Here is a 57671-nt window from a genome sequence, read left to right as displayed (position 1 = left end):
AATCTTTGAGCAAAATAGATTTGATTTTGGGTCATGCTGCTACGTATTGCCTCCGCATTTACCTGCGACCAATACTGTTCTGTATTGATACCGCCCTGGATGCCAAAACTGCTGCCATTACTAAAAGGAATCTGTGCTGCAACTGCTAAATTCGAGCCAACCACAATAGAAGCCCAAAGTGTCGTCGGAGTAGCTTGCTTATAACTGTAAACGTTCGTTGAAACGACGCCAGGAAAATTAGGGAGGAACGCTGGAGTAGCTAAATCTTCACTCCATTTGGAACTATAAGAGCCCCCTAAGACTGAAGCTGAGACATCGCCAAGGACACTAATATAGCGATTTAGACCCCATACAGCACCCATGCCTATTTGAGGTCCAATTCCAAAATATTTTGCTGCATAATCAACGTGATTACTTAGTGGAGCATCAAAAGTTTGAAATTCAGCATCCATAAAAGCAGCAGTTCCCTGATATGTGGCAGAAAAGCCTTTTTTAAACTCAGAAGCCTTAAGACCGTAATAACGTGAGAAACGTACGTTATTTAAAAAAGTGCTTTGGAAATAATGGTGCGTCAGTAGTTCAGCCGTTTGAAAATCATAATGAGAACTAACAGCGGCACTTGCATCAAGCATTTGTTGCCCCCCTGGAGTTATAGGAGCATCTAGATCTACAAATGGATTAATTTGTACTAGCTGGCTTAATCGGTTAACTAATACAGCATCGGAACCAAGATTTCCTACGCTATTAAATCCTTTATTTTTTAAGTTAGTGTACGTTAGTGTAACATCATAATCCTTTTGAGGACCGAATATATAACCTACGCCCACCAAAAAGCCCCACCGTGAATCCAGATGTATTTGCTGTGCATTCACTTCACCATTTGTAGTAATGGTATCAGCATAGAAGGTTTTATTAATTCCTTCATCACTTAAAGAGCCATATATCGGAGCACCAGTAACGAAAAAACCATGAGTAAGATCTTGACTACTGCCTAGAGTACCAGAAAATGCCAATGTACTGTTTGCAATAAATAAGCCGAAAAAAAAGTTCCTATTTTTTTTAAAAATTATCACGTTCACTCCATTTAACATATTACAGATAATATTTGATCAGAAAGATTTTCCTGAGGTGTATAGAGTAGCAGAATATCATTATATGTCTACAGGTTTAGGGGTACTTTATTCCCCATAAACCACTATGGACTTTGCAATAGAAAAGAAAAAATTAGGGTTCACGACAGCTTTTGAGAAGAGATTCAGATACCTTATAAAATATTGATAAAAAGTCATAAAATAAAAGGCCTTTTAATTTTAAATCAAAGTGCAGCCACATATCGAACCCCATCATCCAATCTACTTTTTAACTGAGTGAGATTTCTTGCTGGTTGGAATAAAGTAGGTTGTGTACTTGAAAACTCAGATTGGGCAGGCATCATCTCTCTAAGCTGCAAAATCTTACAATAATGAGCGGTAAGCAACATGCTTTCCTCAAGATTTAAATTATTTTCTTTATACCACCTGATTAATACATCATTATAATCAGCGCAATCTAATTGGTAATCACAAGGTAGAAATTTCCCTAAATGCGGAATCGCCTTAAGCATAGTTCTAAAGAACTCGGTGATTTCTTTCTGAAACGCTTCATGCCCAGGTATGTGAATATCTGACACCATATCAAAGGAACAAACATGTTTTCCTAACTGATGCTGAGTAATGGACACTCCTCCATTCATCCCTTGTAAATAACGTAAATACATTCCTGTAGTTATAGGATAGTAACCCTGCTTGCTGTATTGATGTAACGTTGTAAATACCCTTTCCAGAGCAATGATTATTTCATGGTGGTCGGAGCTCACTTCAAATATTAATCCCGTATCCTCTACATTGCCCGGATAACCGGTCTGATGATGAACTGAATCATACCAACGTGAAATAGACGTTTCATTTTTTCTCCCAATCACAAGGGGAAGAAGAATATATTGCGCAAAATAAGGGATCAAACAAGGATATTTACACAAGAAATCACTGACATGCAAAAAATCATAAATTCTGGTTTCTATTTCTTGTCTCAAATGAGTAAACGGTGTACGCGCATTTAGATCCAAACGTGTTTTTTCTACGGGACGCCAACGATAGACACAAACATTTTTATAGGTCCGATTGATCAACTCATCAGGTTGATAGGTAGGCATAATGTAAATACTGGTATAGGGATCACGCTCAAATAAACCCTGCTTAATTTCTTCGATTAATTGTGCCACGCTCATCACTTCTTTGTCGCATTCTAATTTTTGAGCATCAATACATTGGATCTCAGCGCTTAAAACAAAACCAAATAATCCTTGATGGCCAGAACATATCGCTGCAAAATCTGGGTGAGTACTATCAATTGTCGCGATTTCTCCATTTGGAAGACAAAGTGTCATGGATTTGATAAGTCCTGCTACACCGGGTTGGTCTTTTCCAGTGCCAATACCGCTATTGGCAGCTAAACCAATAAAAGAAATATATGGATTTAAACTGGAAGTAGGTAAAGTAAAGTTATATCGTTCATAGAGTTGTTGATTTATTTCGCCGACTTGCATGCTTGCGCCAATTTTGACGACTTGGTTCTGCATATCAATGGCTTTAATTTCAGTAAATTCTTTTCCCACTAAACGAATAACAATATCGGTATCTTCAATACCATGCACTGAATATGACTCACTGTATTTTTTTCCTCGGCCTCCAGCCGCTGGCCTTACTAATATCCGTTGTGCTGGATCTTTCTTTTTATTCAAAGCAGTAATGAACTTTAAAACAGTGCTTAATGATTCAGAATCAACAATATCCAACACAAGCGCATTTTTATTTCGTCTAAATTTCGAATAATTCGTCCACCCGGTCGATGATTTAATTTTTAACTTATTAAGTTGAATAAAACGCATCAATTCTGCACGTTCTTTTTGAGAAAATGCCATCTCACACCTCATTACTCATTTGATGGTGCAACAATATAACAAGATAAGATTAAAAAGAATTAAAATTCACAATTGACAAACGATATGGAAAAAGTTGAATCTGGGTATAGGATTTTCCCGATTTATTCGTCTTTAATCTTAAAAAACTTACATGGAAATAAATCACTATGGTAACTTTTAAAAAAATAATCTTCTTCTTTTTATATTTCTTTTTAAGCATCACGTCCTACAGTCAATCACTAGAAAACGACAAGAAAATCCTCGTTAATTACAATTATTTAGGGACATTTTCTAAAGTGATGGCGCAGAAGGCGTTAAAAAAAATGTCTCCGCTTGATGTACTTGAAGCAAATTATGATGTGACTCTTTATAAAGTCAACTATAAAACTCCAGCTCCTGATGGCCAAATAACTATTGCTTCTGGCCTCGTAGCTGTACCTCGTGTAACAGATAAGGTGGGAATCGTCAGTTATCAGCATGGTACTCGCTTCAAACATGAGGATGCTCCCTCCAGGATAAAAGAGGGCGATTATGTGTATCCCGCTTTGTTTTCCAGTCATGGCGGTTACATGACGGTAATGCCCGATTACCTAGGTTTAGGGGATAATGAATTGCCTCTCCATCCCTATGTACAATATGAAACTTTGGCCAGCAGCAGTGTGAATATGCTTTTGGCTGCCAAAGAGCTTACTAATATAATAAAAATCGAACTCAATGACCAACTCTATATTGGCGGTTACTCAGAAGGAGGGTTCTCCTCCTTGGTAATGTTTGAACTACTTACTCAAAAGTATCCAAACATACCTGTTACCGCAGTTGCTTTAGGTTCTGCGCCTTATGACTGGGATGAAACGATGAAATTTATTATGCTGGATCCGGGACCACGGGCTACTGCGTATTTAGCATATTTTTTCTATTCACTGCAAACCTATAAAAATTATTGGGCTGATTTAAATCAAATCTTTGTCAGTCCTTACAATACCTTCATTCCAGAATTATTTGATGGGCTCCATTCCACCAAAGAAATACTTGATGTGTTGCCGCAAAATCCAGCATTAATTTTTCAATCGAATTTTTTTGATGCCATCTTAAATCATACAGAAAGCAACTCAGAGAAATTGAAGAACTATTTCAATCATTATGATTTTTCTCCAACAGCACCGTTACTTCTTGTCGGCACAAAAGGAGATAGGGATGTTCCTTACCATGGAGCAGAAATTGCTTATGAACAATTTAAAAAATACAACAGCGACGTCTTTATACAATCAGTCAGTGACACACTCGATCATCGGGATGCAGGCCCGTATGTCGTTTATGAAATGTTGCAATTTTTTAAACGTACTCATCCTGAATAAAAGAAACATCAATTAGAGCACTAACAATCGATGGGTTTTTATAGACCGTTTATACATCGCGCACATAAAAGAGGCTGCACATTATGAAGAGTTTAATCGTACTATTGACAACACAATCACTAAATCTATTCTAACTTACAGGAAACCGGACCATTATTCAGTTGCAATTGATTTGTAGAAAATACGTGGACTTTTTTGCCAATCGTATCGTACCTCTTGAGCATACAAATACGATTGGTATTTGAATTTTATTATTTAATTGTTCAATGCAGAAAAAAATTCCCCTTCATTTTTATCAACGTTAATTCCTTTTCTTTATGCCATTGTTTTTGGGCGAACAAGGTTCCTGCTACAAAAATAGAAATGCTCTCCGTACTCTTTTGTTCTTGGGTGTCTTCTTCAAGTTTAAATTCTTGTTTAATCGTTTTTACTAAGCGCGCAAGATATTTATTTTCAGAAATCCCTTTATTATAGTAGGAAAGACGCCTCTTAAAAAACGCTTGAATATCGCTGGAAGTACAACCAAATAGCAAAGGGCTTTTCGTTTCAAGTAACTTTCGCATCCCCTCGATTTCATAGATATATGCATTCGCTTCAGTATTAGCAATTTTAGCTGCAACATTAAAAGCATGCCCAGCTTCATGAATAATCCCACCAATCACATCAATTGTGTTTTGTTCGAAAAAACTTATCTTTAAAGCAATGGTTTGATTCATGACCCAATTTTTATGGAGGTGTCCTAATAGTTTGTAAGTACTTTTGTTGACAAAGATAGCAGGGTTACCCTGGACACCTAAAAAATCATGCGGTGGTTTTAAAATATCAATTTGAAGTTGCGGAATTGAAGCGGTTATACCGTTATTAAGCCCACTCCAACCCATTTCGCGGCATTTTTCTATGAGCAATCTAATGTGATAACTTGTCAGCATGGCGCACTCCTTGATTATAAATTCCCATAAAAACCAAATTGAGATCAACTTGATCAATAGTTTGCAAAAACCATTATTACGGATCGATATTGACCAGTCAATATAATTGATGATCACTTGGATTCTATTTGGATTATTTTGTTAAAAATAACCCGAAACAAATCAATAAGTGCGCATAACTTAAAAATTCTGACACGTTGATTATTGAAAGTACTGCAAGTGAAATTTTTTGAGAGTATTTACGCCCATGCTGGCCTGATTACTGCTTGATGAGAAGGTGGGGCACAAAAACACACCCCGTCCTATAAAATTCCTATGATTACCCACGCTGATTAAGTGACCATCAGCTTTTACCCATCCCTTTTTGTTGTATTTTTTCCAGAGCTTCTGTGTCAGCCAGCACGTCATGAAGAGAAAAATAATCACGAGTAATAGGATCACGTCGTAAATCAGGGTGTTGTGGATGGCGTTCCCTTATCGCGAGAATTTCTGTTAAATCATAAAGCTCATTCCCCACCCCATTTTCCAAATGTGGATTGGGTAATCGCACTGGGATTTTTGGCACGCTAAAACCAATAGGAGAACGCATAGAGTCACCAAATACTGTCGTATGCAGTGTTTGGAGTATCCCAACATCCGCATGAGGAGTACAGCATTGAACAATATGCTCCTTCATTTTGCTATTAAATCGATCCCATCGTGACCTTATTCCCTCAGGGATTACATTCCATATTTTGGGGTCCACTTTTGAAGAGCCGGAAGTTAATCCAAGTACTTGCGCAAACTTTGCGAGATTCACGTGAGAAATTTTTATGCATGGAATCGTTGCTTTCTCACCTTCAATTTCGGCTTTTATTACCGCATCCTTTAGTTCAAAAGACCCTTTTTCAGCTGCCTTACGGAAAAAAGCCAAAAACAACTCAACCCTTTCTTTTCTACGTGCAATTGGTGGATTTTGAGTGCTTTCACGAATAATAATGTCCGAGCCTATCCGCATAACTCGATAATGTTGGGCACAATTTATCATCTCTAATATTTTATTAGCTACTAACTCAACAAACTTCGCACCTTTTCGCTCTTTTTCTTGACTTTCACTTCTCATTTGCATAATTCATTCTCACAATCACCAATATTGAATTAATTATAACAAAAAGGATTTTATTTGAACATAAAATCAAAGTATTAGATGGTTTTCAGTGAGTTAGTTGCTTAGAGAACATGCCCCCCATCCACTGCAATGACTTTTCCTGTGATCCAATTGGCTTTGTCTGAGGCAAGGAATAAAACCATGTTTGCAATGTCATCAGGTGTTCCCGGTCTTTGCAAGGGAATATTGCTCACATAATATTGCCATAATTCCGGATTACTAGAGGCCGTATTTTCATTCATTCCTGCCTCAATCACACCAGGTGCAATCGCAATCACACGTATGCCGTATCGTGCTAAGTCTAAGGCGGCATGTTTTGTCCATTTATTCAATGCCGCCTTAGAAGCACCATAACCAATTCCCTTTGTCATTGTCATAATGCCGCTGATTGAAGAAATATTTAAAATACACCCCTTTTTACCCTTTTCGATCATGTTTTTGGCACATAATTGTGCTAAATAAAGTGGAGAAACAGCATTAACTTGAAAAACTTGCTGCATTTTTTCTGGATCTAATTCACATATCGTTTCCCGGCATAGCATTCCAGCATTATTAACTAATATGTCGACATCACCTAAATACCCGATTGCTTGCTCAGCAAAAGTTGAAACATGTTCCATTTTGGAGAAATCAGCGTAAAATGCTTTTGCATTTCTCCCTGTTGCTTTAATCGCTTGAACCGTTTCTTTCGCACCTTTTGTATCACTGCGGTAACTAATAACAACGTCCGCGCCTTGCTCCGCAAAAGCTATGGCTATTCTTTGACCGATACTGCGGTTAGCCCCTGTAACAATAATTTTTTTCTCTTTAAAATCCATGTTAATCCTTAAAAATATTCTGTTAAAATTCCTTATCATTCTGGTTTAGGACGCAAAGAAAACCAGGAAAATTGCACCCTCCCTCTGGGTTTTGCTTCGCCGCCCCCGTTATAATCTTTTTGTTTTATAAAAACAAATCATCATGAAAATAAAGACAATAATTGAAAAACTCAATTTTCTTTGCGGCCTATCATATGCCCTAATCGTACTGGAACAAATAGAAATATTTTACTTAAATTAAACACCTTGACACCGAAGCTGGTGCCCTGTAGAAATTAAGCATCAATAAGGGACTAAAAAGGAGAACGCTGATGGAAGGAAAACTGGAGCTCTACCAGCAAGAAATTAAAAACGCAACTCAGCCAATTTTTGCACGTCTGGAGCACTATCGTAATGCAATGTTTGCAATAAGAAAATTATTAATGGACTATTTTTTTAATCCAGGCCGAACACAAAAGCTCACTGAAGTTGCCCAAGGAGAAGAACTCGTTTTTAGCTTCAACTTGGTTCAAAAGAACATGGAAAAATGTTTAGTCGATGAGTATCTATTAGCAAAAACAGCTCAAGAAATTATCAATTCAGAAGAAAATCCAAGTCTTGTAGCAGCTTTTGATACACATGTTTTACAAAGTGGCTTACCGCTGGAATTTCGTGAACAAGAAGGTCTGTATCTCTTCAAACCAGAGAAACCCTATACCCCTATGGCACAGGTTTTTATGCGTCAATTTGCTTGTGCTTTAGGCGCTTATCGCGTTTGTTTGGGTATTTGTGAGACCTATTTTGCTCTCTGTAATCACGATGGAATAGCCACCAAGCAGCTGCAAAATTATATTGACTCAGCGAATGATTTAAAACAACAAATTACGGAAGAAATCGATTTAATTGCTCTACATAAACAGATAAAAATAATAGAAAATGAAATCATGGCCTTGCTGCGAACCGAGAAAGTACGTGAAGGATTACCTCAATTTAAGAATGACATCGACAAGCTCAAAATAAAATTGGTTGCATTATTAGAAGCCGGAGCAGTTCATTTACAAAATTGTTATACAGAATTTCCTAACGATGCCATATTATGGATGCTGCATGATCGTAGCTGGCACTCATTGCTCAAAACACTTTCGGGTCTTCTCTATGCAGAGCAATATACCTATTCTACTTTATATAGCACATTGGAAATTAAGAAAGAATTTATTGGGCTAATTAAAACAGAAATAGAACATTTTGATACCAGAGTATTTGCGACAGAACCCTTGCTTAAAATTGAATTATTAAGAAAAGCAGCAAAACTTATTAGCGACGCAAAAATTGATATACTCGCAAAACTTGCTGAAAATGGGGTTGAATTGATTGAAGCACCCAAAATGGGTTTGTTTTCCCCTCCCTCTAAGAGTATTTATGGACTTATGCTCGCCTATCAGCAGAGACAATTGGCACTTGTGGATACATTTGGAGGACCATGCATTGATGAAGATGAAACAGAGGAATTAAACAGAGCATTTGAGCTGTAAAATAACTATCTAATAAAAAATCATAATTGTTATGATAACTTGGTGGAAACGATCATAATCCTATGGAAAACAACAATTTTTTTGAGGAATAATATGTTAAGGAAAACAAAACTACTCATTGTATCTTTATTGTCGGCAAATCCTTGCTTTTCTGGCTTATATCTTGGTGTAGGAGTTGGACCTGAAGGTGCTCATTTTAAGCACGTTCTCATGTAACCAGGCTAGGAGCTCTTGCAAATACAGCGGGCGAAGGAGGCTTTTAATGTTTATGATACAAATCATTTCTCCAGGGAGTAGAAACAAAACCCACTAACATGCGTAACGGAACCTTATAGAGTTCACAAAAAAGGCATTAACATGGTCTTAAGATACAACGTATTAAGGATATTTTGAAACTACCAAGAAAATCTTTTGTGACAGTACCGGTCAAAAATCTTAAGTCATTCGACATGGTCAATCCTCTGAGTGTTTTATTTCTACCACAACGCCTCTTGCTTGACATATCTGTTAAAAAAATTAAAGTATTAACGCATTTTTAGATTTTAGCAAAAATTTAAAATCTAATTTCGTTAATTTAACAGGGATTTATATGTTTTTAAGAAATACAAAGTATGAAAAAAAAAATTCTTCTAATTCACCAGTACAGCCAATAGCACAAAAAATCTCCTTACCTAAGGCTTATATTGATGCCAAAGCAAACTTATTAAAAATATTAGCGCAACCTAGAAAACTCGATAATAAAGGAGAGTTTGGTTCGATACTCCTCTCTTTAGAGCAAATAAGTCAAGATCCAGAGGATAAAAGAGACTTTGAAGAATACAGTAAGAAAATTCAGGCTAGAGCGCATCAACGTTTTATGGAGGCAATAAAAAATTTTGTTTATGCTGTTTTTTTAGGACAAAGCGAACTAACTAATGATCAGTCCAAAACAATTCAACTCCATATTGATGAAATATTAAGTCTATGTAGTCCTTCACAGAAAAAAATATTTACTAATGTGGCAAGTAGTTTAATCGTGCTTCTTTATAATAAAAAACAAATTTTGACGCCTGAAGAAGTAAGCGATTTAGAACAAGATTTGTCAAAGAAATTTTCTGATTTTAACCCGTTTATAAGTCCTAATCTAAAAAAAAGAATTTACCAAGATACATATATACAATTAGCTAAAAAATTTATGTCTCTTTATGCAATAAGTGAAAATAAATCAAATCCTGCCTTAAAAGATACTGTATTTGATCTGCGGGAAAGAGGATTATCCTCATATTGCAGGGTTTTTAAAGAAATTCTTGTTACCCTATTTAATGAATATAAAATAACAGAACACAGTGATTTTTTGAAAAAAGTGACTGATCCTTTCGAAGAAGGACTTTCTGAACATATACTGACACATGGAGCAGAGGTTTTAAGAAAAATAAAAGCATCTATAGAAACAAATACCAAGACCAATACTTTAAAAAACTTAAAAAACTCTTTAGGCCGTCGTAATAAAAGTAAAAATGATCTTACTGTTGTTGAAACGCCTCAACTATATCTTGAAGAAGCATCACAAACTTTGATAAGTCCAGATTTATTTGCCCTTAATGCTTCTATTAGAGAATCAATCGCATTGCTACTGCAGGGAGCCTCTACTCTCTTGCCTAAAATAGAACAAAAGCCATTTGAAGAGCAACTTGCAGCAAAGTTTTTAACGAATGAAGCTGTTCTTACTTTATTTGGTAATGAAGATAATTTAAAGCAAGTTTTCCTGCGATGGTTCATTAAAGTTTTTTTTAGAGCTGAAAATTCTAATATTAGAAAAGAATTATTCATAAAACTAGAAACGGAAGTTCAATTACCTTCAGATGTAATATTAAAATTTTTCCAATTGACATATAATTTTCCAGATATCATAAAATATCAACCAACTTATGCAACATCAAACCAAAGTTCTTTTAGAAAAAATAAAACCAAAGAAAGTCAAAATGATAAATATTCGATGTATGCTGCGTATTGTTTAAAAAATAGAGACCTTGATCCCCTTATTATAAGTTTTTATCAAAAAGCTAAGGAGCAAGTGAGCTTATTTAAAGAGAAAGAAGATCAAGGTCCTGAGGATGTCAATAATGAGACGGTTGTACTGAGGAAATCTAAAGAGCGCCATCCTTCAGTTACTACACTTTTTGATGGTAATAAAGAATTAAAAGAAGAAGTTAAATTACAAAGAGAAAATTCAAAAAGTAAACTAAAATTAGTAAAGTTGCTTTCATCGGTAGTTGGCGTCAACAAAATGGGTTTTTTTAATAGCACCTCTTCTTTAACAGAAAGCTCCTTAACTGACTCTCTAGAAGAAGATGATAATGATAAAAATGAAGATAGAAATAATTTACAACCCACTACTGTTCCTCGAGCACCTCAATCATTGGAACAAGAAAAAAAACAAGGAAGTAAATTACCTCCAAGAATATTTCCTAGTAAAGAGCTGCCACCCGTGCCAAAAAATAACCACAAAAAAGAGATGACATCCTATGCTCCATCCCTCTAAATATAGGTTAGTATCAAATAAACTATTAGGGGAGTTTTAAAATAGAACACAACAACTAATTGGGTATTGACTTCTCTGCTGGCTGAACAAAATTATGATTTAGTGTCTTTTTGTTCAGCCTTAAATAATAATTAAACTCTTCATTACTTAACAAGTGGTTCAACCATGATGCCTTCATATTATGTGACGAGCCATAAAATTCATAAAGGCCTACTTCAGCAAGTGAAAAAATTTTACCTATCCATGGGTCAAGAAGAAAATTTTTTGTGATAACTACCGTATGTTCAATGCCTTCCATATCATAAATCAATGCGGGGATTTTTTGTTGTCTTAATAAAACAAAAAAGATCTAACTTCGCCTACTTCCTTCACTGCGATTAAGCTATTTTTATTATATTGAGCCATTCGCTCTTTGCCTATTTTTACTGTTAGAGGGTTGATAACTAATGCAGAGGACCCCTGGCAATACACACCTCATAGTAGCTTCCAGGGAATTAAATAAATTTGACCAACATAACCATTCTCTATTTGGACGAAATACCCCTGATTATTGACAAAGAATTAAACGCAGCTCTGTGCATGCTGCAGATTAAATCTATATTCTCTAGTGCCAAAGCTCAAATCTTTATACTCAAGAAAAGAAAATAAAATCAATCACTTTTCCTGTAGCTCACAATGAGTTAATATTAGGCACTATGACTATCTTAACAGTTTTTAAGCTTCATTTTTGAATTCCAAATGGCATTTTACCGTGGCTGAAATAGAAACAAAACGGTGAACAACAGAATGGATACCCCCGGAAATAGTTATATGATTTTTGGGTATTTTCTGACGAACTAAAAAGAGAGGGATAATGGGAATTTTTAAGGATATTACACACCGGTATTGTCAAAAAATATTGGCAGCCTACCAATTGCAGGCAGATGAAAAAACATATAAAGGAAAAGAAGCTCAGTTATTAATTCAAAGAAATGAATTTGCTAAATGTTTAATCAAGAAGATTAAAGAAATAGAAGTTGAGGACGATGATTACACTGCTTATTTTGAAAAAATTTTAAAGGAAATTGAATCAATATCAAAGGAAGTTGTAATCGCTGTCAAAGAATATAATAAAAAAAATAGTACCGCATTCACAACAGATCTGCATGAAACTTTCTTCACATCCAGCCTAAACAATTTTATTAATGCATTAAACGATCTCGTTCAAAATACCCCTTCGCCAATTACGGATATTAAGGATGCATCATTATTTAGCAATAATAGAAATGTTCCCTGGGTCAATCAATTTTCATTTATCTTATATGAATATATCCTTGAAAAGGAATTTGACATTGCTACCAATAAAGTTGAACGAGATATTTTTGACATAAAAAAACGATTGATCCTAAAGTATATTCAAAACGTAGGAAATCTTTATAGACGTTTTGAAAATGAGGATGATACTGAATATCAGGAAGTGATGAAGGCATTATTAACAAGTATGAGCTCCGAAGAAAAGGGCATCCAACGTCGTAAATCTGAAAAAAATAATACGAGTTATATGTCTTATTTTTCTCAAACACTTTATAAAACCTCAGAAATAATAATCGGAAAAAATCAATTGGGACAAAAAATCGAGTTTTTGACGAGGGAATTTAATGAGCGAACAGCGAAAAAGGGACTCGAGATAAAGTGATTCCCTTGTTTTGCACTATAACTTCTCCCACTAAACTTTATACTGAGTTGCAAGCTTCACTCGGCTTCGGTCATTTATTTATTATATATACACTGGAAAAGTTATAAGTGTTTTTGAAACGTAAGCGTTTAATAAATCGCACCTATTGGAATTTATTTTTTAATAGAGCCGATTAAATCAATTTAATCGGCTTCTTGATGATTTCATCTAGATACTGGATTAATTTAATGCTTCGTAGCATAGAATCAGTATCTTCATATCCCAATATTTTGGCAGATTTAAAGCTTGGCCACTGTATATATCTTCGGATTACTTTTATCGTACCAATCACTTTGGGTTTCTCTAAGATGCTCTTGGAATTTTTGCAATAAAATTTTAGCTAAATTTTTCACATGGGCTTTGGATAAAGGAGCATCATCCTCATGTTCACAAATACGAGTAACCTGATCTAAAACCAGCAGATAATCCTGATATAAAGTGACTTTTTTGCTATTTATGAGGGCATCAAATATAATTTGTCCACCATCTTCATAAGTTAAAAGCTCTGATAATGATAAACCCATAACAGCTACACTCCCATCATTCATTAATGAGCAAACAAACATTACGTCACATAGAAAAGTTATAGCCTCTTTCGAGACATGTGGGCATGCAAAAAGGTCTATTATTTTTCATTGCATGAAAATGAATAACGTCAGTTCTACTCTTCACTTATAACGTTAATTATAGTTAAAAGATTAAAAGTATTAGAAACCCCTAACCTTGGAACACAGCCGAGCATACTAAAGCTTCTATTTAAGGTTGGTGAAGTTATCATTCTCTATCTCTATGTTGAGTAAATGGGTAATATCATAGAAATAACCATTGTCCAGCGAGGTATCTTTATCGACGAGCGCTGAACTTAACTTTTTATTTCTCTATAGATATTCCTTGATGAAATACCATACGCCATATGCCATTTTTTCTTCGCCAAATCGAAATACGTCGTGCAAATTTACTTTCTGAAAAATGGTTCTGCTTCATCTCGCTGAGGTATGTTAATAAAATCACTTCTTCTGTCAAGAATTTTGCCTCAAACTCCATACCTTTTGCTTCAGAATAATCTTCTAGTGACAACCATCGAGCTGCTTCATTTTTATCATGGATTTTGCCGTTACCCCCATATTCAATAAATTCATCATCGATTAGATTGATTAAAATATCAACCGGATCACTCTTGGCAAGCAACTGTTTTTCATGATGAATAATTTGGCTTATAATTGATTCCATAAGCAATTTCCTTTCAATGTATTCACTACTATCACTCAATTTACTTGATTCAATGAAAATCATATACACTATGAACACAAAATTTTTAGCAAAAAATATGATAATATATACAAGAATGAGTGATGCAAGGAAATTTAGATGTATTTTTTTGCTCTGAACGCATCGTTTTTATTATTAAGGAATTATTGCAACCATAAAGCATAATTCTAGGTGTTTATGCTTTTCCCAACCGCTATCTAAGATGATCTTTTTAAAAAAGAACCCTTTTTTCTTTGTATTACATAAGGCTAAATTATGAAAAGAAAACGGATTATAATCGGTATCACTGGAGCTTCCGGAATTATTTATGGGATCCGGCTGTTGAAGTTATTAGCCAATACAGAGTATGAAACACATCTTATAGTATCCAAAGCCGCCCAACAAACTCGCGCCTATGAAACCGAGCTTTCTGCAACAGACCTTTATAATCTTGCGGATAAGCATTATCCAATTCATGATATCGCCGCATGTATTTCGAGTGGTTCTTATATTACTTCAGGCATGATCATAGCGCCTTGCTCCATGCGAACATTAGCAGACATAGCTTGTGGGACAACCTCTAATTTATTAACCCGTGCAGCAGATGTTATTTTAAAAGAGCGCAGACGGTTGGTATTAATGGTTCGTGAAACCCCCCTGCATCTTGGCCATATTGAAAATATGAAACGGGCAACAGAAATAGGTGCTATTATTGCTCCTCCTGTGCCTGCATTTTATAATAATCCTCAGTCGATCGATGATATTGTTACTCATAGCGTTGGACGCGTTCTTGATTTATTTGATATAGAACTCAATTGCATTAACCGATGGAATGAAAAAAATACGGTTCCAGAATATGGGAATTAATAGGAGACTGATTAGAAGGTCTTCAAATTAGGTCCATTATGCAGTGCAATAACTGAAGTACTGTATTTGCCCTTAATTTTTTAGGCAAAACTGCGCCATATGAATCATTGCAGGTGAAACATTACTTACTGAAAACATACAAAATCCATTGCTTAAAAGAGTACAATTCAGGCCTACATTTGCTATAGAGTAATAAGGGGTATTAATTTTGATACCCGCAAAAGGATAGGTATGGTTTGGTGTCTTGGTTAGTATGCTTAAATTTACAGCAGAGACATGATAGTTTTGGCAACTCACAGGTCCTTTTGCATTCAAACACAACGTAATATTGACCTCGGCAGGTGTGCCACTGCCCATAATGGAAAAAAGACTACCTGTTCCGGCCCATAGATTCTGATAAATCAAACCTAGAAAAATGACACTCCATATCCTGTTTTTCATCAATATATCTCATTGAGTTCTTTTCCCTGGCATTATTGTGATATAAACATTGTCATTAGGTCAACTATCATAAAATAAATAAATTAAGACAGCTGTACAAAGCCGATTTTCAGTGATTTGTTAACAAGGAATGTAAATGATTACACGTACATTATTTAGAAAAATTACCCTAATTTTTTATCTTTGCGCAACTGTATTATTACTTAGTTCTTGCATAAGAACTACAGACTCTAACCAACAAGATGTAAGTACAAGTGAAGAATTTGGTAACAGCGATCCTGGCTGGCGTTAGGCAAAAATTTGCTCCAATTGCTTTTAAAGTTAAAATGATTTATCCACCTTTTTGCTAATACTTTTAATTGGAAGGGAGATACACTGCTGATGAGAATTTATTTGTTTTTAGTTACTTTCTTATATTGCATCGCTACTCAAGCACAACCCATGCTTGCATTTGAGCGAGATGGTTTCATTTGGACTGCCAAGATAGATGGCAGCAAAGCTCAAAAAGTTACTGAGGGTTACATTCCCGAAATTTCGCCTGACGGAAAATACATTGCCTATAATATAATAGACAAATCAGCAAACCGTTACTTGGCAATTATTGAGCTTAAATCAGGCAAGGTAACTCAATTAAAGAATATACCCTCTGCAAACAGTTTTAATCCAGTGTGGTCACCTGATGGTAAAACGCTGCTCTTTAATACCTTTATCAATGATAATTGGCACCTAGCATTGGTCAATACTGATGGAACCGGTTTTCACCTTATCAAGAATACCCAGAATGAGTACAGCCCTGCATGGGCAAAAAATGGAACATCTTTTTTTAGCCATGACCTGGATTCAATTTATTGGATGGATTTTAAGGGGAGCCTAATAAAGAAATGGACTATCCATGAGATCATCCCACAGGGCAACATGAGCAGTGCTTCTCGCCTCCACATCTCTCCTGATGGAAAAACACTAATTATAGATGTGGATATGAATGAAGCGATTCTGAAAAATTGGAATGAACCACCACCCGCACTTTGGACACTCAATCTTGAATCAGGAAAAACAACCCGCATTTCACCCAAAGGGATTCCCGCATGGAGTCCTTTTTGGATCAACTCAGAAGAGTTTATTTTCTTAACACAAAAAATAAACGAGAAAACTCCTAGGTTATATCGCGGTTCGCTAAAAGGTCCATCTAAGACACCTTTATTAAAGAATGTTCAAACACCAAGCGTTTCAAGTTAATCAGTTTTATTGACTTCACTACCATAATAAATCATCAATTTTAGACAAAATTTAAAATTATTACACAAATATATATATAATTATAGTAATGAGATTAAGTCTATTCAGAGGTGTATATGCACTCTAAACGAGAAAGAGTAACCGTGGTAATGGATTCAGGCGGGTACATAAGTAGGGCCGGATCTAACAAGGAGTTTTTTACCAAGGATTTTGGCGGATGCACTGCAATTTGTGCCCAAACAGACTCAGGAATGTATGGACTATATCATCTGCGCTCAACGTTAGATACTGAGCCGCATATGGTACCAGAGGCTGCGGATTCTAATGAACCTTTTAGAAAATGGATACAGGATTTAAAAGAAGAAGCAAATGGAGAGACGATTCATTTTAAAATTGGTACGCCTAGAAATTATAGTAATAACAGTTTCACAGAAAGACACCCCGAACTAGGCATGGAACGATACATAAGGAAGTTATGCGCACTTTACGGAATTGAAAATTATGATATTACCATGATGAACATGGTTGGAGTTGACAGCGTAGCCATTACAGAAGAAGGGATGTCGTGCTTCTATCACCAAAAAATGGTTGAAATCAGCTTAGCAGAATATCAAACCGACGAAGAAATATTTGAGCATTCAGGCTTAACCAATATACAATGCCTCAATAATATAAGGTCCTTTCCCAATATAGATTATGATGGAAAACTGTTTGCAAAATACAAGGAACGATGTGATAGAGAGATGGTACAAGCGATAAAGCAACCCATGCTAATCACTCTAGATAATATGGTCAGGGAATATCAAATTAAATTTGACCAAGAGCCTAAAGAAAATAAAAAAGCATTTCTCGAATTGCACTTCTTAAAGAAATTATTGGAAGCAGTACAGCCTGGAGATCTGAGTTCATTACAAGAAATGAAAAAACTTCCCTTTTTTAAACAAGTTACAGAAGATGACTCCGTCTTCTCTTTTTTTACAAAGGAAAAAAGTGAAATTGGGAAACTTTTTTATAAAGCGGAAAAACTCTTAATTAATATTCAGGAATTATATCCAAATATTCAGGAGTTACCTTCAGAAGAAAGTATTCAGGCTGGTTCAAAAGCGGAGCTGTAGAATTGAGTTAAAGGATTATTTATGATCACTCGAATAGAAGTGGTCATGATAGAGAGATGGATCTGAGGCCGGTTCTCAGAAAGAGTACTGCACATCGAAATGTAGTTAATAAGTTAAGACGATGTTTTTACGAAACAAAAAATCATATACAGAATTGTTTCTTCATGTTTTGCAATAAATCTTTGCAAATTGCTTCTCAAACAACTAATACGTGCAACAAAAAGATGCTAAGATACAGTTCTTTAATAATTATTAATCAACATTTGCAAAAAATACTTTTTTACTTTTTCAACTGCGATGGATCTGGATTTAGCGAAACAAATGTAAACAAGTAATTGCTATGCTCAATCTACTATTAAGATTCTGAATGGTGTTTTTAGGAGTTCTATTATGCAACAACGACAAGAAAATGAATATGATACTCACTTTAAAATACTCCTGCTAGGCAATAGCCGCGTGGGAAAAAGTGTTCTATTACAGAAACTTGTCGGTGAGTATTGTGATGACATTTATTATGAGAGTGTAGGGGTTGATGTAAAAGAAACCATATTTTCTTTTTTTGATAGTCGCATAAAACTGCGTATTTATGATGTCGGCGGTAATCCTAGACTTGAGTTTTTAATGAAAAATTATCTTCCTATTGCTGAAGGTGCTTTTGTCTGTTTTGATATTACGAACCCTCTTTCTTTTGAGAGTGTAGAAAACCATATAAAAAAAATTAGAGCTGTTAAGAGCAATATCCCTATATTTCTTATTGCTTGTAAGTGTGATTTGACTCATGCGCGTTTAATCAGTGCAGAACAAATAAACAAACTGGCAGAACGATTAGGGCTTTCCTATTTTGAAACATCAAGCCATAAAGAGGTAAATATAAAAGAGCCTTTTGTTCAAATAATGAAGCAAATGTACTTTTTATCTTCAATTAGTAAAGTAAAACCCATTTTGGAACAACACCTGACTAATTATTTGAAATCATTACCCTCATCCAACAATTATCCTGGCATATTTATAAGCCGAAGTACAAAGGAGGAGATTTTAAAAGATGAATATAAAGTTCATTTTGATAAATTATGTCAAGCCAGTAGTGTGGAAGAACTAAAGGATTTTTTTAGAGAAACATCAATTATTATTGAACGAGCAGACCTTCTTTTTGCCAGTGAAAATCCACTTTTAAGCATTGTAACTGCAAGTCCTTTATCAAAAACACTGAAAAATATATTATCTGATTTACATAAATCGACAAGGTACTTTATCGATTTATCTACGGCAGATGATTTAAAATTACAAATTTGATATTAAATTAATCAAGTTGCCACGTTGTACTACACCAAAAATGAAAGTTCAGATTTACCATGTATTCAATATAACCCGTTAATCAAATACATAAGCCTATTTTTGTAAAGGCTTATGTACCTTTCATTCATCGTTCCCTGAAAAATTAATTATTTTTCTGAGAAAAACTTTAAATTAGAATACCCATACTACATATTCCCAAAAAAAATATTTACCTCTAAAATAAAAAAATAAGAGGCTATTAAAAAATACAATTATGGATCCTACAAAGAGGAAAAGTATTTTTGCTGGTTTATATGGAAATACTTTAGAGTGGTTCGATTTTCTTCTTTATGCCAACTTTACCCCCTTATTTGCGCATTTATTCTTTCCCTCTGACACATATTTTGTTTCTCTTCTTCTCACCTTTGGTGTATTTTCTGTCGGTTTTTTTATGCGCCCGTTAGGAGGTGTATTATTAGGACATTATGCAGATCGTATTGGCAGACGAAAAACCCTGATTTTCTCAGTGTCTATTATGACCTCTTCCACTGCATGCATTGCGTTGATACCCGATTTTAATTCTTTAGGTATTATTTCTCCTTTATTATTTATTTTTTTTAGGTTAATTCAAGGAATTGCAGTAGGAGGAGAGCTGCCTAGTTCAACAACTTTTCTTATTGAGCATATGGCAGATCATCGACGTGGTTTTGCGGGAAGTTTAGTACTAAGTACTGCTTTTTTAGGCATTTTTTTGGGTTCATTTACAGCTTCTTTACTCAGTGTTTTATTGACTGAAGATACCCTTCGTACCTGGGGATGGCGTTTGGCGTATTTAATCGGTGCAGCACTCGGATTAATAGGAATTTATTTACGCATTACAAGCGTTGAGCCCGCTACCTTTTTGAAAGCCAAACCTGCCATAGAGCTTCCTGCAAAAATTGTTTTTTTTGATTATCCGCGCAAATTAGTGTTAGCCATTATATTTACGAGTATATTAGCCATGAGCAATTACCTACTCATCGCCTACATAACGAGTTTTCTCGTAAAATCAGAAGGATTTTTATTAAAAGATGCTTTAGTAGCTAACTTTATTGCCCTACTCGTTTTAACACTATTAATTCCTTTGATGGGTTTATTATCGGATTATTTCGGCAGGAAGCCCATTTTTTTGTTGGGTACACTTGGTATTTTTATTTTTATTTATCCCCTATTTATTCTTTTTTCGAGTGGAATTTGGTGGCAAATTCTCTTAGGAGAAATAGTCTTAGCGATAATACTTGCACCATTGAATGCTGCAGTACCGACTATGCTTGCAGAGATGTTCCCCACAGCGATTCGCGCCAGTGGCGTATCCATTGGCTACAACATTGGACAGGCCGTTTTTGGCGGGACCATGCCATTGGTTTCCTTAACTTTGGTTGAATTAACTGGAAATAAATATGCTCCTGCGTTCTATATTCTATTTTGGGTGATTATTGCAATTATTGCCACGCGCTCTACACGAGAGACTTATCTGGATAAGTTAGAGTAAATGCTCGTTTTAATTATTAATATAAAGTCAATATGATCGGCATGCTATAATATTAAATATATCTTTTTGAGTTTTTTATTATGCCACCCTTTGAAACTATAAAAGATGAGAACAATCTGAATAATGCCGAGCAAGCTCAACCACCTGCAAGGATGGATAGAACAAAACTTGCCTTTCAACACCATTATAATCGCATCAAGATGTTTCATGGCGGTCCGTGCATCAAATACCAAGATAGCTATTCTCCCGTTGTTACACGAGATGTACGTAATTTTAATCAACGCGTATTTTCAATAGGTTCATCGTCCAATCGAGAAATGATCCTGTTAGATCCAGAAGCTGAATCGCTAAAAAAACTCTATACTGAATTACGCCAAAATATAAAAAAAGACGCTACGACTCTAGAAATCTTACAAGAAATTTCTAAACTGACGCAAAAAACCTTTCCTATAAGCCACCAAGTTCTTTTAAAAGAATTTGTGGAGAAGCACCTAAAAGAAGGAAACCCTGTTATCTCTTTAGATGAATTCATGCAAGCAGGAATGGGAGTATGCCGCCACCATGCCTTATTAAATGCTTATTTGATGAGTCGATTAGTTGAGGACGGTATTCTTCAAGGGGAGGTGATACATCAACGACACTCATTCCCAAAAGAGGGAGTTCATACTTGGAATCTATTTCGGGACACCAAGGATGGAACACTTTATTCCTTAGATTCATTATGGAAAAACGTGACTTCACTTGCTGATAATCCAGGTGATTTAAACAGGTTATATGATTTTGATGTTGAATCAGGAATTAAGGCAGCATTTGGCGCATTTCAATTACCGAGCAAACAAAAAGTGCATGTTGCATCACCTGAAAATAAAGCTCATGCTGTAGCAAAACCCCTTGCTATGCTGGAACCTGTCCCTGCGCAAAAACGTGAGCTCCTAGAGATGCTATGTGAAAAAAATACACCTGTAATCATTCAAGATGGGAGACCACAGATCGATTTGGAAAAAATAATCAAAGAGGAACTAAGGCATGGCCATGAACCAATACGCCATGATAATGAAATTATGCGATTTTTCAAATCAGCCGATAAAGTAGATAAAATTGACCAGAATATAAATAATTTCTCATCCAAATCAAACCCATGAAATCACTATCTCGTAAAAGCATAACATGTTAAACATACCCCTTAATAGTATATTGATATATCACCATTTTTTTAAAAACCAATTTTTCATTTTTTTACAAATAAAATCCCTATAAATTTTAAATCATTTGCAAATATCTTCTATAATAATAGGAAAGTTATTAAAGCGTCCTTCGCTTAGAGCTCAACGCTATCGAATAACGGAAAGGACATAAATGATTTCTATATCCGGATATGCATTACGCGAAAAAATGCGCCGTAACCATAATATTGATACCTATTATGCCTTGCGATTAAAAGATAGGTGTAGAGTCCTGCTAAAAACCCCCAATAAATTTCATTCTAACTCTGAAAATTTAGCCATTTTACAACATGAATATCATTTACTGAATATGATTGAAACGCCTACGATCATTAAAGCTTATGATTTTCTACAAAATACCTACGCGCCTGTTTTAATCCTAGAAGATGTAAAAGGACAATTGCTTACTTCCTATCTATTAATGCATCAATTAAGTATTGACGATTTTTTTAACTTAGCATTACAACTCGTTGATATTGTGGGAGAATTGCACCAACGTCAAATTATTCATAAAGAAATTAATCCATCCAATATTGTTATAGATCCTGAAAACCTGATGCTTAAATTAGTTGATTTAAGCGCGTCAACAAAACTTTCTGAAGAAACACTTGATGATCTCAAGCTAAGCGAAGTAGGAGAAGGGTTAGCTTATATTTCACCAGAACAAACAGGAAGGATAAATCGTCCTGTTGACTATCGTACAGATTTTTATTCGCTTGGTATTACCTTCTATGAAATGCTGGCAAATCAATTACCATTTCAAGCCATTGATGTGCTTGAATTAGTACATTGTCATATTGCGAAAAAACCACCAACTGTATTACACGTCAGGACAGATATACCCAAAATGCTCGCGGCTATTATCGATAAGCTATTGGGTAAAATGCCTGAAGAACGTTATTCAAGCATTATTGGATTGAAGTCTGATCTTCAGGAATGTTTCAGGCAATGGCAACTTAAAGGCTCGATTAGTGAATTTTCACTAGGCGCTCATGATATTCGCGATCACTTAATCATTTCCCACAATTTATATGGTCGAGAAAAACAAGTTAATCAGCTAATCAAAGTATTTAACCGAGTGTGTCAAGGTACTAAAGAAATAGTCTTTGTTGCAGGTTACTCTGGAATTGGCAAAACGTCTTTAGTTAAAGAGATGCATAAACCTATTATTCAGCATAGAGGCTATTATATCAAAGGTAAGTTTGACCAGTTACAGCGAAGCGTCCCTTATAGTGCTATTGTTGCTGCCTTCAAAAATCTGGTCAAACAAGTACTTGCCGAAAGTGAAGATAGGTTAGAAAAAATAAAAAAATTTCTTATTTCTTCATTAGGCAATGTAGGACAGGTTGTAATCGATGTAATTCCAGATGTTGAATTAATCATAGGGAAGCAAGCTCCAGTACGCTCATTGAATCCTACTGAAGCCCAAATTCGCTTTAACCTCGTATTTCAAAATTTTGTACGAACATTTGCTCAGCCTGAGCATCCACTGGTGCTATTTTTGGATGATTTGCAATGGGCAGATAATTCTTCACTTAATTTTATAGAAAATTTATTACAAGATCGAGAAACAAATTATTTACTCATTATTGGGGCTTATCGAAATAATGAAATTAATGAGAATCATCCATTGCAATTAAGCATAAATAATTTAAATAACAATAAGGTAGATCTAAGTACTCTAACTTTAAAACCCTTGCGCTTAAATAATATTCAAGAACTTTTACACGATACATTATCAGGCTCACCAAAAAAAATCCAAGGACTTGCCCAATGTATTTATGATAAAACACAGGGTAACCCATTTTTTATCAACGCATTTCTTAAAACAATCTATGAGCAAAAATTACTTAATTTTTCTTATGAACGAGGTGCATGGGAATGGAATTTAGCCAATATTCAACAACAAAGTGCTACAGATAATGTAATTGATTTGTTAACTACCAAAATTCATTTACTACCTAATACAACACAGGAAATTTTAAAACTCAGCGCATGCTTTGGTCATCAATTTGATTTTAATACCTTAAAAGTTATTAGTAACGAATCAACGAGTCAAATTGCAAAACAGCTATGGCAGGCAATTGAAGCAAATTTTATTTATCCACTTGAAGAAAGTTATAAAACAATAGGTCTAATGGGACTTAATGAACATGTTGCCACCATCAATACAAACTCACTACGTTATAATTTTTCTCATGACCGCATTCAACAAGCGGCTTATGAACTGATTAATGTACAAGACAGACCAAGTATTCATTTAAAAATTGGCCGCTTATTATTAAAAGACAAACCTTTAATGGAAAATGATGAACGATTATTTGATGTACTTGAGCACTTTAATCAAAGCATTGCTTTAATTCGTGATTCCAAAGAAAGATTAAAACTCGCTCAATACAATTTATGGGCTGCTCAAAAAGCCAAGCTCGCATCTGCTTATTATGCGGCCAATGAATATTTATCAGCAGGTATTAAATTATTAAAGCCTAATAATTGGGAAAACAAATATAATTTAACTTTCCAGCTTCATAAAGAATTAGCGGTTTGCAGGTATTTAATTGGTGATTTTAAAGCTGCGGATAAATATTTTTCTGAACTATTAAAACACGCAAAAAATGCACTCGATGAAATTGAAGTTTATCGTTTAAAAATTGAAATGTTATCCGCCTTGGGTAAACATACTGAAGCTCTAGAAATGGGATTGAATACATTGCGAAATTTTGGTATTAAACTTCCTAAAAAACCCAATTTAATGCATGTTTTAATTGCCATTTATAAAGTAAAACTCCAACTAAAAAATACTAAAGTAGAATCTATAAATTTACCTTTAATGAACGATTCAAAACAAATCGCACTTGTGGATTTAATTACTCAATTATTTAATAGTGCATTCATCACGAATCAACATCTGTTTGTTATTCTCACCTGCAAAAATATTAGTTTAAGTTTAAAGTATGGTTATACCGAAAGCACCTCAATGTCTATTCCGGTTTATGCATTTATAATAATGCACTCATTAAATCTTTATCATGAAGCACTTTCCTTTGTAACACTTTATAACAACCTAAAGCAAAAATACGGAGCATCAAATTTCGAGGGAAAAAACCAATTTGTATTAGGCTCTTTTATCGAACCTTATCAAAAGCCGTTGCATCTATGTAATGCCACCGTTGCTAAAGCATTTAGACTGTGTTGTGAGGTCGGAGATTTAGTTTACAGTAATTACAGCAACTTACTTTTGGTACTTCATTCGCTTTCAGCAGGAAAAAAACTTGATGAAGTAAAAAAGAATATACAGTCTACCCTGTCCTTTATGTCACGCGTTAAAATTTCTGATTTTATTGAAGTAGCAAAATTTTGGGACTATTTATGCCAATGTTTGGAAAAGCCAGGCTCCACAAAGATCAAACAAATATCTTTATTTGAAGAAAATATTATTAAAGGAAGAAATAAAACCGAATTAAGCTTCTTCTATAGCTCTTTGACATTATTACACTTTCTACTGGGAAATTTTTCTGAGGCAATCAAAGCAGGGAAGAATCATGAGCTTTACTCTGAATACGATAAAGGTTTAATAAGTCATTTGGATGGTAAGTTTTTCTATGCTTTAGCCCTATTTTGTCAATTACCTTATTTACCAAAATCTGCGTACCGACTTTCGTTAAAAAAATTAAAGCAACTGGATCTTTTTATTAAAAAATATACTAATTGGTGCCCTGAAAACTTTAAACCCTATTCAATGCTTCTTGCAGCTGAATTCTCACGTTTAGACGGGCATGAGAAAGCTCTTGCACTTTATGAACAAACGATAGAAACAGCATTGGCCAGAGGGCTCACTTTAATTGCTGCCATTGCAAGTGAACGCGCTGCATATTATTGTATAAATCTTAACTTAAACCAAATTGCAAAAATATATTTGCATAATGCACATTGTTATTTTAAAGATTGGGGAGCAAATACAAAAATGAGGCTAGTGGAGCCAATGAATCAGACAGCAACATCAGACTTTTTCATTTCTCAGCATCTACTTCCAGCAACTCAAGTTAAAGCAAAGAATCAGACGATCGATATGTTGACCATTTTAAAATTTACTCAACTTATCTCCAGTGAAATTCGTTTAGATAAATTACTGCAGAAACTTTTAGTTATTGTATTAGAACATGCCGGAGCACAGCGAAGCGTTATTTTAACTAAAAATAGCGAGAACTGGGTTGTCGAAGCAGAAGGTGATTTAGAACAACAAAATACTCACCTTATTGGCTCTGGAGATATGGAAAGAGAAATAAAATATCCGATTTCTATTTTAAATTATGTTCAGCGAACTCAAAAACCCATCATTTTAAATGATGCCATCCAGTCAGAATTAACTTTTCAAGACGAATATGTTCAGGGAGAAAATCCACGCTCACTTTTAATGATGCCGTTGTTCTATAAAGGATATTTATGCCGTGTGTTGTATTTAGAGAACAACAGTACAAGTCATACATTTACAGCAAGCCATTTAGACGGTTTGCAATTACTTGCCTCGCAAGCGATGATTTCACTTGAAAATGCCAAACTCTATTATCAAGCAACTCACGATCCTTTAACCGGATTAGCCAATCGAAATATGCTGTATGAATTTTTTCAACAAATGACTAAAGAAATAACGCATTATCATGAGAAAGTTGCATTATTATTCCTAGATATCGATTATTTTAAAGTAATAAACGATACTTTGGGGCATGATAGTGGAGATAATCTCTTGATTCATATTGCAAAAACAATTAATTCATGTTTGCGTGAGTGTGATTTTTCCGCCCGCTTGGGGGGAGATGAATTTACAATCATATTATCCAATATTAAATCAAAAGATCACATCACGATGATAGTAAAAAAATTATTAAATGAAATTTCGAAACCAGTTCCAATTGATGAGCATTTAATTCAAATTACATCCAGTATGGGAATCAGTATCTTCCCTAATGATGGTCAAGATATTGAAACGCTCCTTAAGTTAGCTGATACCGCTCTTTATCAAGCAAAAGAAAAGGGTAGGAATCAATTTCACTATTATTCAATGGAGTTATATGAAGAATATCAGCAAACCCATGGTTTAGGTAAAGAATTACAACATGCTTATGATAAGCAAGAATTCTTCTTAATGTATCAACCGTTTTACACCACTGATGGACAAATCGTAGGACTTGAATCCTTATTGCGGTGGAATCATCCTGAAAAAGGAATTATAGAAGCATCAAAATTCATTCGTAGTTTAGAAAACAGTTCATTAATAATTCCAGTTAGTGAGTGGGTTATTAAAAGTACTTGCCATCAAGCAAAAATATGGCAAGGGCAAAAAATACTTCCAGGCCCCATTGCAATCAATATATCAACAACACAATTTATTCGACATTCACTGAGCAAAATCGTCGCCGAAGCTTTAGCTGAAAGTCGGCTTCATGGCTCATGTATTGAATTGGAAATTACGGAATCCGTTTTCATTGAGTACAATGATTCCCTGTATAAAGAAATTGACTCATTAAAAGAAATGGGTGTTCATTTAGTGATTGATGATTTTGGGGTGGGTTATTCAAGTTTATCGTATTTAAAAAACATACCTATTGAGAAAATAAAAATAGATAAAGTCTTTATTAAAAATTGCCATAAGGATTATTTAGATCAAGCGATTATTAAAACAATTGCCACAATTGCCCATAAATTCAATATTAATGTTGTAGCCGAAGGCGTTGAAAATAAATTACAGCTTCAGTTCTTACGCAAACAGGGTATTGAGTGCATCCAAGGATATTACTATTCTCATCCATTAACTGTTGAAGCATGTGAAACTCTTTTAAAAAACATGCAATTGAAAAAAAAATAAGTAGAGCGCCCCATTTTTGTGAGAAACCAAAAGTTCATTTATTCAATTGAATTCCTTTTATTCTGATGATAAATTCTTTCACTTATTTATTAGAGATAAAATACAATGACAAGGACGCTTTTTACTCTATCGCTCATCCTATTTTGGTCTATTGCTTCCGCCCAAGATAAAGTGGTTCAGAGTTTTTTTAAAGATGTGCAACCATCGGAAATTTCTTCTACGATAAAAAATAACATACAGGCAAGTCATTTTCGCCTTGTTGAGATTGATCTGAGTCAACTCTATGCTGAGTTGGAGAATGCTCCCCATCGAGATGAATTAAAATCAGGGGAAGCAATACAAATCGAACTTCCTCTGCCAGATAAAACGACGAAGCTGTATCAGGTTGTGGAAAATAGTACGCTGCATCCGGAACTCAGCGCAAAATTCCCCCAAATTAAAACCTACGATGCTTATGGAGTTACTGAACCCGGCGAACTAGTCAAACTAGACCTCACCCCTCAAGGGTTCCATGCAATGATTTTCAGGCCAGGACAAGACCCCGTTTTTATTGATCCTTTAAGAAAAGGAGATACTCAATATTATATTGTTTATAATAAAAAAGATTTCATTACTTCAAAGCGCTTAAAATGCGGAGTACACAGTCAAAGTCCATTTAAAATCTCCCCTGTTCGCTCAAAGCATTTTGCTCATTTTAATCCATGTCAACTCAAAAAATACCGCTTGGCTATGGCGGCAACAGCTCAATACACACAATACTTTGGTGGAACAGTAGCCGGCGCATTGGCAGCAGAAGCAACCACAATCAATCGAGTAAACGGTGTTTATGAAATCGATATGGCCATAACCATGCAAATTATTGCCAATAACAATCTTATTATCTATACCAATCCTAATAATCAGCCTTATACACACGGCGACCCTGAAAGGATGATCAATCAGAATCAAAGGAATATTAATCAAGTTATTGGCCCACTTAATTATGATATTGGCCATGTCGTTGACTCAGCTGGAAGCGGTCTGGCATCATTAGCCAGTGTTTGTGATAATAATGAAAAAGCCCGTGGGGTTACAGGTCGAACAAATCCTATAGGAGACCCTTTTGATATTGATTATGTAGCCCACGAAATAGGCCATCAATTTGGAGCCAATCACGTACAAAACAACAGCTGTCAGCGAAATGGACCAACAGCTGTAGAACCTGGAAGTGGTAGCACGATTATGGGCTATGCAGGAGTTTGTACACCTAATGTTCAAAATAATTCTGATGCTTATTTTAATGGGATTAGCCTGCAGGAAATGGGAAATTTTGTCTCCAGCCCTTCGCACACATGTCCTGTAACAACACCAATTCCCAGTGCTCCTGTAATTAATAGTGTCAATGGAGGATTCATTCCTGCTCAAACTCCTTTTGCATTGATTGCATCAGCAACTAAAAGTGGAGGAGGAGTATTAACTTATACTTGGGAGCAGATGAACAATGAAGTCTCTCGCCAGCCGCCAGTAAGTACAGCAACGGGTGGTCCGAATTTTAGAAGCTTTTCGCCTCAGACTGTCGGTGTGCGCTTCTTCCCTAATCTCAATGCCTTGAGCAATGGGGGCCCTTTTACCTGGGAAGTGTTGCCTTCAGTTTCTCGTATTATGAAATTCAGAGTTTCCGTACGGAGTAATACCCCTAGGGGCTCTTGTAATGCATACACCGATACCACGCTAACCACTACAAGTAAAGCTGGCCCCTTTATTGTGACATACCCCACGAATCCAGGCATCATTTGGACAGGCCTATCACCACAAACAATCTCTTGGGATGTTGCTAATACCAATTTTAAGCCAATTAATGCCTTATATGTAAATATCTTTTTATCGATTGATGGAGGAAAAACATTTCCCTATCCTCTCTTATTAAATACGCTAAATAATGGATATGGGCAAATTTGTGCTCCTAATGTAAACGCAACTACAGCTCGAATTATGGTGCAAGCAAATAATGGGAGCTTTTTTAATATTTCAAAAAATAATTTCTCGATCATTGCAGTCCCGCCTAGAGCGCCTGTATTAACGGCAGCCGAGCGCAATCCAATGAATACCAATGAAGCATTTGTCTTATATGCAGGTTGTGCTCCCCCATTTGGTGAAGCCTATACAGTAAATGGCTTACCTGGAGCAACTGTAACATTGGACAACAATAACCGTCGTTTCGTCATAAAAAACATTCTGACAGCGAAAAGAGTACGTAATGTCACAATTACAGCAACTGATGGGAATAATGTCAGTCAAACTTCAAACCCAATTACTATTCCCAGTATTTTATAGGTAAGGCTAAATATGAATAAATACTACATATCAACAATTATTGCATATATACTGTCATTGAATGCTCATGCGGGGCTTTACTCGGGTCTTAATTTAGGTATTAATACAGTTACTGTACATAAAGATTTGCGCTATCCTCTTGAGGAAGAAACTCCAACATCTTCCAGCTTTAACAATGCATATACTAATTTTCACGGACAATTGCTCGCAGGGTATGAATATCCTTTCAGCACAAAATTTTCCACTGCCATAGAAGGAGATGCGGATCTCTTCACTGGAAAGTCACAATATAAAATCAATGGATGGTTTTTTAATGAAAATGTTGTTGCAGAAGAGAAATTAGAATATGGATTTTCACTCTTTTTACTGCCAGCATACCAATACAATGAGGCAGTACGCTTTTTTGCAGGACCAGGAGTTTCATGGAGCCGTTTTGCAGTTAACATGGACAATACTGCCGGAAATGTGGGAGTCAGTGCGAACTTCAAACAATGGTTAACCGGTGGAGGATTAAAGGCAGGAGCAATCACTAAACTAAGTAATAACCTGGACCTGCTTTTAACTTATCAATTCACGCAATATAACAGCACTGAACGAACTCAAATTGAACCCATATCAGGGGATACTTTGCAAGGGCACTACAAGCCAAATGTAAATACTGTATTAATTGGGATTCGAATCAATATGCCACAAAAAATGGCCGTAACACCCATAATAAAATGAAATGCCAACACATTTTATCTCTTTGTATTTGATGTTAACAAAAGTCTCATATAGTGTCCTGAAACCAAACATTAGAGTTTCTATTTGAAGCCATTGAGAAAAGAACTTCATAATGGAGTTAAATTAAGAAGCTGTTTGGTTAACATTAATAATCGTACCCAATGTAATTTTAATCATCGCAATTCTCACAAAATTTTCAGTACGCTCAGCAATGATCTTATACCGTTCGCCATGACGAAAAATTATCAGGAAGCATTCTCCACTGTATTCCTCCACGAGTTATATAGAATCGCGTTAACAATGCTTCTATTATTGTGTTTTGATACCGTGCCACGCTTGTTTGTTCGTTCAAAATGTTTCTTTATTATTTTCCCAGCCATGATCCCTTACGCACTTGGATATCCCATTCCAATTTCCTTGCTGATCTTATAAGCGGGAAATTATAAAAGATTTTGTTTAACCAAAAAGCATTCTTAATGCGTAAGGTGAGATTTTTAGACACGTTTTTACTGTGTGCGGTCTTTGGTGCTGGACCATAACCCAGATGCTCCCTCAGGATTCCCTGGTTTTCCATCTCGAGTAAAAACATCTAATAAAATCCGCAATCCTAATTGAGCTGTATATTCCCAATACCGAGCATGGAAAAATTGATCTTCAACGCTTGGTTCAGCACCAAAAGTGAGATCAAATTGGAGAGTATTACTATAATGATAGCGAGCCCCTGTTTGCATAGCATAATTTGGAGCATTTGGAACCAATGGGTCTCCTGCAAAAGTCTCTGCAACAAAATGTAACTTAGGATAGACGGTTGCCGCTTCTAACCCTAGGCCCCAGTAAGGACGAGTTCTAAAATGATTATCACCATCGCCATCATGGCGAATTCCTAAGTTAATATGAATGTTTAGTTTATCATTGAACAACCGCCAGCTCGCCATCCCGATAAAATTGTATACTCTACCTTCATCGTACATGGATCCATGCCCCTCATTTAATGCTGAGGCTATACTGATAGCGTATCCTGGATCGCCATTATCCAAAGTTTTCTTTAATAAAAGCTTCGCCGTGATAACAGGATTGGCTAATGTTATCGTTTCATTGGGATCGTATCCCGTACCCCATCCAGCTATAATCTCCAGCGCATCTGAAACGGTAGTCCCTGCCATGACATTAATTCCTGGAGCAGGGCCATATTCATTTTTTGCTCGGGTTATTTCCAACCAATTTTCCATTTCCAATTGCCCATAATCCACAATACGGGCATCATCGGTAACAAATGGTCGAACCGCCACCCCAGATGAAGAAAGACATAATAATGTCAAGAATAAAATTAATTTTTCTTTGCATAACTTTGAAAAAGCGGTATTAATGAATTTTGAATAAATATTCTTACTAAAAATATTCATGTCTAACTTTGGCCTCTATACTAAAAGTAATTTTACCGAGGTTTAGTGGATCCCAATTTGTTAGGTCGTGCCATCAATAGGACGATAATCCCCCACTTGAAGTTAAAAGTAGAGGTTTAGGCAACTTCGAGTAATTCCTCCAATCGCAATATTTGGTCGTTCATTTTTGTACGACCATAGCCATTGTGTCGCATGTAGTTGGTCCTCAGTAATACTTTTAAATAAATATTGGCTTAACCATAATACCTAAACTTGCACTTCAGCGAAACATTCAATATAGTAAAAATATCAAGTTGGTGTGTAGTTCCACATTTAGACTATGGATTTAGCTTTATAAGGAATTTTACATGACAAGACTAGAAGAATTACTTCATTCTTTGACTGCTGTTATAGTTCGCTATCACGACAGTCAGCCAAAAGTGAAAAAATTGGTTGTTGCAACAGATGAAAATCTCCTCAGAGAAAAATCACTATCTTGCGCTAAAGAAATAATTCAGAATAAAGACATCCATTTTAAAATACGATTGAATGACCTCATTAAAAAGTGCTCAGATAGCGGACGAAGACCTTTCTTATACTATATTTTGCATGAAATAACTTCCCTAAAAGGACTACTCGACCAAAAAACTTCTTTTGAATCCTCAAGATTAGAAGACTACAAGAATCAAATTACTCAATTATTAATCGATCTTAAGCTTATTTTAAATACCCCAAAACACAAAACGTGTAGAATAACCTACAGTAAAATTGAGGAAACTAAAAAGACAACCATTGATTTATCAGGTTTAAAAAATGATGGTTATGTTGGAGGTGAATTTTGTAATTCCGGGGAAATTTTAAATGATGAAGTATTAAGGCGATTTAATATATGCACTTACACATCCAATGAGCGAATTAGGGATATTGCCGAACAAATTTGCATGGAATATCAACGTGTGCTTTTAGTACCTGAACTAATAGCACAAAATGAAGTGCAAAAAAAGATAAATTTAGAACAAGGGCAGGTGCTGAGTTCAATAACAAACCAACAGGAAGAAAACCAAAAAAAACTGGAAACTACATCTTCAAAACACTACACAGCTCTTTATGTGTTTTACATTCTCTTCAAAAGGTTGCACGCGAAAGAACAACAACAAAAAAAAATCATTGAACAACAGCAAGAAACCATTGATGAACTGAGGCAAAAAATCAGTGAGCTAACCCATCCAGTTGATTCAAAACCACGTGATTATAGATTTTATAGTCCATCTTATTAAAGAAGATTTTATCCCGGCCGCGCACTTACATAATAAGTACCATTAACTCCCCAACCATTGTGTATTGCGAAAACCTAAGAAAGTAGCCACTATCAATGAATATATAAATTATTCATTTGATTAAAATTAAAACTATATGTCTTATAATTAGAAAAATATCGAAATTACAATGCCTGAAGCTACACAGAAAATTTAAAGAGCATGTCATTGTGCCGGATGATCCTAACGAACTAAGAGAAAACACTATCAATTCAGTGCCAGTTCCTATAATGAATCATAATAATAGTACTGATGAATACAATTGACAGAAATGATTATCTTTTGATATCAAAGAATTAATTATCCAATTGGATTGATCTTTCTTGCGGAATTGTAATTGCTGTAATTTCTATCGCGTAATCCTAACTTTTTTCATGAGTCTGCTTACATCGGGCACATAGGCCTTTAATTTCTACAGTACAATTTATAATTGAAAATTGAATCGAATTCGCAAACTCAGTTAGGACTGAGAAATCCACAACGCATTCTAATTCTTTAACAAAACCACACTGACTGCAAATAAGGAATTGGGCCTGCCCCATATGATGTCCATGCAAACAGGCAACATAGGATTTCAGACTATCGATACAATGAATAAATCCTTCCTGATGCCAAAACTGAATGGCACGATAAACTGTAGGTGGCTTGGGATTCTCAGTTTGTTCGGATAATTTTTGTAGGATTTCATAAGCCCCAAGAGGCTTTCTCTCTTCCACTAAAATTTTGAGGACACGCTCTCTCGGTTCTGTAAATCGATAGCCATACTCTATGCAATGCTTATAGGCTTTGTCCAACAAATTGTATTTCATCAATCATTTTTAAGTTTAATGGATCAAATACTATTGTATCACAGTCATTATTCTACCGAAAAATAATTAAACAAATGCCGCTAAGTATTTAACAGCAATTATTGGCATAAAAATTATTAAATGTGGCTTGTTCTTTGGCAATATAATGTTACAATGTAACACTTTCGAAAGATTAGTTTGCAAAATAATTAATAATCATTTTCCTACAAGTTTAAGGAAAATCTTCTTTGCTTACTGGATCTTATCTAATTTTAAGGTTTTAAGAGTTACTGTAATTGTCAATGACTTATCTGAAATTGATGTGCAACCAATTAAGTCAGGAGAGTCCGCTTTTCCAAAGCAGACCTTTGCAAAAGAGAACTCTTTAATGTCCATTTAAAATGGAGGAAACCAATGTATTTTTATAATTATAGATTCCGCCTTCCAGATGACATCCAACTTTCCGATCCTGAGCAAGCTAAAATACGAATTGAGCAGAAGTTAAATGCCTCCAAAGAATTGGGATTACTACGTATCGCAAGCGATTTAACCAGCGCCAATAAAAGCATCAGTTTGTTATGTAAATCCCAAAATGCTCACGCCATAGAATCAGCAATGACCCAAATTTTGTTGGAAGAAAAAATTACGTTGTGCAACGAAATGGAAGAAGAAGTAATGTGGTTTGAAGAGGAAACCGTGCTTAACGACCAGGTGTCTCCAAGAGAGCCTGTGCATATTGGCGGAGTCAAAAAGAAAAGAAAAAAAATGCAGCATAAGTTCTCTCATGGACACCCTTACGAACACTTTCAGAGACATTCCAAGAACCACTCCCATGAGCACTCCCATGAGCACTCCCATGAGCACTCCCATGAGCACTCCCATGAGCACTCCCATGAGCATTCCCATGGACACGCTCATGGCCATGAGAATCATTGGGTTAAAGCTGCATTAGGTTTGATTTGGGGAATAGGCCTGCTTGTTCTTGCTGTGGCGAGTTTTAATATTCCTCTTCTTGTCTATTATGCCTTAACTGGGCTTACTACTTTGGTGACACTCTATTTGGGATATACTGTTTATCAATCATCATGGTATGCATTGCTTGAAAAAAAATGGGATACCACAACTTTATATACGATCAGTACTTTAACCATTGTTGCCGTATCCATTGCAAGTCTGTTTATTCCCGGACTACCCATGATGTTTGAAGCAGCACCTTTAGTCTTAGGTTTTTGGCATTTAGGCGAAGGTATTGAACACACTTTAATTGGTAAAATCACTGAAAAATTAGATGTTCGTGATTGTGTGGATCCATTAGTCCTATTAAAAGGGGATCCAAATACCGAGATTTCAGTGAAACACTTAATTCCTAACGATGTAATTTCCGTTAAACAAGGACGTGTTATTCCTGTTAATGGAATATTAGAAGAAGAAGTATTACTTTATACTACACGAATCGATGGTTCACCTGAGCTCAAAAGGTTTAAAGCAGGTGATGAAGTCCTTGCCGGCATGCGTTTAGCCGATCATATTCCTTCATTGCAAATGCGTGTTACAAAGACCTATCAAAACTCGTACCTTTCAATATTGGCAGAAGATATTAATAAAGCAAACGAGGAAAAAGCGCCAGTTGAAGTCTTTGCAGATAAGGTATTGAAGTATTTCATTCCTGGTTTGCTGGGAATAGCACTGCTCTCAGGCATTATTATAGGTTCAGTGTTTAATCCCGCGCTTGCAATTCAATGTGTCATATCGGTTCTTGTAAGTGCATGTCCATGCGCTTTAAGCCTGATTACCCCGCTCGCAGTTAAAATCGGTATGAAAAAAGCGTCTGAAAATGGAATTCTTTTTAAGAATGGCAAAGCATTACAAGCAGCAGCTGATATTGATACCGTTGTTTTTGATTTAAATGGCACGCTGACTCAAGGAAATGTTGAAGTAAAAGCATTGAAGATTGATGATCGAAAATTTTTGAGTCGTGTCGCGTTATTAGAAGGCCAATCCGAGCATCCGTTAGCAGGGATTATTAAGTCTTATATAGAGGATCAAGGCATCATTGCAGATAATCAATCAGAACTAATTTCGATTGATAAACGTCATCACTCTGGCATCAAGGGTGTGATTAAGGGTGAAACATTCATGGTTGGCAATAAAGATATGCTTGCTGCGAATGGAGTCATGGATATTAACGAGCCCTATAATAACCCTGAAAACGGCTCCATCTATATTGTCCGTGAAGGAAGGGTAATAGGACAAATTTCCTTAATCGATCCTTTACGTGAAGATGCCATTGCTACAGTAAACGAATTAAAGCGTCTGGGTAAAACAGTACATATTTGTACCGGTGCAGATCGTGAAACTGCAGAAAAATATGCAGATTTATTGGGAATTTCTAAAAAGAATATTTTTGCGAATACAGTAGGTGCAGTCACTCGAACTGGAGAGATATCCAAAGCAAGCTATATTGAACAGTTAAAGCATGATGGCCATAAAGTAGCTATGGTAGGTGACGCAGCCAATGACCTCACAGCAATTGCCCATTCCAATCTCGGTATTGCGGTTCAATCGAAGATTGGTGATACCATTACCCAACAACGCGCAGGCATAGTTGTTCAGGAAGGAAGACTATTTTCTATTGCAACTGCATTTGATATCGCCGCAAAAGCGAAACAAAATATTGTCCAAAATTTATGCGTGAGTTTAACCTATAATTCAACAATTACTTTAGTAGCGGCAGGATTGTTTGTTGCTTTAGGTTTTACTCTTAATCCTGTACTTGGGGTTGCACTGATGGTGCTTGAATCCGCGATTGTTTTAATGAATCTATATCGCTTTAAAGAACAAGAAATTGTAACTACCACATCAAATAGTAACAATGTAGAAATGGATGATGTTTCTGAAGATACAACCTTTGACTTATTGAAGTTTTTAGGTTATCGCCCCCAGCCTGAATCAAGTCTTGGTAGTGCAGAAGCAGAGCCTTTCACAACAGGCTTTCAAACAAGCCCTTTATTTACACCACCTCAACCTAAAAAGAATTATTTTTCCGCTCATGATGCGTCTTTAATCAAGCCAACTCAAATCTCATGAGTAACCATTTAAAATGAGCCATAATTGATTAATCTATTTTACAGGAGATAAATTTAGCTCATAATTTCTGGAAGACTATACTTTTTTCCTTTATTCTGTTCATGCAACCATTGAAAAAGAGGTTGATAGTACTCTAACATAGCTTTGGCACTCAGCTCATCACCGGTTGATTCTTTAAGTACTTGTCTCCAGTCTTTAGAAGCCCCTTCACGCATAATATCCATTAGGAAATCTCCTATGGCCTTTTGTCCATAGTAGTTAGTAGCATGAGGGTCTTGGTGCAATATATTTTTGGCTATATGGTTGTGAAGCTGGTATGAGATCACATAAGACAAAGCATAGTCATAGTATTGTGCAGGATCGTTGTTGATATGTGTTTTAGTAGCAGCATCGCAATATTCTTCACCTCTGGGAACTGGTGGTTCAATTCCTTGGTATTTCTTAGCCAACTCCCACCATTTCGCGTTGAACTGGTCAGGGGATAAGTTATCAACATACATAGCTTTTTCAAAATGACTCATTGTACCCGCAGAGAAAAAAATAAACACTACAGAGTTGAGTGCTTCTTTAAGAAGCATGTGCATATTATCTATTTCTACAGAAGCATCTAGAAGGCCACGCTCAGCCAGATAAGGCTTTTGCATCGCAGCAAGTCCCATCACAGTACCAATAGCTTCATGATAGGCACGATTAGCACCTTTTCTCAGAAGTGGAGGAACATCTTTGTTAGTGTAAGCGAGGTAATAATAGATATGACCTAACTCATGGTGAGTCGTTTTGATAGATTTTTTATCAGACTGCACATTCATCAATATGCGTACATCGTGATTAAGATCAATGTGCCAGGCAGATGCGTGGTTATTCTTCTTAATAGATGAGTTAGATGGATAGGGATAAAGATTTGACTTGTCCCAAAAGCTTTGCGGTAGTTTTGGATAACCAAGGCTTACATACAGATTTTCCCCTGACTTTACAATCCATTCAGGAGACTTGTTCTTAAGGATGCTATCAAGATTAATGCTTTTTCTCTTTAATATAGAGCTCCAGTCCTGACCCCAGCGGTTTGGCAGCCAGTGTGCGGGTAGATAATCGGGTACGGAGTTTGCGCCATATCTCTTGGCTAATTCATAACGCGCCCAGGTATGCAGTTCGCGATATAGAGGATAAAGTTCCCTCATGAAGCGTTCCATAGTCTGCATCATTTCATCAGTGTTCATATTATAGCTGTTTACCTGATAAGTGAAAAAATCAGGATGACCTAGTGCCTGTACTGTTTGATTTCTTAAATTGCGTAAATTGACAAGTCCCTCTTTGAGAGTAGGTCCAACTTGTTTACTTGCTTCCCATGCTGACAGACGTGTATCAAGATTGGTTTCCTTTTTAAGAATATTGTCTAAGTCATTAGTGTTTATCTTCTTGCCATCCAGCATATATTGATATCCATACAGTTTATTTGTTTGTTCAACTTCGGCATTTATCCTTTTTCCCACGAGGCCAGCTGCTTGTTGAGGATTATTAGCAGCAGAATAGAGAATTAGTTCCAGTTGCTTTACCTGTATCTTTGTTAGCTTATGTTGTTGGTTAAGGTATTTGCGGGCGCTCTCAATGTTTTCTTTACTACCGATAAATACAGCCAAGGCTTTATTTGCTTTCTGTGCAATCATAGTATTAGTAAAATCATTCGGCTTTATCTCAATATTCGCTTGCCATCGTGCATTTTGGGCATTCGTATAAAGTATTAAATATTGCTTGGTGTAACTGTCAATAAATTTCTGCGCCTCTATTGTGGCGTTATTTAGGCTACTGCTATTATGGCAAGATAGAAGTAAGAATGCTGAAATCAGCATACTTGAAAAATGATATTTCATATAATGAATCCTTTTATAAACTGCTTTCTATCCAAGTAATTACCAGAAAATTTATTCCATTGATATTCTTTTATAATAGGATATTCATAAGAATACTTTAGAGATGAATTTAGGGGACGATTTCGTGAGTATTCTTAATGTACCCCAAGATCAACCATCTATTTCTGTTGAATAACTCATTTCAAGAAGTCAGTATACTAACACAAATACTAAATCAAAAAGGCTACAATTAATAGCTCATTATCTATCAATTCCGTTCTGAAAAAAGCTGATGAGATCTAACACGTGCTCATGTTATGCACCTACCCACTTAGCCAACCCTATTTTTTAATTCCCGCAAAGCAATTTGGTTTGTCTTGACTATCAGTTTGTATTTAACTTACCTTACACAATAGTGCAGCAATACCTCAAGCTTTGGGTGATGCCGTTTTGTTTATATTGTTAGAAAATATGATAATTCTCTTTAAATGGGCTATTTAAAATATTATTGAGATAGCTGAACCGATAATCATAATCTGTCAGTATGTTCTTTACACTATTATTATTAAAAGGAAATTAGTGGTAATGATACAGTACATACCTATAAGAGACTCATCATATCACTATTTAATAAACTGGATATTAACATGAAAAAACTGTTTTACAGTCTATTGGTAGTTTTGGTGAGTATTGGATTACTGTATTTATTTCAACCATTTCTGGGATTTAATATTTCAATTTCTGAGGTATTAGGCCAATCTTTTCCATTTTTAAAACCCCAATCCCCCCCAAATATTGATCTAAAGAATGATTTTATACTAAAGCCTTATGTCCAGCATTTGGATAGCCCCCGATTCATGTCCGTTACGGAGTCTGGAGATTTGCTTGTAGCAGAACCTCCAAAAGGAAACGTACTCCTCATCCCTTATAAAAAACCGAATCAGAAACGAGTACTGCTTTCGGGTTTGAACAATCCTCACAGTATGGATGTTTATGAGAACTACTTATATATTGCAGAAGAAAATGCTATTGGACGAATCGAATATGATGCAAAAGAGGGACGTACCATTGGGACTTATGAACGAATAATTAAAAATATTCCAGACGATGGCGGTCATTGGACCAGAACTATTAAATTTGGTCCTGATGGATATGGCTACGTATCTATTGGTTCTTCTTGCAATGTCTGTATTGAAAAAAATCCTTTAAGAGCTTCTATCTCTCGGTTTAAACCAGGAGATGATCATGTGACAATTTATGCCAAAGGGCTACGCAACGCCGTTGGATTTGATTGGTCACCCACAGATGGAGGACTTTATGCAACCGAAAATGGTCGTGATTATTTGGGAGACCATTTTCCACCCGACGAACTGAATCTGATTCAAGAAAATCAATTTTATGGATGGCCTTATGCAAACGGCGATCGAGTTCCAGATCCCAAATTTGGCATTGGGCAAGAACAATTGATTAATAAATCACAAGTTCCTGTTTTCAAATTTGCCGCCCATCAGGCACCCCTAGGTATCACTTTTATAAAAAATCCCCAGTCCCCCTTGTATAAAAAAGCACTGGTTGCATTTCATGGCTCCTGGAACAGCTCAATTAAAGTCGGTTATAAAGTAGTTAGTTTAACTTTTGAAAATGGGGTTATAACTCAAAATGATTTTATTACTGGATTTCTCAAAAACGGAAAAGTAATTGGCAGGCCTGTGCATGTCGTCGAAGGTAAAGACGGTGAATTGTATCTATCCGATGATTTTAATGGAGTGATTTATTTGATTGAACATAAGTAACCCTTTGTTGAAATCACTTATTCATTGCGGCACTTTATTAAAAAATAAGTAGGCATCTCACCAACACCTTTGACTAAAATGGTTCCTCTTTTTTCAAATACAAATCGATCTTTCAGAAGTTGATACGTTGCTTCACTCACATGGATTCGATCGGGCTCGCCATGAGATTCCATACGACTTGCCAAGTTGATGGTTTTTCCCCACAGATCATAAGCAAATTTTTTCTTTCCGATAACACCAGCCACTACAGATCCAGAATGAATTCCTATGCGAATTTGAAGAGGCAAATGAGAGCCTTTATTCATTTCCCTTATCTTTTCAAGTACGCTGCATGCAAAGTGAGCGACACGTTCTGCATGTAATTGGTTATGGGTGGGTGCGCCTGCCACCGCCATATAGCAATCGCCTATCGTTTTAATTTTTTCAAGACCGAATTGATCAGTAAGCTCATCCATAGTTGAGAATATAGTATTCAACATCTCAATCAACTCACTTGGAGTCAACTTGTCTGATAAATTAGAAAAATTAACAATATCAATAAATATGGCTGTGATAGAGGGAAATCTCTCAACTATTATTTGTTCACCTGACTTTAAACGTTCTGCAATCGCGCTTGGCACAATATTAAGTAAGAGATCATCTGATTTTTTTTTGGCTTCTTTTAATTGGATAAGATAAAGTTTTTCTTTATCCCTTAATATTTTTTTTTCTATGGAGGCCTCTATTCGTGCTTTAAAAATAACAGGATTAAATGGTTTAAGAAGATAATCATCAGCACCCATCTCAAGACAACGTACTACTGCATCAATTTCTTTGAGGGGAGAAATAACAATCACGGGCAGATAGTAATAAAGACTGTGCTCCCTAATTCGTTTTAAAACTTCAAAACCACTTACTCCTGAGGTAATAATTGATAAAAGTATTAAATCGAAATTGCCAACAACTATTTCGTCAAGGACTTTGGATGCGTCTCTACAAGATATTGCATTAAACCCATAATGCTTCAGACGACGTATTAATAAATCGTTTGCCATCTCATTATCTTCAACAACAAGAATAGAACCTTTAGGGGGTATAGGCTTATATATAATTTTGTTTTCAAGCGGCGGAATAGAGACAATCACGTCATGAATTACAATATTCGATTTTTTAAATTGTGCTAATAGATCGGTACCTTTCCACTGTATTTGAGCTAACTTATTTATTTCGTTTATATAATTAATAAACAATTTCGCAGCTAAAAGAATTTTTTCAATATCATGGGTAAATTGTTCTTGTTCAATGGAGAACTCTTCATCCAAAAGGAGCTCACAATAACCAATAACCGAATTAAGTGGTGTAAGTAAATTAAATTGCAGTTCACTGCTGAATGTTTTCAAATTAAATGCTTTTGCTTTTCCAGCAACAGTGCCAAAGCTTAACACCTCATCTACACGGCTTTGTAAGAGTTTCCCTGATTGTAAAATCTTTTTAAGATCATCCTCATACGCTTCAAGCTGATAAAATGCAAGTTCATCAAGTAGGATTTCGGTATAACCCACAATAACATCAAGAGGCGTGGAAAACTCACTACGTAAGCTGGCAAATAAAGCCTCTCTTTCGCGTGCCAGGGTTGAGTTACGCTCCTGCTTTGTTTTTTTATCGAAATCCATTAATTATTTTCCTCATCGAGTTAAATATATTGTGACTCAACAGGCTTTAACTAATCTCTCAATCTTTTCAAGAAGACGAGGAAGCTCAATAGGCTTCACTTCATAATCATCGCAGCCTGCGGCTACCGCTTTTTCCCTGTCCCCTACCATAGCATGCGCCGTTAAAGCAATAATCGGGATAGAGTTGGTTTTTGGGTCCGATTTAAGTTGCCGTGTCGCATCGTATCCATCCAAAACGGGCAGGCTTAAATCCATTAAAATGAGATCGGGATTTTCAGCTTTTGCCATACTCACTCCTTTTTCCCCATCGACTGCACTAATGATCTCATATCCTTTACGTTGTAAACGTCTTGATAGCATGTCGAGGTTTAATTCATTATCTTCTACAATTAAAATCTTTACCGTCATAACAAATCTCCTAGCGATTTTTAAGCATTTGTTCAATTTGATCAGTTATCGTTCCAATAAGTTGTTCGCGACTATAGGAATTTTTTTGTAACACAACTTTGCTCGAATTTATTAGAAAGTCTCGTTCTTCCTGGGTTAATTCTTTTGCTGTTATAATAACCACAGGAATTTGAGCCCATTTCTCATGTTTTTGTAATTCTTTAATCACAGCAAAACCATCCATTTCCGGCATCATTAAATCGAGAAGGATAATTGAAGGAGTGTGATGCGCTAAAACAGCTAAAGCATCACGTCCGTTTTTAGCTTCCAGTACTTCCCAACCCGACTTTTTAATCGATCGTCGAATGATATTTCGCGCGTCCGCTTCATCATCTACAATTAATACCGATTTGATTGCATCCTGAGGCAATACGTGTTCAATTTTCTCCATAAGTGTCCTAGGTTCAATCGGCTTATTGAGATAGTCAACCGCGCCTAAAGCAAAACCCAAGTCCTTCTCGAGCAACATTGAAACCAAAATCACGGGAATATTAACAAGATTGGGATCAGACTTTAATGCCGATAAAGTAGCCCATCCATCCATCATAGGCATAATAACATCAAGAGTAATCAAGTCAGGTTGGTATTTTTTTGCTAAAGAAAGACCTTCTTCTCCATGGAATGCATGCAATACGTGTATCCCTGCCTTATCTAAAGTTTTTTGCATTATCTCATGTATTTTGGGGTCATCATCAACTACCAGGACTGTTTTCGTTTTGACTCCTACTTTTTCTTGAGTTTTCGATTCCGCTAATTTTACCGGAGATATTTTCTCAACGCCAACGGTACTAATTAAAGGCAACATTATAGTAAAAGTGGAGCCTTTACCGTATTCACTATCGATACTCACATCGCCTCCCAGGATTTTAGAGAAGCTTTTTGTCAAATACAAACCTAATCCAGTACCACCAAATCGACGTGTTGTCGAGGATTCAGCTTGAGAAAATGCTTTGAACAAATTACCTAATTGCTCTCGGGTCAGACCAATCCCGGTATCACTGACAGCAAATTGTATATATGATTTTCCATTACTCGTTGTCGGTTTCACCGATAACGTAATTGTACCTTCTTTAGTAAATTTAGCTGCATTGCTTATTAAATTTAATAGACATTGTCTGACTTTCACGAGATCTGTATGCATGATATCTACATTAGGATCGATCTCACATTTAAACGTATTCGTATTTTTATTCATCAAGGGAGTGATTATAGCTTCCAACTCCTTAATCATATCGGGAACTTTGACATCCTCCAGGAAAATATCCATCTTGCCCGCTTCGATTTTCGATAAATCCAGTATATCGTTGATGAGAAATAACAAGTGTTTGGCGGAAGACTCAATTTTTTTGAGGTCCTCTATATACATCTCATGTCCCTCATCTTCCATCTCTTCATGCAATAATTCGCAATAACCGATAATGGCGTTAAGCGGCGTGCGTAATTCATGGCTGGTATTAGCAATAAATTCAGATTTAGCTTTATTAGCCACTTCTGAGTCTTTTTTGGCTTCATTCAATTGCACCACCAACTGTTCCAGATTCTGATTTACATTTTTCAGCTCTTTGGTTCTTGACTCCACTAATTCTTGCAAATGATCCTGAGTATACTGCAGGCTTTCAGCCATATTGTTGAAGGTTCCAACGACTCGGTTAAGATCGTCATAAGGCGTCAAACTTAAACGATGCTCTAACCCGGATTTGTCTTTAGTGATCTTATGCATTGCTTCACTTAAGTTCCTCAATGACCTAGATATAGCATGATATAAAAAGTATCCTACGATGCTGATTAATAGAAAGATGCCTAAGGGTAAAGTAATCATAATAATACGATTGGTTGCAATCAGTTTATGAAAATCTCGTAATGCTTTATCCCTTAATTCAATTGCTATCTTATCCAAGTTATCAAATTGTTTTGAGAGGTCACTCAGGTTTTCTTGCACTTCAATATGATTTTTCTGTAATTGCAATTGGAGATCATTGAGCTCTTTTCGCAGAGCAAGGATACTTCCTGACCCTTCGGTTAATTGCTCAACAACCAAATTAAATTGATTTCCCAAATCTAATGCAGCTTGATGGAGTTGTGGATTTTCCTGTAATAAATTACTTAATTGTTGCAATTTATTACGAGTTAAAGGGATTAGCTGTAGAAGTTGATTATCTTTTAAATTATTCAATTCATCTGAATTTTCTTCATCTGCAATTTCTTCGATTAATGCCATGAGTTGTGCAAGCTCTGTATTAATTTTTACGTCAATACGATAGGCATCGGCAGCATTACTTAAAATCAGATGTTCCAATACTTCTTTAAGCTGTTCGCTTTGTGGAAGTTTTCCCTCCTTTAAATAGCCGCGTAGTTGGCGGATGTTTTTTTTATATTGATAGGTTAAGATACCGCTGATATTTTCTGACTGATTGTGAATATTTTTAATTTGCTGATCAATAATTGTTTTTTGATTCGCCAACTCATTTTTCGCTTTCAAAAGAGATTGAGTCAATCTTAATAATCGATCGTCAATTTTTAAAAATTCCTGATAGATCCCTTTAAGATTTTGCAGTGCCTGCACGACAGAGGAAACTTTATTGGTAACAGAAGCTAATTTTTTCTCGCCTTCAATAAAAATTGTCTCTATCCGTAAACGAGGCTCCAATTTGGATAAATCATTTTCTTCATGTGCTGTCAAAATATTTTGTTGTCTCACCAAAAATTGAGCTCGTGCATTGCTCATTCTAAATCGTGCGTTTTCAATTGAACTAACCGTTAATAAAAGGTTTTGATTTTGAATCAGTTGGTGATTAAGATATAGTGCAGCAAAGCTAAGAATCATCGTAAAAATAACGGTAAGAATATAAAATAACAGAAACACGTTTACCAATGATAATCTTAGTTTCCTGTACATTAGTAATCCTTCCACTTATTCTTTAACAAACGAATGCAATTCGGTCCATTCAAAAGAGGTAAATTTTCCATTTCTTAATATAGTAGGCCAAACCGTATGCAATGCCTGATGATTGTTTTTATCATAACTAATGAGAATACCGATGCCTATATCCACATCACGCATATTTTGCATCACATCAATGAGCCCTTCTCGCGTCAACTTATTAGCGTCCACAGCGCGTTGTAATGCCAGGACAAACAACTTTGTCGCAAGATAGCCCTCTAATGATATATATCCAGGTTGGGCATTGTTTGCATATTTTTCAAGACTTTCTCGGTACTCTTTGACGGCAGGAAGATCCGAGTCATAACTAGGGACAACCTGAGTCACTATCACGCGGTTGTCGCCCAATCCTCCAAGATCCTTTACCAAAGTTTCACTTCCCACAAAGGAAACATTGAGAAACAGGGTATTAGGCAAATCTTCATCCGCCAACTTAATGAATCGAGCAGCAGGAAGATAAGGGGCAACCATAATGATCGCCTTTGGCATTTTTTCTGCGTCCAGGATCTCGGATAAACCCTCTTCCACATTTAATGTGTTTCTGGTGAACCGGCCATGCATTAACTTTTCTGAATCTTGATAACCTTCTTCTTTTAATGCTTTTATAGCACCAAAATAACCAGAATCTCCAAATGAATCATTTTGCGTAAAGAATGCAATTTCGTCGGGTTTAATTCCTGCCCTCAATAAACCTTTTACCATGGCCGCAGTTTCTTCTGCGTAGCTTGCACGAAAATTAAAAACATACCGATCAGGCGGCTTTTTACGGAGTACCTCTGTTCCAGCATAGCAACCATAGAGCAGTGTTTTCAATTCTTCAGCAATAGGTACTGAAACCACAGCAGTTGGTGAGCCCACATTGCCGATGACGGCAAGCACCTTATCCTGCGTAATTAATTTGCGCATATTAGGTGCAGTGAGTGAAGGCTCATATGAATCATTATAGACAATCAATGTTACTTTTTGACCGTTGATACCACCAGCAGCATTTATTCTGTCAAAATAAGTTTTTATTCCAAGGGTCATGTCTTGTCCCAGCGTTTGTGCTGGTCCATCTAAAACAGTGCTGCTTCCAATCTTAATAGGTGACTGATTGACTGTGGGCTGGGCGTCTTGTGCAAATGATAGTTGAGCAAAAGTAAGAAGTATAAGAATAATACTTCTGCTGAATGAAAATAAAATCCATTCCTTTATCATTTGCATACCCAAAAAAGAAAAAATTTATGATTAAAAAAATTATAGTTGATTAAACTAAAGTAAGCACCTCGAATAAGCATATATTCACGAAATAATTTATTCTATCCAGAAATTCCATATATATTATAATGTATATACCAACTATTAATTGTTCCATGCTCAGAGGATAATAACCCCACATTAAAAAATGTTGTAGAAAAAAAGCATATGCAAAACTCCCAAAATAAAAGGAATAGCGAATTATTTTGGATAATAGTTAAGCATTAATAGAGTAACTATAACGCCTTTAGCGCTTCTGTTGTAGGTTGCAAAATCATAAAACTCAACTGCCCTCAGCGCAAATTTAGAATTAATTTGATAAGATAATGAACCGCCAAGGAAAGGATCAACGTCTACAGAGTTTGTATTCTGAGAAAAAAATTGACGAGGAGCTACTGTAGTCGCTGTTAGGTAAGTGGAAATAACCGAGCCACCACCAACTAAACTGGCTCTTAATCTATTTTTAGGATTAAGGGTATATCCGAAGATAACTACCAATGACTTACTTGCTCTGGAAATTTTTAATCCATCTTTTGTTTCTGAATGAGTAAAAATTTGATTGTAATCCAGTTCATAAATGAAGGGTAAGTTGTCACCAAACCCTGATCCAAACCCCCAGCGCATTCCGTTAACATTGTTGGGAAAAGCATCGTGAGGTGTAAAATTTATTGTTGGCAGTCCGGGAGGAGATAGTGATAGTTGATTATTATTAAACAAGGTATTTGCAAATACATATCCGCCTGTTATGTAAAAAGAACCATGGCAACTCCAATCTGCTTTATCACAGTTTTTTTTAACTTCTGCTGCAAAAATTAGGTTGCTTAGAGTTATTGAAAAGATTATTGCTACAATTTGATTTTTAACCACATGTTTATCCTTAAAAATTAATAACCTTTATTTTATATAAAGCTTAAATTATTGGAATACTTAATTCTGCTCTTTATATAGCGAACAAGAAATACATCATACCAATTAATTACGTAATTTTTTGGCTTTAGGCATATACATAAACATATTGGTTAAAAAATAACTTATTTCCCGATCAATTCCGTATATTTCTGAATTGTATTGGCTGTGATCTCTCTAAATCGTTCTGATGTTAGGTCATCGGAACGATTGCTGGAGTTCTTGCCGTGAATTAAAAATTTCTCATATGCATTTTTACCTAGGAGAGTAAATAAATTATTTAATTCTGAAATAGTAAAATTTAATAACGTCAAATTTTCTTCCGGCATAATCGGCAGAATGCGTTGCTTTGCATGTGTCTCATAAGCATAAGCAATCTCAATCAAAGTGCTCTCTTGATATTGTTTGCTGATTAACTCAATGCCAATAGGCATATGTGTATCTTGACTGTAACCAACATTAATACTAAGAGCAGGTAATCCAGAATTGGATGAGATTGGAGCCCGCCATGTATTCACTTGCATCGCATTATAAGTCGCTGTTCCATTTGAAGTAATCGGCATGAGTAAAACATCCAGCTGATTTTCATCCATAATCCGTTCAATATATGTCTTATTTTTCTTAAAATTTTCTAAGGCTTTTTGATAAGGTGCACTGAATTTGCTTGCAGTGTTTTTCATAAAATGCAGACAATCTTTAATCGAACCAAAATTTCTTGTACGGTTCGACTCACAAATATCACGAAAATTTTTCCTGGTCGATGGAAATGAAGCCAGATATTGATTCACATCTTGGATTTCTCCAGCTTGATTGAATTGTCGATCATTATTGAAGTCTGGAAGCGTGATATCAATAAGAGTGGCACCCATGTTTTGCATATCATTCGTGGCATTTTTTATTATTTTTTCAATGTGTAAGGGCATCTTATTGAATGGATTAATGCCATTTATATTATGTACAATACCAATTCTCTTGTGATTTAAGCCATTGCTTTTCAGAAAAGTAGAATACGTTTTCACGCGGGGGATATTAAGTGTTTTATGATCCTGAGTATCAGTCTGAGCGATCACATCGAGTAAAATAACCAAGTCTTGTGTAGTACGTGCAATTGGCCCCGCTGTTCCATCAAGATTACCCATTGGAAAAATGCCGCTCTGGCTGATTAAGCCTGTGCTTGGACGTAGTCCAACTAAGCCATTAAATGCAGAAGGTATTCTAACCGAGCCACTATTATCAGTACCAATACCCAGTAAAGCAAAATGAGCACTGACTGCGGCAGCGGATCCACCACTAGATCCCCCAGGATTTTGGTTGGGATCATAAGCATTACCAACTCTACCGCTACGGCTGCTAATACCGAACATTCCCCAGGCAAACTCATCCATTGCCCCTTTGCCCAAAATAATGGCACCAGCATCTCGTAGTTTTTTCACTAAAAAAGCATCGTGTATCGGTTGGCTCCCCAATAAAGCATAAGATCCTGAAGTGGTAGTCATATCAAAAGAATCAATATTATCTTTCAAAATAACGGGAATACAATGGAGCGGCCCTAATGTCTGACCTGTTTTTTTATGATAATCATCTAACTGCTGTGCGTAGGTTAACACCGAAGGATTGAGTTCACTAAAAGCATTAATTGGTGCCTTGCTCTTGACACTTAAGTTGTATTTTTTAATACGTTCCAGATACGCATTGATTAGCTGTAAACAAGATATTTGATGTTGCGCAAGTGCATTATGAATTGAATGAATAGTCTGCCCCTCTAAATGAATGGGGAACACTTTAGATGGGCTTGAAATTGAGACCTGACAACTTAATAGTGTAGTAAAAAATAATACAATAAAACGAATTAGCATAATAATATGACTCAAATAATAAGGCAGTTTTATTACACCATATTTTTATCTATACTTACATCACTCCAGGGGTCAAGGAAATCTAAAAATTTTTCACCAATTCTTTAACTTGAGAGCGATCATCAATCACAAGACCAAAATGACGTATTTTATCTTTATGGGACAGTTCTTTTCATTAGAGCAATAAATTGATCTCCTAAATCAATAAAAGCATGATTCTTATCTTTACCTCGCAAAGTAAAATCAAACATTTTCTCATAAAATTCCAATGTTTTTTCCACATCTCCCACTTCAAGTGCACATGGTTAATTCCTATCAGTTTTGCTTTTCCATAATTAGTTCCTCCTTAAACTCTATAACAACAATAGCTAATTATTGTATCGAAAATATGGGTTAAACACGCAAAGGGAACCACATCCACTCACAATCAAGGAGAAATTTCAATTCTTACTTTAATTTTCAACAAAAACACTCCATACAGAATAAAAAATAGACGATATGTCATTTTTTAATAATTCCTTAATGTATTAGAGCTATCATAAGCAAAAAAATAATTCTCTAAATATGAATTACAATGAGGAAAATTCGGTGTTTAGTAAGCGGTTAAATACAAAAACTGATAAAGTAAATGAAAAAATTGCTGGTATTACACGTGCCACAGAAGTACAAGACATCAGATCTTTGCCAAATTTTGATGAAATCTTAAGTAAAAATCCGCTCCGTGAAAAAGTTCAAGGTTATTATGTTGAGCTTCCATTATCTCAGTATGAAACATTTGTACCCAATGGTCCTAAATTTCCCGATCGTTATGGCTATAATTATGCCGGCGGTCAGTTTGATACACCATTATTCACATTAAAAGAATGGCGTGACAACTGGACAAAAGGTCATCCTCGTAGTGATAAGCCTGATTTATTAGTCAATGCGAACTGGTTTAATGTATGGACAACTGGTGTACCCAATGTGGGAGAAAAAATCAACCCTAGAATACAATCACGCACATTTCTTGCGGGCTTATCGGTAAGTAATGGTGAGCTGGTATCCACATATAAAGTGCTTGACCAGAATAATGTTGGGTTAGATACAATCGTTTTTGATACGGCACATAAAAAAGCTTCTATCATTGCACATACAGATATTGAATCTACATTGGAAACAAATCCCAATTTTTATGATGATAAAAATGCCGTATCAGGATTTATTATTCTAAGGGATGAAACGAAATTAAAAACACCCGATTTAAATAATAACCATGCAAATCGATTACCACGTACTGGTGTCGGCTATAAAAATAATGGCAATAATATTGTTGTCATGGTCATTCATAATCCCGATCGTAATTGTGGTGTTACTGCAGAAGAATTTGCAGGTTTATTTGCAACACTCGGTTGTACTGATGCCATCAACTTGGATAATAGCGGCTCTGTAGAGCTTTACTACCACGGATTAGGTGAGTTTGGCAAAAAAGTGGTCACTGTGCAAACAAAAACTTGTGATGCTGGAACAACAACTGAACGTCCAAAGCCTAATTGTTTGGGCTTTAAAAATGTAAGCAGACATACCCTATTTGCAAAAGACGACTCAGATTTACCTGCACGAAAGCGAACAAGTTCTGATGTTGAAAAGCCATCAGCCAAAACAGATGATGAGATAACGTATACTTATTATACTAAACGCTAACTTAAGGTCGACGAAAATTGTAATATGCGATTTGCATTTTCTCATCCATAGAAATTGCTTCAGATGAAGACACATCCGAGGCAATTTTTACTGCTAACTCAGTTGGAATGTTAGTCTGGCTAAAAAAACTATTCCCATCTCGATATGCTTGAGCAAGCATATGAGCAATATATTGTATTTTATAACGTTCGGAGAAATAGGGACATAGTACTGCCATATGAAACTTTGAAGCAGTGTCATGTATACGTCTATCATTGACATAGAGCGTGCGATCGTCGGAATTAGAAGCAACAAGATTTGCTTTATCTAAATTAAGTAGACAAATAAAGTCATCCCTGGATTTAATTGTTGGAAAAGTAACAGCTAATTGCTGATTTTTTGACAAAAAAGCCGGAAGATACACACGGTTCTCATGAATGTCTATTGAACCGGTTTCTTTATTTAAACCTGATTGACTCAAAAATATATCGCGTATTCCCTGATCAGGAAATTCAATTGCCAATGATTTATTTTTATCACGAGTAAACGCGGATAATTTGATTAATGGACCTATTGCTCCCTGAATAAAATGATTCAATCGCTGTTTTAACACATGGTCACTATAGCAATAGCGATCAATAATTCTGGTAAACCAAGTAGAATAATTATTTTCAGTCAGTGATGCACGAAGTTGTTTATAGAGGTCCTTCAGTAATTTTTGATGGATTGTCCTCTGCTCTAATGTCGTAGAGTCTAGTGCAATAGCTATTTGATGCACAATGTTTAGAACGGATCGTATACGCGAATAATTTGCCGAACTATAAGGTAAACGCTGCGACAAAGCTAAAAGATCATTTTCATACGTAGATATTTTAAAATAAAGTGTTCTTTCATACATTAGATTTCTTATAACTTTAAAAGGATTAGATAACTCTATCAAAATCAGTTTAAGTATGTCTAATGTTTTCCATTATGTAATTTTATTTATCATGTTTGTGAATAATAATCTTTAGCACTCAGTTTGCAGCTATCTGATGACCATAAAGACAATAGCAATAATTAATAACCCTGAATAATGTTACCGTATAACCTGTCAGGTACTTTGCTGGTGAAATACATGCCAATTTTTGCACCCAAAATGCTTCCAATAATAGACAATGCTTTATTGGATTTTGTGTAACAGTTTCAATTTCTTTAAAAAAAATTCATGCTTTAGCGTATGTATCAATACACATATGGAAGTAACCACTATAATAATGGAACCATAAAATCGCCCCCGAAACCCAACATGGTTGTTTGTCAACACACCAGTTAAGATACCGGAGATCAAATAACAATGATTATAATTGTCATTTGAGCTTTCCCTGGAAAAGCTTATTTTACAAATGATCCTCCCTTATTACATTGGCTATAAAAGTAACAACCACCACCAATCAAAAGTATTCCTCCGGCAAATAAAGAAAATTTGGCTAAAGGACTCCAGGTTTTTACCTTTTCAGAAGTAAGTCTTCCTCCCTTCACACAGGGAAGATCTTCAATATCATCACTTTCTTGGAAGTCGATCGTTTTACTGAGCAATTTATTGAATTTGCCTTTTTGCTGTTCATCATGACATTCATCCAATGAAATACCAAAAATACTCTCAGGTTTTGCTTTTCTCAACCTTATGACTATACTCAAGCTTAATTCATATTCATCTCCTGCGGAATGAATAGGTAACCCTGTCTCCTCTTCGCTCAATTCTAATCCAAAGTGCTTTTCCTTGTTAGAAATACAAATTCCTGTTGGACTTGGAGCTTTGGAAATTTGAAGATCTCGCGGAATTGTTTTAAAAAAGTCACAGGAATTTTCTTCGCTCAACACAAACGACACTACATTTTCAAAAAAATTAGCCCCTCCTTGGGATATTGTGGAAGATAACATAACACCACATCGAGGATGAAGCAGGCTAGAAAAATCATTTGCATAAGACGCACTAAAGCAACTTCCAAAGATGATGCTGTTGATCATAACTCCCCTTTTGGCGAGGGAATTATGAAGTTCTGTAACATGGTGTGTTTTCAGAGCTGATAACATGCCATTCCATTTATACTTAGGCCACCCATGTCCTCCACCAATATAAAGTATGTGTAACTGTTGCTCTTGGCTTAATTCTCTTTCCACTTTTTCTTTAACATATTGACTCTCTTTGCGTCCACATGAATCTTCCTCCGCTTTATTCGAATAAATAATCAGTGACGTATCTTGCTCTTTTGCTTTTTTATTTAAATACCTGCGAATGTTTTTTATTTTTTGATTTTCCAGATCACTTTTAGGACTATCAAGGTTTGCTCTAAGCAGATCACCTATCTCGCGCAGTGGATTTGGATGTGAAAAACATTCAGATTTCAGTTTTCGCCACAATAGATAATTGAGCGTATCTACTGTTTGATGATTTAAATTGCTTTTTAACTCCGTTAATTTTACCCCACAAAGAGAACTCTCTCGTGCTTCATCCTCCGAAATTTTTGAAATTTCTTTTTCAAAACGACTTCTGTCTTTTTTTTCCGCAACAAGATACCATTTGTTACCATCTCCTTCATCACACACGAGTCGTATTTCATTTTTTACAGCAGGGACATCTCCAACAACACATTTCTCAAAACCTGGTTTCACCGTAAACCTTGTAATAGAAGTACTTGTTTCATGACGCTCATAATAGATTTTCGCAAGCTTAAGAAATTGTTTTACTCCTGCAGGTGCTTTTGCAATCTCTGAATCAAAATCCATCTCTTGCGTAATTCCAGATAATACCAAAATATTTAAAACATCCTTATCCTCCAAACCCGCTGTATTTAACAAAAATAAATTACTCATACCCCTTTTGCCCTCTAATTTTGTATCTATTTCAAACAAAATTAAAGACTAACAAAAAAACATTAAGACTTTATTAAGGTCAACTAGGATTTAATTTAACCATTTAAAAATAGGTTAATTATGTATTATTCTGGCTAAGGATTAACACAATCCGTTTTAAATCCACAGAGCACACATGAATGGTTGTGGGACAGAAAATTTCGCAGTTATAAAATTAACAAACCTATTTTTTTCGGGGCATGGGGCCTAACTTGACACCCTCAGGATAATACTCCCAACCATCGCGAATTTTTATTTTATTGTCCCATGGAAGCTTATATTTTCCTTCGGCCAGATCTCGAACCCATGTTAAATAATTGGCATGCTCACCACCTGGCTTTCCGACATAAGCACGGCAACCCAAATTGAAAATGTTGTTTTCCAGTGCCCAATTTTCTCGAGCTTTATCTACCAGATGAGGGAAAAGTTCTGCAGTCACAATTTCCCATGGATTACGCTGACCTTGCTGAAGAACAGTTCCATCATAATTACAGACTGTTCCTTCTCCAAAGTAATAAAATACTTCATCATAACCAGCAAGATTGACTGATATTGTATACATCAGATTATGCCAGGCATTCGAGCGATTTGTCAGGATCCATTGATCATTGACCTGACTTGAATAACCTGAAATCCTGATATAGACATTACATCCTTTGTAGGCAGCTTCTCGAGCCAGTTCAGGAAACATGCCATCATGACAAATACAAACTGCCAGTTTTGATCCTTTGGGACCATCACATACAGGCATACCTAAATTTCCTGGCGACCAAGGCTCAATGGGTACCCATGGTTGCAACTTTCGATAGTGTAATGCTATTTCGCCATGATTATTGATGATGATGGCTGAATTATAGGGAGCGCGTTTTTTATCCTCGTTTTGCTCCATCAAAGAAAATACACCCCACACTGAATTCCGACGACATGCATCCCGAAATTGATCTATTTCAGGGCTATCCAGAGTCAGAAGCATCTCATCATAGGTCCAAATCTTTGTATTTAATCCTTGAGTAGAGTACTCAGGAAACAAAATTAAATCCAACCCAGGATAGCCTGCCTTTGTATTGTCAACGGTTCTGCAAATGAGCTTTACTTGTGTTTGAATGTCTTGCGGTCCATGAATGACCGGTGCGGGATATTGAATCAAGGCAGTTAACAGGGCTCCATCCCAAGAACTCACGCTTCCTGTGCTTCCCATGATAATCTCCTTTTCTTAAAATTAGCCCTTACATGGCAGTATAGAGCATTGCTGTAAATTTGCTGGAGAATTATCTTAATTGTATTCCTTTGTTAAGATGTTTTGATGATTATTTACCTTTTGTGTAATAGCAGGTATATAGTTATTTTCAGTACTTTTATAAATTTCCATCACATTGGTTTCTATGCCTCGGCAAATGTCTCCTAACGGCAAATGACTAAGCCTTTCAGGGGAAAATGGATTTTGCAGCTCTACCCCAATTTGATCCAAAGAAAACAATGCATAAGCAACAAGAGCCGTAACTAAAGGGTTTATATAAATCGAATAATCAACAAGAGCAATTGGAAGAATTAATAAAAATAATAGAATAAAGCGCCGTGACTTAATTGCCATGACAAAAGGCATTGGGGTTTTTAATATACGTTCACAAGCTCCCTGACAATCTATTATAACTTCACGGCAGTCTTCTGCTTTAAGAAATGAAAATTCATTCATTTTATTTTCCTTCACTAATAAGGAAAGCAAGCTTGCAACTTTACTGGACATGAAATTAGGTTTATGAATAATTTTTTGTAGCTCTTGAAAAGTTGTAGGATCCATTAAATGCTCTACCTCTTTAACTGACTCATCCATCCGTAAGTTGTTTTTCATTAAATAAGGGATAGCTGCGATATACCCCATAAGATCCTCCATAGCTTTTTTTTCCGTTGATGGCACATAATTAGCAATTATTATGGCTAAGTTTCGACTGCTATTGACTACACTGCCCCAAAGCTTTCGTGCCTCCCACCATCGATCATAACCAGCATTAATACGAAAAACTAAAATTAAACCCATAACAAGCCCTGCATACTCAAAAGGACTTATTGGGATAGCAAGCCAAGGGATAAATAAACTTAACAACGATATAAAGCATGCGTAAAGGGTCGCAACTAAAACTGGCTTTAATACTTTAGGCGTTACAGAGCCATGAATGGCAAGGGCAGAAGCGAGAAAGTCAGGGGATTCGTATTGATTAACTATTTTTCTATTATCTTTCATTTTCGTACTCAAAAAAAATTAATTATTTATAACACACTGAAATATAATTATACGTATCTATCAGGAGTTGTATTATAAGGATCATATCACCGAACATATCATTTATTGATTAAATAGGTGTGGTTTTTTAGATAGATAAAGCCAACTCCAATTAAAGCAGGGTTAAATTTTCCACTTTAAGTATTTGTTATTGTTACTCTTTTATCCTAACTAGTATCAACAAAAGAAGCATCAAATTGTCTACCAAAAAATATTCTCGATAAGTGAGCATAGCTCCTTATAAACTGGAAAATAATTACGCTTAAATAATATTTATAAAATATCTCCCATTTTATTTAAGTGTAATAAATAAGGATTATGGAATAAATTTCAAGGGTAAACCCCAATATCTTAGAGCTTCATACGAAAAATCGATGCCCTCGACTATTATTTTTTCTTCTCTCATCATCACTTCTGGAAAATATTTTGTTCAACAGTTAATCACATGGTCGGGAGTCTGGATGCATTTGCTTTTTTAATGATGGTTGTCATGGAGAATGAGATTGCATTGGTTCTTGAGGTTGTTCAGGAGCCTGAAGTGACATCGGTTCCTGAGATTGTATAGGTACCTGTGGTTGTATTTGCTCCTGTGGTTGTATTTGCTCCTGTGGTTGTATTTGCTCCTGTGGTTGTATTTGTTCCTGTGGTTGTATTTGTTCCTGTGGTTGTATTTGTTCCTGTGGTTGTATTTGCTCCTGTGGTTGTATTTGTTCCTGTGGTTGTATTTGCTCCTGTGGTTGTATTTGCTCCTGTGGTTGTATTTGTTCCTGTGGTTGTATTTGTTCCTGTGGTTGTATTT

At 35.8% G+C, this 57671-nt stretch carries 43 protein-coding genes and 1 pseudogene (1 of these 44 running past the window's edge); 20 read left to right on the top strand and 24 right to left on the bottom strand.

All coding sequences use genetic code 11. The features are described from left to right. Positions 1–1073: the 5' portion of an Lpg1974 family pore-forming outer membrane protein gene (locus Ltuc_RS14250; protein WP_058522024.1), read on the bottom strand. 43 nt of this gene lie to the left of the window's left edge; 1073 of the gene's 1116 nt are visible here — the first part of the coding sequence; its start codon is at positions 1071–1073; its stop codon lies beyond the left edge, outside the window. A 242-nt stretch (positions 1074–1315) separates the two neighbouring features. Further along, positions 1316–2959: an FAD-binding protein gene (locus Ltuc_RS14245; protein WP_058522023.1), complete on the bottom strand. Its 1644-nt coding sequence runs from the start codon at positions 2957–2959 to the stop codon at positions 1316–1318. A 167-nt stretch (positions 2960–3126) separates the two neighbouring features. Between Ltuc_RS14245 and Ltuc_RS14240 the strand changes: the two genes are divergently transcribed. Continuing rightward, entirely contained in the window at positions 3127–4314 is a 1188-nt protein-coding gene (locus Ltuc_RS14240; RefSeq protein WP_058522022.1) for an alpha/beta hydrolase family protein, read from the top strand. Positions 4315–4577: 263 nt separating this feature from the next. Here the strand turns inward: Ltuc_RS14240 and Ltuc_RS14235 are convergent, their stop codons facing one another. The 3 genes from Ltuc_RS14235 to Ltuc_RS14225 form a co-directional block, all read right to left on the bottom strand. Next, entirely contained in the window at positions 4578–5243 is a 666-nt protein-coding gene (locus tag Ltuc_RS14235) for a hypothetical protein (protein WP_058522021.1), read from the bottom strand. Between the two features lie 343 nt (positions 5244–5586). Beyond that, positions 5587–6345 (bottom strand): hypothetical protein, encoded by a 759-nt coding sequence (locus Ltuc_RS14230; protein WP_058522020.1) that lies wholly within the window; start codon positions 6343–6345, stop codon positions 5587–5589. A 107-nt stretch (positions 6346–6452) separates the two neighbouring features. After that, on the bottom strand, positions 6453–7208 hold the full coding sequence (locus tag Ltuc_RS14225) for an SDR family NAD(P)-dependent oxidoreductase (protein ID WP_058522019.1): 756 nt from the start codon (positions 7206–7208) through the stop codon (positions 6453–6455). Positions 7209–7519: 311 nt separating this feature from the next. Between Ltuc_RS14225 and Ltuc_RS14220 the strand changes: the two genes are divergently transcribed. From Ltuc_RS14220 to Ltuc_RS14215, 3 genes are all read left to right on the top strand, one after another. Further along, entirely contained in the window at positions 7520–8719 is a 1200-nt protein-coding gene (locus tag Ltuc_RS14220) for a hypothetical protein (protein ID WP_058522018.1), read from the top strand. A gap of 93 nt (positions 8720–8812) precedes the next feature. Further along, the gene (locus Ltuc_RS15805) at positions 8813–8935 is read left to right on the top strand and encodes a hypothetical protein (RefSeq protein WP_274519413.1); all 123 of its coding nucleotides are present in this window, start codon (positions 8813–8815) and stop codon (positions 8933–8935) included. Positions 8936–9308: 373 nt separating this feature from the next. Further along, on the top strand, positions 9309–11240 hold the full coding sequence (locus Ltuc_RS14215; protein WP_058522017.1) for a hypothetical protein: 1932 nt from the start codon (positions 9309–9311) through the stop codon (positions 11238–11240). 55 nt (positions 11241–11295) lie between these two features. Here Ltuc_RS14215 and Ltuc_RS15800 read toward each other — a convergent pair whose 3' ends face one another. Beyond that, the gene (locus tag Ltuc_RS15800; protein WP_058522016.1) at positions 11296–11538 is read right to left on the bottom strand and encodes a hypothetical protein; all 243 of its coding nucleotides are present in this window, start codon (positions 11536–11538) and stop codon (positions 11296–11298) included. Positions 11539–12093: 555 nt separating this feature from the next. On the opposite strand from Ltuc_RS15800, the gene Ltuc_RS14205 reads away from it, so the two are divergent. Continuing rightward, complete coding sequence (locus tag Ltuc_RS14205; RefSeq protein WP_058522015.1) at positions 12094–12915, top strand: hypothetical protein; 822 nt, start codon at positions 12094–12096, stop codon at positions 12913–12915. A 278-nt stretch (positions 12916–13193) separates the two neighbouring features. Here the strand turns inward: Ltuc_RS14205 and Ltuc_RS14200 are convergent, their stop codons facing one another. Further along, positions 13194–13478 (bottom strand): hypothetical protein, encoded by a 285-nt coding sequence (locus tag Ltuc_RS14200; protein WP_133138319.1) that lies wholly within the window; start codon positions 13476–13478, stop codon positions 13194–13196. A 346-nt stretch (positions 13479–13824) separates the two neighbouring features. Further along, entirely contained in the window at positions 13825–14184 is a 360-nt protein-coding gene (locus Ltuc_RS14195; protein ID WP_083498121.1) for a DUF4440 domain-containing protein, read from the bottom strand. 294 nt (positions 14185–14478) lie between these two features. Between Ltuc_RS14195 and Ltuc_RS14190 the strand changes: the two genes are divergently transcribed. Further along, the gene (locus Ltuc_RS14190; protein ID WP_058522012.1) at positions 14479–15069 is read left to right on the top strand and encodes a UbiX family flavin prenyltransferase; all 591 of its coding nucleotides are present in this window, start codon (positions 14479–14481) and stop codon (positions 15067–15069) included. Positions 15070–15141: 72 nt separating this feature from the next. On the opposite strand, the gene Ltuc_RS14185 is transcribed toward Ltuc_RS14190, so the two are convergent. Then, positions 15142–15510 carry a hypothetical protein gene (locus Ltuc_RS14185; RefSeq protein ID WP_058522011.1) on the bottom strand — a complete coding sequence of 123 codons (369 nt, stop codon included), beginning with the start codon at positions 15508–15510 and terminating at the stop codon, positions 15142–15144. 136 nt (positions 15511–15646) lie between these two features. On the opposite strand from Ltuc_RS14185, the gene Ltuc_RS15425 reads away from it, so the two are divergent. From Ltuc_RS15425 to Ltuc_RS14145, 9 genes are all read left to right on the top strand, one after another. Then, positions 15647–15802 (top strand): hypothetical protein, encoded by a 156-nt coding sequence (locus tag Ltuc_RS15425; RefSeq protein WP_157064633.1) that lies wholly within the window; start codon positions 15647–15649, stop codon positions 15800–15802. Between the two features lie 89 nt (positions 15803–15891). Next, positions 15892–16746, top strand: a complete 855-nt coding sequence (locus Ltuc_RS14180; protein WP_083498120.1) for a TolB-like translocation protein — start codon at positions 15892–15894, stop codon at positions 16744–16746. 116 nt (positions 16747–16862) lie between these two features. After that, positions 16863–17861, top strand: a complete 999-nt coding sequence (locus tag Ltuc_RS14175; protein WP_133138318.1) for a hypothetical protein — start codon at positions 16863–16865, stop codon at positions 17859–17861. A 390-nt stretch (positions 17862–18251) separates the two neighbouring features. Beyond that, positions 18252–19154, top strand: coding sequence for a Rab family GTPase (locus tag Ltuc_RS14170; protein WP_058522009.1), 903 nt, complete (start codon positions 18252–18254; stop codon positions 19152–19154). Positions 19155–19410: 256 nt separating this feature from the next. Beyond that, positions 19411–20667, top strand: a complete 1257-nt coding sequence (locus tag Ltuc_RS14165) for an MFS transporter (RefSeq protein ID WP_058522008.1) — start codon at positions 19411–19413, stop codon at positions 20665–20667. An 80-nt stretch (positions 20668–20747) separates the two neighbouring features. Further along, entirely contained in the window at positions 20748–21809 is a 1062-nt protein-coding gene (locus tag Ltuc_RS14160) for a hypothetical protein (RefSeq protein WP_058522007.1), read from the top strand. A 214-nt stretch (positions 21810–22023) separates the two neighbouring features. Then, positions 22024–27753: an EAL domain-containing protein gene (locus Ltuc_RS14155; RefSeq protein WP_058522006.1), complete on the top strand. Its 5730-nt coding sequence runs from the start codon at positions 22024–22026 to the stop codon at positions 27751–27753. A gap of 105 nt (positions 27754–27858) precedes the next feature. Then, a complete protein-coding gene (locus Ltuc_RS14150) occupies positions 27859–30066 on the top strand; it encodes a reprolysin-like metallopeptidase (protein WP_058522005.1) in 2208 nt (735 codons plus the stop codon). Between the two features lie 12 nt (positions 30067–30078). Further along, positions 30079–30789 carry an outer membrane protein gene (locus Ltuc_RS14145; RefSeq protein WP_058522004.1) on the top strand — a complete coding sequence of 237 codons (711 nt, stop codon included), beginning with the start codon at positions 30079–30081 and terminating at the stop codon, positions 30787–30789. Between the two features lie 506 nt (positions 30790–31295). On the opposite strand, the gene Ltuc_RS14140 is transcribed toward Ltuc_RS14145, so the two are convergent. Both Ltuc_RS14140 and Ltuc_RS15420 read right to left on the bottom strand, forming a co-directional pair. Continuing rightward, on the bottom strand, positions 31296–32192 hold the full coding sequence (locus tag Ltuc_RS14140; RefSeq protein WP_058522003.1) for a transporter: 897 nt from the start codon (positions 32190–32192) through the stop codon (positions 31296–31298). Between the two features lie 102 nt (positions 32193–32294). Further along, positions 32295–32432 (bottom strand): annotated as a pseudogene (locus Ltuc_RS15420) (integrase core domain-containing protein); the annotation flags it as partial. Between the two features lie 107 nt (positions 32433–32539). On the opposite strand from Ltuc_RS15420, the gene Ltuc_RS14135 reads away from it, so the two are divergent. Then, positions 32540–33448 carry a hypothetical protein gene (locus Ltuc_RS14135; RefSeq protein ID WP_058522002.1) on the top strand — a complete coding sequence of 303 codons (909 nt, stop codon included), beginning with the start codon at positions 32540–32542 and terminating at the stop codon, positions 33446–33448. A gap of 401 nt (positions 33449–33849) precedes the next feature. On the opposite strand, the gene Ltuc_RS14130 is transcribed toward Ltuc_RS14135, so the two are convergent. Further along, on the bottom strand, positions 33850–34296 hold the full coding sequence (locus Ltuc_RS14130) for a Fur family transcriptional regulator (protein WP_058522001.1): 447 nt from the start codon (positions 34294–34296) through the stop codon (positions 33850–33852). A gap of 393 nt (positions 34297–34689) precedes the next feature. Between Ltuc_RS14130 and Ltuc_RS14125 the strand changes: the two genes are divergently transcribed. Next, positions 34690–37362 carry a heavy metal translocating P-type ATPase gene (locus Ltuc_RS14125; protein ID WP_058522000.1) on the top strand — a complete coding sequence of 891 codons (2673 nt, stop codon included), beginning with the start codon at positions 34690–34692 and terminating at the stop codon, positions 37360–37362. 53 nt (positions 37363–37415) lie between these two features. On the opposite strand, the gene Ltuc_RS14120 is transcribed toward Ltuc_RS14125, so the two are convergent. After that, on the bottom strand, positions 37416–39230 hold the full coding sequence (locus tag Ltuc_RS14120; RefSeq protein WP_058521999.1) for a M2 family metallopeptidase: 1815 nt from the start codon (positions 39228–39230) through the stop codon (positions 37416–37418). Between the two features lie 626 nt (positions 39231–39856). Here Ltuc_RS14120 and Ltuc_RS14115 point away from each other — a divergent pair. Continuing rightward, complete coding sequence (locus Ltuc_RS14115) at positions 39857–41002, top strand: PQQ-dependent sugar dehydrogenase (RefSeq protein WP_058521998.1); 1146 nt, start codon at positions 39857–39859, stop codon at positions 41000–41002. A gap of 17 nt (positions 41003–41019) precedes the next feature. On the opposite strand, the gene Ltuc_RS15175 is transcribed toward Ltuc_RS14115, so the two are convergent. From Ltuc_RS15175 to Ltuc_RS15745, 7 genes are all read right to left on the bottom strand, one after another. Further along, positions 41020–42654, bottom strand: coding sequence for an adenylate/guanylate cyclase domain-containing protein (locus tag Ltuc_RS15175; RefSeq protein WP_083498118.1), 1635 nt, complete (start codon positions 42652–42654; stop codon positions 41020–41022). Positions 42655–42690: 36 nt separating this feature from the next. Beyond that, positions 42691–43062, bottom strand: coding sequence for a response regulator (locus tag Ltuc_RS14105; RefSeq protein WP_058521997.1), 372 nt, complete (start codon positions 43060–43062; stop codon positions 42691–42693). 10 nt (positions 43063–43072) lie between these two features. After that, positions 43073–45997 (bottom strand): response regulator, encoded by a 2925-nt coding sequence (locus Ltuc_RS14100; RefSeq protein ID WP_058521996.1) that lies wholly within the window; start codon positions 45995–45997, stop codon positions 43073–43075. A 15-nt stretch (positions 45998–46012) separates the two neighbouring features. After that, positions 46013–47239 (bottom strand): ABC transporter substrate-binding protein, encoded by a 1227-nt coding sequence (locus tag Ltuc_RS14095; protein WP_058521995.1) that lies wholly within the window; start codon positions 47237–47239, stop codon positions 46013–46015. 240 nt (positions 47240–47479) lie between these two features. After that, positions 47480–48145 carry a hypothetical protein gene (locus Ltuc_RS14090; protein ID WP_058521994.1) on the bottom strand — a complete coding sequence of 222 codons (666 nt, stop codon included), beginning with the start codon at positions 48143–48145 and terminating at the stop codon, positions 47480–47482. A 164-nt stretch (positions 48146–48309) separates the two neighbouring features. Further along, the gene (locus tag Ltuc_RS14085) at positions 48310–50040 is read right to left on the bottom strand and encodes an amidase family protein (protein WP_133138315.1); all 1731 of its coding nucleotides are present in this window, start codon (positions 50038–50040) and stop codon (positions 48310–48312) included. A gap of 155 nt (positions 50041–50195) precedes the next feature. Then, positions 50196–50321 carry a hypothetical protein gene (locus Ltuc_RS15745; RefSeq protein ID WP_238584162.1) on the bottom strand — a complete coding sequence of 42 codons (126 nt, stop codon included), beginning with the start codon at positions 50319–50321 and terminating at the stop codon, positions 50196–50198. Positions 50322–50628: 307 nt separating this feature from the next. Between Ltuc_RS15745 and Ltuc_RS14075 the strand changes: the two genes are divergently transcribed. Next, positions 50629–51720 (top strand): phosphodiester glycosidase family protein, encoded by a 1092-nt coding sequence (locus tag Ltuc_RS14075; RefSeq protein ID WP_058521993.1) that lies wholly within the window; start codon positions 50629–50631, stop codon positions 51718–51720. A 1-nt stretch (position 51721) separates the two neighbouring features. Here Ltuc_RS14075 and Ltuc_RS14070 read toward each other — a convergent pair whose 3' ends face one another. The 4 genes from Ltuc_RS14070 to Ltuc_RS14055 form a co-directional block, all read right to left on the bottom strand. Next, a complete protein-coding gene (locus tag Ltuc_RS14070) occupies positions 51722–52597 on the bottom strand; it encodes a hypothetical protein (RefSeq protein WP_058521992.1) in 876 nt (291 codons plus the stop codon). A 476-nt stretch (positions 52598–53073) separates the two neighbouring features. Beyond that, entirely contained in the window at positions 53074–54555 is a 1482-nt protein-coding gene (locus Ltuc_RS14065) for a hypothetical protein (protein WP_058521991.1), read from the bottom strand. A 223-nt stretch (positions 54556–54778) separates the two neighbouring features. Continuing rightward, positions 54779–55792, bottom strand: coding sequence for a formamidase (locus Ltuc_RS14060; RefSeq protein WP_058521990.1), 1014 nt, complete (start codon positions 55790–55792; stop codon positions 54779–54781). A gap of 75 nt (positions 55793–55867) precedes the next feature. Further along, positions 55868–56833 (bottom strand): bestrophin family protein, encoded by a 966-nt coding sequence (locus Ltuc_RS14055; RefSeq protein ID WP_083498117.1) that lies wholly within the window; start codon positions 56831–56833, stop codon positions 55868–55870. A 610-nt stretch (positions 56834–57443) separates the two neighbouring features. On the opposite strand from Ltuc_RS14055, the gene Ltuc_RS15170 reads away from it, so the two are divergent. Further along, positions 57444–57671: hypothetical protein (locus Ltuc_RS15170; protein ID WP_193786870.1), on the top strand; the 228-nt coding region annotated here is incomplete at its 3' end.

Origin of the sequence: Legionella tucsonensis (genome assembly GCF_001468035.1) — a bacterium.
In the GTDB taxonomy this organism is placed as follows: Bacteria; Pseudomonadota; Gammaproteobacteria; order Legionellales; family Legionellaceae; genus Legionella; species Legionella tucsonensis.
This window is presented reverse-complemented; position numbering and strand designations above follow the sequence as displayed.

Coding starts and splice junctions, on each gene's coding strand:
- Ltuc_RS14245 (WP_058522023.1), bottom strand. CDS start 2,959: ATGGCATTTTCTCAAAAAGAACGTGCAGAATTGATGCGTTTTATTCAA.
- Ltuc_RS14240 (WP_058522022.1), top strand. CDS start 3,127: ATGGTAACTTTTAAAAAAATAATCTTCTTCTTTTTATATTTCTTTTTA.
- Ltuc_RS14235 (WP_058522021.1), bottom strand. CDS start 5,243: ATGCTGACAAGTTATCACATTAGATTGCTCATAGAAAAATGCCGCGAA.
- Ltuc_RS14230 (WP_058522020.1), bottom strand. CDS start 6,345: ATGAGAAGTGAAAGTCAAGAAAAAGAGCGAAAAGGTGCGAAGTTTGTT.
- Ltuc_RS14225 (WP_058522019.1), bottom strand. CDS start 7,208: ATGGATTTTAAAGAGAAAAAAATTATTGTTACAGGGGCTAACCGCAGT.
- Ltuc_RS14220 (WP_058522018.1), top strand. CDS start 7,520: ATGGAAGGAAAACTGGAGCTCTACCAGCAAGAAATTAAAAACGCAACT.
- Ltuc_RS15805 (WP_274519413.1), top strand. CDS start 8,813: ATGTTAAGGAAAACAAAACTACTCATTGTATCTTTATTGTCGGCAAAT.
- Ltuc_RS14215 (WP_058522017.1), top strand. CDS start 9,309: ATGTTTTTAAGAAATACAAAGTATGAAAAAAAAAATTCTTCTAATTCA.
- Ltuc_RS15800 (WP_058522016.1), bottom strand. CDS start 11,538: ATGGAAGGCATTGAACATACGGTAGTTATCACAAAAAATTTTCTTCTT.
- Ltuc_RS14205 (WP_058522015.1), top strand. CDS start 12,094: ATGGGAATTTTTAAGGATATTACACACCGGTATTGTCAAAAAATATTG.
- Ltuc_RS14200 (WP_133138319.1), bottom strand. CDS start 13,478: ATGGGTTTATCATTATCAGAGCTTTTAACTTATGAAGATGGTGGACAA.
- Ltuc_RS14195 (WP_083498121.1), bottom strand. CDS start 14,184: ATGGAATCAATTATAAGCCAAATTATTCATCATGAAAAACAGTTGCTT.
- Ltuc_RS14190 (WP_058522012.1), top strand. CDS start 14,479: ATGAAAAGAAAACGGATTATAATCGGTATCACTGGAGCTTCCGGAATT.
- Ltuc_RS14185 (WP_058522011.1), bottom strand. CDS start 15,510: ATGAAAAACAGGATATGGAGTGTCATTTTTCTAGGTTTGATTTATCAG.
- Ltuc_RS15425 (WP_157064633.1), top strand. CDS start 15,647: ATGATTACACGTACATTATTTAGAAAAATTACCCTAATTTTTTATCTT.
- Ltuc_RS14180 (WP_083498120.1), top strand. CDS start 15,892: ATGAGAATTTATTTGTTTTTAGTTACTTTCTTATATTGCATCGCTACT.
- Ltuc_RS14175 (WP_133138318.1), top strand. CDS start 16,863: ATGCACTCTAAACGAGAAAGAGTAACCGTGGTAATGGATTCAGGCGGG.
- Ltuc_RS14170 (WP_058522009.1), top strand. CDS start 18,252: ATGCAACAACGACAAGAAAATGAATATGATACTCACTTTAAAATACTC.
- Ltuc_RS14165 (WP_058522008.1), top strand. CDS start 19,411: ATGGATCCTACAAAGAGGAAAAGTATTTTTGCTGGTTTATATGGAAAT.
- Ltuc_RS14160 (WP_058522007.1), top strand. CDS start 20,748: ATGCCACCCTTTGAAACTATAAAAGATGAGAACAATCTGAATAATGCC.
- Ltuc_RS14155 (WP_058522006.1), top strand. CDS start 22,024: ATGATTTCTATATCCGGATATGCATTACGCGAAAAAATGCGCCGTAAC.
- Ltuc_RS14150 (WP_058522005.1), top strand. CDS start 27,859: ATGACAAGGACGCTTTTTACTCTATCGCTCATCCTATTTTGGTCTATT.
- Ltuc_RS14145 (WP_058522004.1), top strand. CDS start 30,079: ATGAATAAATACTACATATCAACAATTATTGCATATATACTGTCATTG.
- Ltuc_RS14140 (WP_058522003.1), bottom strand. CDS start 32,192: ATGAATATTTTTAGTAAGAATATTTATTCAAAATTCATTAATACCGCT.
- Ltuc_RS14135 (WP_058522002.1), top strand. CDS start 32,540: ATGACAAGACTAGAAGAATTACTTCATTCTTTGACTGCTGTTATAGTT.
- Ltuc_RS14130 (WP_058522001.1), bottom strand. CDS start 34,296: ATGAAATACAATTTGTTGGACAAAGCCTATAAGCATTGCATAGAGTAT.
- Ltuc_RS14125 (WP_058522000.1), top strand. CDS start 34,690: ATGTATTTTTATAATTATAGATTCCGCCTTCCAGATGACATCCAACTT.
- Ltuc_RS14120 (WP_058521999.1), bottom strand. CDS start 39,230: ATGAAATATCATTTTTCAAGTATGCTGATTTCAGCATTCTTACTTCTA.
- Ltuc_RS14115 (WP_058521998.1), top strand. CDS start 39,857: ATGAAAAAACTGTTTTACAGTCTATTGGTAGTTTTGGTGAGTATTGGA.
- Ltuc_RS15175 (WP_083498118.1), bottom strand. CDS start 42,654: ATGGATTTCGATAAAAAAACAAAGCAGGAGCGTAACTCAACCCTGGCA.
- Ltuc_RS14105 (WP_058521997.1), bottom strand. CDS start 43,062: ATGACGGTAAAGATTTTAATTGTAGAAGATAATGAATTAAACCTCGAC.
- Ltuc_RS14100 (WP_058521996.1), bottom strand. CDS start 45,997: ATGTACAGGAAACTAAGATTATCATTGGTAAACGTGTTTCTGTTATTT.
- Ltuc_RS14095 (WP_058521995.1), bottom strand. CDS start 47,239: ATGATAAAGGAATGGATTTTATTTTCATTCAGCAGAAGTATTATTCTT.
- Ltuc_RS14085 (WP_133138315.1), bottom strand. CDS start 50,040: ATGCTAATTCGTTTTATTGTATTATTTTTTACTACACTATTAAGTTGT.
- Ltuc_RS14070 (WP_058521992.1), bottom strand. CDS start 52,597: ATGTATGAAAGAACACTTTATTTTAAAATATCTACGTATGAAAATGAT.
- Ltuc_RS14065 (WP_058521991.1), bottom strand. CDS start 54,555: ATGAGTAATTTATTTTTGTTAAATACAGCGGGTTTGGAGGATAAGGAT.
- Ltuc_RS14060 (WP_058521990.1), bottom strand. CDS start 55,792: ATGGGAAGCACAGGAAGCGTGAGTTCTTGGGATGGAGCCCTGTTAACT.
- Ltuc_RS14055 (WP_083498117.1), bottom strand. CDS start 56,833: ATGAAAGATAATAGAAAAATAGTTAATCAATACGAATCCCCTGACTTT.